Source organism: Bradyrhizobium sp. WYCCWR 13022, assembly GCF_030435535.1.
Classification (GTDB): domain Bacteria; phylum Pseudomonadota; class Alphaproteobacteria; order Rhizobiales; family Xanthobacteraceae; genus Bradyrhizobium.
This window is the reverse complement of the sequence record NZ_JAUIZJ010000037.1, coordinates 1-57,671: the sequence shown is the minus strand read 5'-3', so window position 1 is coordinate 57,671 and position 57,671 is coordinate 1. Positions and strand designations below refer to the sequence as shown.

Genomic DNA, 57,671 nt, shown 5'->3' with positions numbered 1-57,671 from the left:
ATCACGACCTCGCTGTCGAGTGGATAGAGCTCCGGGATGATGTCGTGGCCGGCTTCGCCGCGAATGAGGATACGCCCCATCGGACCGGGATCGCCGATACGAAGGCTCGGCGCGCCGCGCTCGACCTTCGCCGGCGGCGCATCGGAGAGATCGGGCAGATGTCCTTCGCGGGTATGGATCACCAGCATGCCGGTGTCGCGCGCCACCTTCAGCACCGCCCCAATGGGCTTTACTGCGCGGGCAAGCTGGCTCACGTCATTGCCAAGCGTCTCTCCGAAGCCGCCGGGCTCCATGAAGTCGCGCTGCATGTCGATGATCACGAGCGCGGTCGACGACCAATCGAGCCTGATCGGCTCGGGCTCGGCGCTAATGACGCCCAGTGTCGACTTGGTTGAGTTCAACATGACGCAGGCCCCCGCGAGAACTCTCTTTGCCAGGAGTTCTGCAAGCGCCATGCCATTGTGTACAATTGCGAGAGCCTGAGGCTCGCAACGGAAACCGTCGCACCTTCAGAAGGTTACGTCATAGATCGACGTCTGCTTATTCCCTGTGCGACGACTTTGCGGCGTGCATCTGCTCAAAGGATGAGCTGGCGGCGAGCCTACCGCCCCGCTCCATACAGCCGCCGATATTCCTCCTCGTACGGCGCATATGAGTCCTTCAGCGTCGCCATGTTGAGCAGCATGGTCGCGACCATCGTACCTGCCTTGCCGAACACGCGCGTCCTGACCCAGGCGCTCTCGGTGCGGCGGCTGCCGGACAGCGCGACCACCTCGCGCTCGACTTCGTATTCCTCGTCAACGAAGAGCGGCCCCTTCACCAGCCGGATTTCCTGATCGGCGAACAGGCCCACGGCTGGCCCTTTCGTCGGCAACGGGTCGTCCTTGGAGCGGTATTGGAACAGCACGCTCAGCATCTCCATCGGGATGATCGCTTTGCCCCACGGGTTATCGGCGCCCGAGTAGTACGGTGAGGTCTCGGTGATGACTGCGAGCTTCTGCCTCAGCGAGAACGGATAGAGATCGCCCATGTTCTGGTCGAACGCCATCCGGACCGTCTGCCGCTTGCTCGTATGCGCGACTTTCACGTCGCACAGGATCACGGGATCGGCGAGCGGCTTGAGCTCGGTCAAACGTGTCTCCAGCGCCGTCGCGACCTGCGCATCGCCGACTGACGCCGTGCCGCGCAGCACCTCGGTGCCGTCGCGCCTCACCATCTGTATCTGGCACTGGCTCGTTCCGGGCAAAGGCTTTGACAGGATTGCCTGCACGTCATCGCCATCGAAGCAGGCATTGCGATAATGCGCGGAGAGACAGCCGCTCTCGAACCACGCCTGTCCCCACAGCCGCGCACCCAGCGGCGCGAACTGGCTGAAATGCGTAGGCCCCTCGATGGTCCCACCCTTGAAGCCAAGCTTCTGCGCGGTGGCATCGTCGTGAATGGAGGCGTGCGCGTCGTAGACCTGCGCATGCAGCATCTGGCGCGGCTGGCGCCACGGCCCGATGAGAGCTTCGGCAGTTTCGGTGATCTCGGTATTGAACGCGCTTGCAGTCATACTTGCAGTCATGGGCTCCTCCACAGGCAGCCATGACTAGCAGGCCCGCCACGGATGCGGCCAGCGATATTGACTTCGGTGCTCCATGCATTTGACTGCCGACACCCGCTTCGCAAGTCACCCCTCTTTCCGCGGCGCAAAATTCCCACCTGATGCGACGACAAGGACTCCTGAAATGACGCTGATGCAGGTCGAGCTGGACGACAAATACCGGCTCGAATCGAAGCGGATCTTCCTGTCCGGTACGCAGGCCCTGGTCCGCCTGCCCATGCTGCAGCGCGAACGCGACCGGCTCCAGGGTCTCAACACCGGCGGTTTCATCTCCGGCTATCGCGGTTCCCCGCTCGGCATGTACGACCATGCGCTGTGGCGCGCGAAGTCGCACCTCCAGCAGCACGACATCGCCTTCGTCCCCGGCCTGAACGAGGATCTGGCGGCGACCGCCGTCTGGGGCAGCCAGCAGGTCGGCCTGTTTCCGGGCGCCAAGGTCGATGGCGTGTTCGGCATCTGGTACGGCAAAGGTCCCGGCGTCGATCGTTCTGTCGACGCCCTCAAGCACGCCAACGCGGCCGGCACCTCGCTCAATGGCGGCGTGCTGGCGCTCGCCGGCGACGACCATGGCTGCCAATCCTCGACGCTGGCGCATCAGAGCGAGCAGGTGTTCGCGGCGGCGCTGATCCCGGTGGTCAATCCGGCGACGCTGCAGGATTATCTTGATCTCGGCCTTTACGGCTTTGCGCTCTCGCGCTTCTCCGGCTGCTGGGTCGGATTCAAGGCGATCAGCGAGACCGTCGAGAGTTCGGCGTCCATCTACAGCGATCCTGAGCGCATCAAGATCGTACTTCCCGATGATTTCGAGATGCCGCCCGGCGGCCTCAACATCCGTTGGCCCGATCCGCCGCTGGAGGCCGAGCGGCGCCTGTTCGGTCCGAAGATGGCCGCGGTGCAGGCCTTCGCCCGCGCCAACCAGCTCGATCGCATCGTGCTCGATTCCAAGCCAGCCCGGCTCGGCATCGTCGCGACCGGCAAGGCCTATCTCGATCTGCGCCAGGCGCTCGCCGACCTCGGCATTACCGACAAGGACGCGCAGGATCTGGGCTTGCGCATCTACAAGGTCGCGCTGACCTGGCCGCTGGAGGAAAGCGGAGCCAAGCGCTTCGCCGAAGGCCTTCAGGACGTTCTAGTCGTTGAGGAGAAGCGCGGCTTCATCGAAGACCAGCTGATGCGCATCCTCTACAACATCGATGCGTCGAAGCGCCCGACGATCACAGGCAAGCGCGACGAGAGAGGCGCGCCGTTGCTGCCGAGCGAGGGAGAACTGACGCCCACGATCGTCGCGGGCGCGCTGGTGGCGCGCTTACGCAAGCTCGGGCATCACAGCCCGGTGCTGGAGCAGCGTCTTGCGCGGCTCGAGGCCTTCGACAATCCCGTTACGACCAATTCGCAGATCAAGCTCGCGCGTACGCCGTTCTTCTGTTCGGGCTGCCCGCACAATTCCTCGACGCGCGTGCCCGAAGGCAGCCGCGCCATGGCCGGCATCGGTTGCCACGGCATGGCCCTGAGCATGCCGACCCGCCGTACCGATCTGATCTCGCATATGGGCGCCGAAGGCGTGAACTGGATCGGACAGTCTCCCTTCACCACCGAGAAGCACATCTTTCAGAATCTCGGCGATGGCACCTATACACACTCGGGCTTGCTGGCGCTCCGCGCCGCCTCGGCCGCCGGCATCAATATCACCTACAAGATCCTCTACAACGACGCCGTCGCGATGACCGGCGGCCAGCCGGCCGAAGGCGCCTTCAATGTTGCGCAGATCGCGCATCAGGTCTGGGCCGAGGGCGTCAAGCGCCTTGCAATCGTCTCCGACGATCCCACCAAATACCCCGAAAGCAATTACTTCCCGCAGGGCGCGACCATCCATCACCGACGCGAGCTCGACGCCGTGCAGCGTGAGCTGCGCGACATCGAGGGCCTGACGGTCGTGATCTACGACCAGACCTGCGCCGCCGAAAAGCGGCGCCGCCGCAAGCGCGGGCTCTATCCCGATCCCGCCAAGCGCGCCTTCATCAACGAGCTCGTCTGCGAAGGCTGCGGCGATTGCTCGCAGGCCTCCAACTGCGTCTCGGTGCAGCCGCTGGAGACCGAGTTCGGCCGCAAGCGCCAGATCGATCAGTCGAACTGCAACAAGGACTTTTCCTGCGTCGAGGGCTTTTGCCCGAGCTTTGTGACCGTGCATGGCGGTACGCTGAAGCGGATGAAGACCTCGGGGGTCGATTCCGGCCAGCTGTTCGCCGATCTGCCGCTGCCGCCCGCGCGTGAGTTGGATGGCCCCTACAACATCCTGGTCACCGGGATCGGGGGCACCGGCGTCATCACCATCGGCGCCCTGCTCGGCATGGCTGCCCATGTCGATGGCCGCGGCTGCTCGGCATTGGATTTCACCGGCCTGTCGCAGAAGAACGGCGCGGTGATGAGCCATGTGCGCATCGCTCCGAAGCCGGAGGACATCTCGGCGGTCCGCATCACCACGGGCGGCGCCGACGTCATCCTCGGCTGCGACATGATCGTCTCGGCCGGACCCACTGCGCTCAGCCGCGCCGAGCGCGGCGTGACCAGGGCCTATATCAACGCCGATTTGCAGCCAACCGCGAGCTTCGTGCAGAATCCCGATATCGACTTCGAGATGGGCACGATGCAGACCGTGCTGCGGGACGCCGTCGGAGACAAGAACCTCGACATCATCGACGCCACCGGCATCGCCGCTGCGCTGATGGGCGACAGCATCGCGACCAACCCCTTCATGCTCGGTTTCGCCTTCCAGAAAGGCGCCATTCCGCTGTCGCTGGAGGCCCTGCTCCGCGCCATCGAGATCAACGGCGCCGCGATCGAGATGAACAAGCTCGCCTTCACCTGGGGCCGCCTCGCCGCCCACGACATGTCGCGGGTGCGCAGCGTGCTCCAGTTCAAGAGCCGGGCTTCCGCACCGACGAAGTCGCTCGACGACATCATCGCGACCCGCGCAGAGTTCCTGAGCGGCTATCAGGACAAGGCCTACGCGGACCGCTATCTCGCGACCATCGCCAAAGTGCGCAAGGCGGAAACGATTGCCTCGCCCGCCTCGACAGAGCTGACCGAGGCAGTCGCGAAAAACCTGTTCAAGCTGATGTCCTACAAGGACGAGTACGAGGTCGCGCGGCTCTACACCGACGGCAGCTTTGCCAAGAAGGTGTCGGAGAAGTTCGATGGGGACTTCACACTGAAGTACCATCTGGCCCCGCCGATCTTCGCAAAGCGCGACAAGACGACGGGACGGCTTCAGAAGCAGGAGTTCGGCGGCTGGATGATCCACGCCTTCCGCGTGCTGGCCAAGCTGAAGTTTTTGCGTGGCAGCGCGTTCGATCCGTTTGGCCGCACCGAGGAGCGGAGGACCGAGCGGAAGCTGGTTGAGGATTATCTTGATATGATCGATCGGCGAATGGCCGGGCTCAAGGCGGAGCAGATCCCACTGCTGGCGCGTCTGGCCCGTGTGCCCGAGAGCATCCGTGGATTCGGACACGTGAAGGAGGCCAACGTGAAGCTGGCGATCGCGGAGAAGGCCCGGCTGGAGGCTGAGCTGGAGAACAGCCGGTTCGCGGCTGCTGCGGAGTAAAAGAGATCGGCACCATACACTCGGTGTCATCGCCCGGACAGCGGTGGGCTAGAGACTAGGCAGGCGTCCCTGCAACCACGGCGTCGTCGCCATCGCAGCCCCGTCCGCCAGGTGCCTTCCCGCAATATAGCCGAACGTCAGCGCCGGCCCCAGCGTGATGCCCGGCCCGGGATAATTCCCGTTCATGATCGAGCCCATGTCGTTGCCGCAGGCATAGAGCCCCACGATCGGGGTGCCGTCCTCGCGCAGCACGCGCGCTTGCGCATCGACCTTCGTACCGATCGCCGTGCCGAGATCGGCGGGATAGATTCGCATCGCGAAGAACGGCGCACGGAGGATCGGCGCGACGCATGGGTTGGGCTTGTGGCTGATATCACCGAGATGGCGCTGATAGATGGTGCTGCCGCGGCCGAATTCGGGATCGCGGCCTTCCTTCGCATCACCATTGTAAGTCGCGATCGTGGCGGTGAGCGCGGGCGGCGCGATGCCGATCTTCGCCGCGAGCTGCGCGATATCGGGCGCTTTGATCAGTTCGCCGCTCGCCACGAATCGACGAACGCTGCGTGTGAACGGCTTGATGCGGCCGAGGCCGTAGCTCCACAAGAACTGGCTGTCGCAGACCAGGTAGAATGGCCGGTCCGGGTCTCCGTTGCCGTCACGCAGCATGCCGAGCACGAATTCGTGGTAGGACAGCGCTTCGTTGACGAAGCGGCGGCCGGCCGCGTTGACGGCAATCACCCCGGGCTTGGCACGGTCGGTCACCGTATGTGGAAACACGCCGCGGTTGCCGTCGGCACGCCTGAACAGCGAGGCCGGCACCCAATAGGCCGGGCTCGTCGCCTCTGTGTTGAGCGCGGCGCCGCTTGCGGTCGCCAATCGAAGCCCGTCGCCAGTACCTGCTGTGTTGGTGGCGGAGACGAGACCTGCAGCCTTCGGAAAGAAGCGTTTTCGCAGAATCGCATCATGCGAGAAGCCGCCGGTCGCAAGCACCACGCCGCGGCGTGCCGCAATCGAGCGGTCGCGACAACCGTGGCGGATGACGACGCCCGCGACGCGATCGCCCTGCATCGACAAATCCTCGACATCGGCGCTGAAGAGGACCTCGACTCGCCGCGCCAGCAGCGAGGCATAGAGCCGGGCGGCAAGCGCATTGCCGAGATGCAGCGTCGTGCCGCGCGGGCTGCGCAGCCGCTGACATGCGTATTCCGAGACCAGACGCGCGGCGCGCATAGTCGAGCGAAGCGATTTTCCGATGCGGCGCAGATGCGGGATGTCGAGACGATTGACCATCATCCCGCCGAACAGCGTGAACTCCGGCAAGGGCGCACGCAGTCGCGCAAAATGCGCGCCTAGCCGCGTGCCGTTGAAAGCGACCGGCTCCAGCACGCGCCCGCCAAGCGTCGCGCCCAGCCGCTCCGGATAATAGTCCGGATAGACTTTCACCGGCTGGAGACGAACTTCCGTATTGGCTTCGAGATAGGCGACCGCCTCCGGCCCCCGCGCCAGGAATGCGGCGCGCAGGCCCGCGTTGGCCGGTTCAGGCGCAGTGCTCGACAGATACTGTACGGCATCCGTGATGCTGTCGGAGAGCCCCGCCTCTTTCATCTTGGGATTGGCGGGGATCCAGACCATGCCCCCGGACCATGCCGTGGTGCCGCCGACGAAGGCGGTCTTTTCGATCACCAGCACGTGCAGGCCTTCGGCGGCGGCCACAGCGGCCGCCGTCATGCCACCGGCACCGGCGCCGATGACAATGACATCGTAGGTCTCATGTGCCGACATCATGCGGCGGGGGTCCGGAGGCGAGGCATGACACCGTCATACCCCGCCCAGGGGCCCGCAGCTAGCGCTGCGGCTTGCGCTCGATCGGGTCGATGTCGATCGCCCGCAAGCGGCCGAGCCGCAGCACGTCCATGGCGAGTCGCTGGCCGATCCGGTCACGGTCGAGCACACGGATCAGATCGTCCACGCCGTTGATGTCGACGCCGTCCATCCTGATCACGACGTCGCCGGGCAACAAGCCTGCCTTCGCCGCCGGACCGTCCGGCTCGATCTGCATCAGCAGCGCGCCCATCTTGTTTTCGACCCCCGCCAGCACCGCGTGCCGCCGCGGGACCGGTGCGGTCTGCCCGGCAACGCCGATAAAGGCGCGGCGGACGTAGCCGTGGCGGATGATCTCTGACAGAACGAATTGCGCGGTGTTGCTGGCTACCGCGAAGCAGATGCCTTGCGCCCCGCTGATGATGGCGGTGTTGATGCCGATCACCTCGGCACTCGACGACACCAGCGGCCCGCCGGAATTGCCGGGATTGAGCGCCGCATCGGTCTGGATCACGTCCTCGATGGTGCGGCCGCTCACCGAGCGGATCGAGCGCCCCAGCGCGGAGACGACGCCGGCCGTCACGGTCGATTCAAAACCGAGCGGGTTGCCGATCGCGATCACGAGTTGCCCGCGCTTGAGGGTCTTGGAATTACCAAGCGCAGCGTAGGACAGATCGCGCACGCCGTTGGCGCGCAATAACGCAAGGTCCGTATCCGGGTCGACCCCGAGCACCCGGGCGTCGCCGACATGGCCCTCGACGTCGCGCAGCCGGATCTCCTTGGAGGAGCCGACGACGTGGCTGTTGGTGAGGACGAGGCCATCCGGCGAGATCACAATGCCGGAGCCGAGCCCGCCCCGCCCGCGGCCATTCGGCACCTTTGGCCCGGTCTCGACGCGCACGACCGCGGGACCGACACGGTCGGTCACGTCGATCACCGCATTGGAATAGGCGTCCAGCAAGACCCGGTCATCGACCGGGGCAGGTTCTGTCGCTCGCGATGACGCGGCGTCATCGACGATATCTGAAGTGAAATCCAGCATGGCAAAAGTCCTTGAGGCTCACACAGATGGTGGCCTGTTCCGTCAGGCGCAAGATGCCTGTCCGGAGCGCAAGGCTGGACTGCCAGTGCTTGACTAACCAGCTGGCTAGGGCGCGCGCCGCAGCGTGCCGCCCCGCGCCTTGACCGGGTCGAGCAGCGACCAGTCGCCGTCCGGGAGCACGTAACCCTTGGGAAATGGCGCACGCAATTCGAGCCCGAGCGAGCGCAGCACGCGGTCGTCGCGGTAGTAGCATTGGAGAACGACTCGAACGAGCGTTGCCGCGGCCGCGCCGCCATTCTTGCGAAACTCTTGCGCGACCGCATCTCGTTTCGCAGTATCGAGTTCGGCAAGCGGCTGCCCTGCCAGCCGCGCCAGATGGTCCAGCGCGGCCGTCACCAATTTGGTGTCGCGGCCCAGCGTCGCCAGGATATCAGCCTGGATCGCGGCATCGTCGGCACCGGGCACCTTGTATTCGTCGCTGGCGGGCACGATCATCCCGGCGACGGTGCGGAGGTCGTCGCGCTGGGTACGCGTAAGTTGGGTATCTGCAGACATGACAGGCCTCAGTCGAACAAATTGGCGAGGCGCTGCTTCATCTGGTCGGCGATGTAGAGCGCGAGAGCCTGGATAGTGGAGGTCGGGTTCACCCCGCCCGACGTGACGAAGATGCTGCCATCGACGATGAAGAGGTTCTTCACGTCATGCGTGCGGCCCCATTCGTTGACGACGGACTTCGTGGGATCGGTGCCCATCCGCGCCGTGCCGAGCAGATGCCAGCCGCCCCACGGGATCGGCGAGTTGATGCAGATGTCAGTCGCTCCCGCGGTCTCGAGAATCTCCCGGCCGCGGGCTAGCGCGTGGTCCATCATCCTCTGGCTGTTCTCGCTGATCGTATAATCGATCTTCGGCGCCGGAATGCCGTGGCTGTCCTTCAGCACGGGATCGAGCGTGACCTGGTTGTGTTCCTCCGGCAGATCCTCGCAGATCGCAGAGAAGCCCAGCCGATGGCCGTTGAGCTTGCGGAAGACGCGGTGATGATCCTCGCCCCACGGCAGAATGCCCTTCTGCTCGCTGACGACGGCCTCGAATACCGGCCCGGCGCCGCGGACGAACTGGACGCCATAGCCGCGCACGAAGCCGCGCGAGAGCTCCGTGTCGTACCACTCCTTGCTCCACAGGCAGGTCGGCGGCGCGCGGTTCGAGTCGGTCGGCTCCTTCACGTAGCCGTAGATCTGCGCATAGGGGTGGAACATCAAGTTCTTGCCGACGAGGCCGGATGAATTGGCAAGGCCGTTCGGGAAGCGGTCAGATTTCGAATTCAGCAGCAGGCGGGGCGTGCCGACGCCGTTGCAGGCGATGATCACGACGTGTGCCGGCTGGAACTGCTCGACGCCATCCTTGTCATAGTAGACCACGCCCGTGGCCATGCCGTGCTCGTCGGTGGTGATCTCGCGCACCCGGCAATGGGTACGCAGCTCGACGCCGGCGCGAACCGCGTGCGGCCAATAGGTGATGTCGGTCGAGGACTTTGCGCCTTGCGCGCAGGCGGGCGTGCAATGGCCGAGATTGATGCAGCGCGCGCGCCCTTCGTAATCCATCGTCGCGACCGTCGTGTCCGACGGCCACCAGTGCCAGCCCAGCTTGTTCATGGCCTTGCCGATGATGGCGCCGGACAGTCCCATCGGTTGTTGCGGCATCGGCGGATGCGTCAGCGGCGACAGCGGATCGCCTGACAGGCCGGAGGTGCCCATCATGCGGTCGTTCTCCTCGAAGAACGGCGTCAGCGTGTCGTAGTCGATCGGCCAGTCGTCTGCGACGCCGTCGAGAGTCTTCACCTTGAAATCGGAGGGATGCAGCCGCGGCCAGTGTGCGGTGTACATTACCGTCGAGCCGCCGACCGCATTATAGTTCACAACCTTGATCGGGGAATTGTCGTCATTGATCGGATAATCCTCGGGCCGACCGCGGACGTTCGGGCTCGACGACCACTCGCCGTAGAACTTGGCCTCCCAGTCGCGGCCCGTGCTCGGGTATTCCGCGGGCTTCATCCAGCCGCCCTGCTCCAGGCAGAGGATGTGCATCTTGGTCTCGGCCAGCGACCACGCCACCGCTGCGCCCGAAGCGCCGGCGCCGATGATCAGGACGTCCACGGGATCTTTCATCAAAACTTCTTCCTCCCGCCCTCGCCACTTCCCGGGCGATTCGGCCATCGCGGCTCACAAGGCCGCGGAACGATAGGGGCAGACCGCACGGCGAGTAAAGGCCGGCGGGCGAATGTCGCACTTCGCACAGCGCAGACCATTGGTCTGGCGACTGCCGGATGCTAGGAACGAGGGGCAAGAGCAATCGATAGCGAGAAATTATGTCCCTCAAGAATTCATTTGCCGCCGCCCGCGCCTTCGCGCTCGTTTTGTTTCTCGCTCTGTCCGCAATTCTGGGGGCGGCCAGCCCCGCCGCCGCGCTGACCGCAGCTGCGACGGTCCGGGATGCCAATTCGATCCAGCTTGGCGACGTCACCTATCGGCTCGACGGCGTCGACGCGCCCGAACTCGACCAGGTCTGCATCGACGACCACGCCGATCCCTGGACCTGCGGCATCGAGGCCCGCGACCAGCTTACCAAGCTGATCGACGGAAAGCCGGTTCGCTGTGACGACGTCGGCCCGGAGAAGAGCTTTGGCAAGCGCCACCGCGCGATCTGCACGGTCGAGGGCGACAAGGTCTCGTTGAACGAGCAACTGGTCAGGCTGGGCTTTGGCATCGCGCGCGAGCCCCTCAAGGCCAACGTCAAGCCGGCCGCCGCCGAGGCCAAATCGGCGTCGGCCGGAATCTGGAGAGGTTGCTTTGTTGCACCGCAAGAATTCCGGACCGGCAAGAAGGACGGCGCCCTGCTCGGCGCAGCCTGCCGCGCCGACCGCGACAAGGAGATTCGCGCGGTGCTGTTTCCGGAGGAGCTGACGGCACCGCCGAGTTGCGTCATCAAGGGCAAGCTCGCGGTGCGCGCCCACGTCACCGGCAATATCGGCATCTATCATCTGCGGGGGTGTCCGAGCTACGCCGCGACCACCAAGCCCGACCGCTGGTTCTGCACGGAAGACGACGCGCAGGCCTCGGGCTTCCGCAAGGCCTATAATTGCCGCCGGCCAAAGTGAACAATTGGTTCACGCAGCCGTGAGTGGTAGGCCAAGACAGTATTGATCCGGAATTGAACTGAAACGGAAGTTGCTGCACCTATATGTGTACGCAAGCGCTTTGCGCGTGCGTTTCCTTGGCGGCAATCCGGCTTCGGCCGATTGCTTTGCTCGGGCGTTTCCTCCCTAGACTTGGGCCGCTTGTCACACGCAAGCGGCTCTTCTTTTTTGTGCAGATCTAGCTGTGCATCCGGATGAACTGATCCATCGGCGGCATGTTCTGGTTGAGGTGCGCCATGATCCAGACGGTGCCGCCGACGACCAGGAAGACGACCAGCAAACCGAAGGCCAGTGCCAGTACGTTGTTGGTGTTGTCGGGTCCCGTGGTGATGTGCAGGAAGAACACCAGATGCACGCCCATCTGCGCGATCGCCAGCACGATCAGCGCGACGGGAATCGACGGCTGCCAGACCAGATTAGTGCCTGCGATGAAGAACGAGGTCGCAGTGAGCAGCAGCGCCAGGCCAAGGCCAACGACATAGCCGAGGATACGCTCGCCGACGCTGTGTTGCTCTTCTTCGCCCGGCGCGAGATCATGTTCGATATGCGTCTGATCGGTCATGCGCCACCTCCAAGCAGATAGACGACGGAAAACACCCCGACCCAGATGATGTCGAGCGCGTGCCAGAACAGTGCAAAGCACATCATCCGACGTAGGACGTCGGCGCGAAAGCCCTTTGCGAAGACCTGGGCCATCATGGTGAGCAGCCAGAGCACGCCGGCTGACACGTGCAAGCCGTGGCATCCGACCAGCGAGAAAAACGCGGTCAGGAACGCGCTGCGCGACGGACCATAGCCGCGGGCGACGAGGTCGGCGAATTCCTTGAACTCGATGGCGAGGAAGATCAGCCCGAGCGCGCACGTTACGCCCATGCCGAGGTAGAACCAGAACCGGTTGCGGACGTCGGCCGCGATACTGGCCATGCCGCAGGTGAAGCTCGACAGCAGCAGGCAGACCGTCTCGATCGCGACGTTACGCTGCTCAAAAATCTCCGAGCCCTTGGGGCCGTCCGCGGTCTGGCCGACCAGCACCGCATAGGCCGCAAAGAAGCAGGAGAACATCACGATGTCGGAGAGCAGGAATACCCAAAAGCCGTAGGCGGTGACGATCCGCTTCGGCGCGGGCCCGGGATGCTCGACGACAAGGCCAATGTGATGGGGATCGGCATGCGCGTGGCCGACGGTCGCGGTCATCGCCATCAGATTGCCCCCGCCATGCTGACGAGGCTGCGCCGCTCCTCGAGGTTGACACGGTCGATCGCGGCGACCTCAGCGGCCGGGATGACGTACTCGTCGTGGTCGCGCCAGGCGAACACGACGAAGGTCGCGAACGCGCCGATGCCGCCCAAAATCACCATCCACCAGATGTGCCAGATCAGTGCGAAGCCCATGATGGTCGCGAAGAACGCGCAGACGAATCCTGTCGGCGAGTTTCTGGGCATCTCGATATCTTGATACTCGGGCGTCTCGTGCTCGAGCGATTGCTGCCGGGCATGGATCTTCATGTCCCAATAAGCATCTTCGCCGCGCACATCAGGATGGAAGGCGAAATTGAACACCGGCGGTGGCGACGAGGTCGCCCATTCCAGTGAGCGTCCATCCCAGGGATCGCCGGTCCGGTCGCGCAGCGCCTCGCGATTGCGGATGCTGACCACGAGCTGCATGATCTGGCAGATGACGCCGACTGACAGCACCGCCATGCCAATCGCCGCCACGATCATCCAGGGTCGCCACTCCGCGACGTCATAGTGCTGCATGCGCCGCGTCATCCCGAGCATGCCGGCGACATAGAGCGGGACGAAAGTGATGTAGAAGCCTGAGAAGGTGAACCAGAAGGCCAGCTTGCCCCACCGCTCGTCGAGACGGAAGCCGAACGCCTTCGGAAACCAGTACTCGAAACCGGCGAAGGCGCCGAACAGCACGCCGCCGATGATGACGTTGTGGAAGTGCGCGACCAGGAACATGCTGTTGTGGAGCATGAAATCCGCGGGCGGCACCGCGACCAGCACGCCGGTCAAGCCTCCGATGATGAAGGTGACCATGAAGCCGACGGCCCACAGCATCGGCGGCGCGAAGCGGATGCGGCCGCCATACATCGTGAACAGCCAGTTGTAGATCTTCACCCCCGTCGGCACCGCGATGATCATGCTGGCGATGCCGAAGATGGCGTTGACATCAGGACCAGCCCCCATCGTGAAGAAGTGGTGCAACCAGACCATGAAGGAGATGACGCAGATCGCCATGGTGGCGAGCACCATGGAGCGGTAGCCGAACAGCGCCTTGCCGGAGAAGGTCGAGACGACCTCTGAGAAGATGCCGAAGGCGGGCAGCACCAGGATGTAGACCTCGGGATGCCCCCAGGCCCAGATCAGATTCATGAACATCATGACGTTGCCGCCAGCCTCGTTGGTGAAGAAATGAAAGCCGAGGTAGCGGTCGAGCAGCAGCATCGCGAGAGTGGCGGTGAGGATCGGGAAGGCCGCAACGATCAGCAGGTTGGAAGCCAGCGTGGTCCAGCAGAACATCGGCATGCGCAGATAGTTCATGCCCTTGGTCCGCAGCTTCAGCACCGTGGTGACAAGATTGATCCCCGCGACCAGCGTGCCGACGCCGGAGATCTGGAGCGACCAGGCGTAATAGTCGACGCCGACGCCGGGCGAATAGGACAGCTCCGACAGCGGCGGAAAGGCGAGCCAGCCAGTACGGGCGAACTCGCCGATCACGAGCGAGAGATTGACCAGCAGCGCGCCGGTCGCCGTGAGCCAGAAGCCGACCGAGTTCAGCGTCGGGAACGCGACGTCGCGCACGCCGAGCTGCAACGGCACGACGAGGTTCATCAGCCCGATCACGAACGGCATCGCCACGAAGAAGATCATGATCGTGCCGTGCGCAGAGAAGATCTGGTTATAATGCTCCGGCGGCAGATAGCCCTGCGACTGGTACGCAATCGCCTGCTGGATCCGCATCATGATGGCGTCGCTGCCGCCACGCAGCAGCATCACCGACGCCAGCAGGATGTACATGACGCCGATCCGCTTGTGATCGACGCTCGTGATCCATTCGTGCCAGAGGTAAGGCAGATGGCCCTTCACGACGACCCAGATCAGCACCGCCAAAACCGCGACCAGCACGATCGCACCCGCGATAAGCGGAATGGGTTGATCGAAAGGAATGGCCGACCAGTCGAGCTTACCGAGCATCAACGCCCCCTCTGTGAGGACGGCCGGCATCGGAGACGAGCTCCGGTCCCGGCCCCGGCGGAATGTGCTGGGTGGCAATCAGGTCGAACAGGCGCGGGTCGTCCAGCCGATAGGTCGGCCTGCCCTTCTCGACGCCCTGCTGCATCAGCTTCTTGTAGCTGTCCTCGTTCAGCACGGCGTCAGTCTTCGCCGTGGTCGCGACCCAATCCGGAAATGACAGCGGCGAGATCACATTGACGTCGAACATCATGTCCGGAAAGCCATCGCCGGAGAAATGCGCCGACAAGCCCTTGAGCTTGCCCTCATTGTCGGCGCGCAGGTTCAGCCTCGTCACCATTCCGTTCATGGTGTAGATCATGCTGCCGAGCTGCGGGATGAAGAACGTGTTCATCACGCTCGACGACGTCAGCTGGAAATTCAGCTCGGCACCCGCCGGCACCGTCAGCGTATTGACGGTGGCGATGCGCTGGTCCGGATAGATGAAGAGCCACTTCCAGTCGAGCGAGACGGCCTGGATACGCACCGGGCTGCCTGTGCCCGGCACCGGCGCCGCGGGATCGAGCTGGTGCGAGCCGATCCAGGCGACGCCGCCAAGCAGGATGACGGTGAGCGCAGGGATCGCCCACACCACCATCTCGACGCGGCCGGAATAGACGAAGTCAGGCTGATAGCGTGCTTTGGTGTTCGACGCCCGAAACCAGAATGCAAAAGCCAAAATCGCGAAGATGGTCGGCACCACGATCGCGAGCATGATGAAGACGGAATCGACCAAAATGGTGCTGTTGGCCGCAGCCACGGGCCCTTGTGGATCAAGCAGATTCATCGGCAAGCCACTGGCGGTTGGGAGTCCCCGGGACGGAGCCTAACGCGGGAAAGGCTCCGCAGAAAACGCGATCGCGTGAAGTCGGTTCCTCCAGGCGCGCGCCGGTGCGTTCGCAATCTCGTCCGGCGGCATGCAATTCCGTGCGATGTCAATGACATCGGCGCGGGACCGCCGGCCTTCTCACCTCGACACGGCATTGCTAACTTGCACGAAAATATCCGGGATGGAACGACATGCAGGGTCCTGAGGACGATGCCGGCCTCGCCGGCAAGGTGGCGTTGATCAGCGGCGGCGGCGCCGCAGGCGACGGCATCGGCAACGGCCGCGCTGCAGCAATTCTGCTCGCCCGCTCCGGCACGAAAGTGCTGGTCGCCGATCGCGATCTCAAGCTCGCCGAGCGTACTGTCGAGATGATCGCGGCCGAAGGCGGTACGGCCGCGGCCCACGGCGGCGACGTCACCAGCGAAGCCGACTGCAAGATGCTGGTCGAGGCCGCGCTCGACCGATGGGGCCGGCTCGATTTCCTCGACAACAATGTCGGCATCGGCAGTCGCGGCAGCGTCGTCGAGGAGACGCCCGAGCAATATCGCCGCGTCATGCAGGTCAATGTCGAGACCATGTTCCTGCTCTCCAAGCACGCGATCCCCGCGATGATCAGGACGGCCAGGGGCGGCGCGATCGTCAACATCTCCTCGATCTCGGCGCTGCGCCCGCGCGGGCTCACGACCTACACGACCTCGAAAGCCGCGATCATCGGGCTCACCCGCGCGATGGCGGTCGACCACGGCCGCGACAATATCCGTGTCAACTGCATCTGCCCGGGACCGATGTACACGCCGATGGTCTATGCCCGCGGCATGAGCGAGCAGGCCCGCGCCCAGCGCGCCAAGGCGTCCGTGCTAAAGACCGAAGGCACCGGCTGGGACGTAGGCCACGCCGTCAAGTTTCTGCTGAGCAATTTTGCACGCTACATCACAGGCCAGGTGCTGGTGGTCGACGGCGGCGTAACGCTACAAGCTCCCGAACGCGAGTCACAAGAGCACTAGGGGAAACACATCCATGGCCCGCCTGCCCTACCTCGAGGCCGATCAGGTCGCGCCCGAATATCGCGACATGCTCAAGCGCAACACCAATCTGCACAAGCTGCTGGTCAACTCGCCGGAGATGGCGCGCGCCTTCAACGGCATCGGCAGCTACATCCGCTTCAAGAGCAAGCTCGATCCGCGCCTGCGCGAGCTCGCCATCCTCCAGGTCGGCTGGATGGAGAAATCGGAGTATGAATTCACCCATCACGTCAAGATCGGCAAGGAGTTCGGGGTCACCGACGAGGACATCGCGGGCCTGATGGCAGAGACCGAGGGCAAGCCGTCGAAGCTGGAGCCGCTCGCCAGGGCGATCCTGAAAGGCGCCCGCGAGATGGTGCGGGAGCTAGCGATGTCGGGTGCGACCTTCGCCGAGATCAAGCACCATTTGTCCGATGAGCACATGACCGACCTCGTCCTCACCATCGCCTTCTATTGCGGCGTGGTACGCGTGCTCGCGACCATGAAAATCGACAACGAGCCCACTTACAAAGAGGTACTCCAGCAGTACCCGATCCCGGGAGTGAACTGACATGCGCTTGAAGGACAAGATTGCGATCGTGGTCGGCGCCGGCCAGAGCCCCGGCGAAGGCATGGGCAACGGCCGCGCCACCGCGCTCATCTTTGCGCGCGAAGGTGCCAAGGTGCTGTGCGTCGACCATCATCTGGAGTCGGCGCAGGAGACCGTCGATCTGATCGCGGCGCAGCAAGGCATCGCCGCGGCCTTCAAGGCCGACGTGACCAAGTCCGCCGACATCAAGGCGATGGTTGCCGACGCCAAATCGCGCTGGGGCCGCATCGACGTGCTGCACAACAATGTCGGCGTGAGTCTCGCCGGAGGCGATGCCGAGCTTCTGGCGATCACCGAAGAGGCCTTCGACCGCGTCGTCGCGATCAACCTGAAAAGCTGCATTCTCGCAGCTAAGGAGGTGATCCCGATCATGCGTGCGCAGAAGAGCGGCGCCATCATCAACATCTCCTCGATGGCCGCGATCACGACTTATCCTTACGTCGCCTACAAGGCGACGAAGTCGGCGATGATCGCCTTCACCGAGCAGTTGGCCTACCAGAACGCCGAATACGGCATCCGCGCCAACGTCATCCTACCCGGCCTGATGAATACGCCGATGGCCGTCGACACCCGCGCCCGCGAATGGCACAAGACCCGCGCCGAGGTCGAAGCCGAACGCGACAGCAAGGTGCCGCTGCGCAAGAAGATGGGCACCGGATGGGACGTCGCGAATGCCGCGCTGTTCCTGGCGTCGGATGAAGCGAATTTCATTACGGGCGTGACCCTGCCGGTGGATGGCGGAGCGAGCGTGCGGCGGGGGTAAAGCGAGCCGAACCCGATGCCTCTTCCCTTCTCCCCCTGCAGGGCCCTGCAAGGGGCGAGGGTGCACCGCCACGGCCGCTCGCTAGTGCGTCACCCGCCAGATCGTGCCGCCAGTATCCTCTGAAATCAGCAGTGCGCCATCCTTCGCCACTGCAATGCCGACCGGCCGTCCCCATACCTGGCCGTCGTTCACGACAAAGCCCGTGACAAAATCCTCGTACTCGCCAGTCGGCTTGCCGTCCCTCATCCTGATGCGGATCACCTTGTAGCCGGTGCGCTTCGAGCGGTTCCAGGAGCCGTGCTCGGCGGCGAAGGCATCGCCCTTGTATTCGGATGGAAACTGCGTGCCCTGGTAGAACGTCATGCCGAGGGAGGCGGAATGCGGCTGCACCAGGACGTCAGGCACCGTCACCTTGTCCTTGAGGTCCGGCCGCGCGCCGGCATGACGCGGGTCTTCGTTGTTGCCGATGTAGAACCACGGCCAGCCGTAGAAGGCGCCCTCCTTCACGCTGGTGACGTAGTCGGGCACGAGATCATCGCCGAGCCCGTCGCGCTCGTTGGTCGAGCACCACGGAAGCCCGGTTTGCGGCTGGATCGCGAGGCCGACGCAGTTGCGGATGCCGGTCGCATAGAGCCTGCGGTCCTTGCCCTCGGGGGTGAAGGAGAGTACCGCGGCGCGCTCTGCCTCATAGCCCCAGGACGCGCCGAACGCTTGCGTGCGCGACCAGGCCTCGAGCCCGCCAGGTGGACTCCCCATGCCCTCGGCGACATTGCTGGCGGAGCCGACCGACACCAGCATGCGCTTGCCGTCGGGCGTGAACACAATGTCGCGCGTGGAATGGCCCGACCCTTGCGCGAGGTTCGTCACCACGACGTCAGCCCTGCCCGACGCCTTCAGGTCGCCCGCGTGATAGGGAAAGCGGACGACATTGCCGGTGTTGGCGACATAGACCCATTGCGGATTGTCGCCGTTCGGGAAGAAGGCGATGCCGAACGGGCGGGTGAGCCCGCTGGCAAAGACCTCATTGATCGCAACCTTGCCGCTCTCCCCGAGACGCAGCACGCGGATGCGTCCGGGTCCCGTCTCGGCAACGAAAATGTCGCCGTTCGGCGCGACGCGCAGCACCCGCGCATCGGAGAGGCCGTCGGCCAAAAGCTCGATCTTGAATCCATCGGGCACGAGCGGCATCGCGCTGCCGCGCGTCGTCACGCGCGTGGGATTGGAGACCGAGGGCGAGGCGCCGGGCTTGGCCATATCCTGCGGGCGGATCAGCCTGACTGTGCCGGGCTTGTCGACCTGCCAGCTGCCATAGGCGTCCTTGCCCTGCAACACGGGCTCGCCTTGCGCGCCGCCGCACGCGAGCAGCATCCACACAGGCAGCATGATTTGCGAAACACGAGATATCACGTCGCCTTCCTCCCCGACTTCATCTGCCAAATCCCACGTCAGCTCATGCCCGCACGATGTGCATTTGCTAAGACCCATCGTACTGGAAAACGGCACGGATCGGTGCAACACATTGTGAGGGCGCGACCGGCGGCTGCGGTCATCAAAGCTGCGGCATCGGCGTCGCGATTGATGGGGTGATCATGTGGGGATCGATCATATCGGAATGGGCGAGCCTGCTGCTGCGCTGGCTGCACGTGGTAGCCGCGATCGCCTGGATCGGCAGCTCGTTCTATTTCATCGCCCTCGACCTCAGCCTCAAGCCCAGGAGCGATCTGCCTGATGGTGTGCAGGGTGAGGCCTGGCAGGTTCATGGCGGCGGCTTCTACCGGATCATGAAATATCTGGTGGCCCCTGGCCAAATGCCGGACGAACTCACCTGGTTCAAATGGGAGGCCTATACCACCTGGCTGTCCGGCTTCGCGCTGATGGTGGTGGTGTATTATCTCGACGCCGATCTGTTCCTGGTCGACAAGTCGACCCTCGACCTCACGCCATTCCAGGCCGGACTGTTCAGCTTGTGCAGCCTCGCGCTGGCCTGGTTGCTCTATGAGGCCGCCTGTCGCACCGGGCTCGCGCAGCGAGAGCTGCCGTTTGCGATCGGCGGTTATCTATTCCTGGTCGCGCTGACTTACGCGTTCACCCACGTGCTGAGCGGACGCGGGGCTTTCAACCAAATCGGCGCGCTGATCGGCACCATCATGGTCGCCAACGTCTTCGCGGTGATCATTCCGAACCAGAAGAAGATCGTCGCGGCGTTGATCGCCGGACAGGCGCCCGACCCGAAGCTGGGCAAGACCAGCAAGGAGCGCTCGGTCCACAACAATTATCTGACGCTGCCCGTCGTCGTGCTGATGATCAGCAACCACTATCCCCTGCTCTACGCCACGCGCTTCAACTGGATCATCGTCGCGATCGTGCTGGCGCTGGGGCCGGTGATCCGTCACTTCTTCAACGAAGGTCATGCCGGGCGCAAATCACCGTGGTGGGTGTGGGGCGTCGCAGCCGTGGGCGCGATCGCGATCCTCTTCCTGTCCGCGGCCGGGCCTCGCGAGGTCAAGGCGGGCTCGCTGTCAGCACAGCCCACGGTCGCCAATGTCGAGGAGATCGTGATGTCCCGCTGCAGCATGTGCCATGCGGCCGAGCCGGTCTGGGCCGGCATCGTCACTGCACCGAAGGGGATCTTGCTCGATGCGCCCGAGCACATCCATCGGAACATCCGCCTGATCGGCCGCGTCGCTGCGTGGTCGACCGCGATGCCGCCGGGTAATATCACCGAAATGACCAGCGAAGAGCGCGCCATCCTCGCCGCCTATATCAGCGAGCAGGATCGCTGAGGCCATCACGTGTCGATACCGCATTTCGCGGAATGAAATTCCTGATCCCCCGCCGATTTGAAAATGACTTGTGCGCCCATCCGGCGTAGACAGGGCAAACGGCCGCCATGGTGGTCTCAAGTCAGTTTGTAATCCTTGCCGGGGAAATCACAGTGGCCCTCAAGAACATCATCGGAATCGACCACGCCGTGGTCATGGTGAAAGACCTCGACAGTGCCGCCGAAAATTACCGAAAGCTGGGCTTCACCCTATCGCCGCGCGGCACCCACAGCGCGCATATGGGCACCGGCAACTACACCATCATGTTCGATCCTGACTATATGGAGCTGCTCGGCGTGCTGGTGCCGACCGAGCACAACGCGCCCGCGCGCGCCTTTGTCGAACGGCACGGCGAGGGCATCGAGCGCATCGCCTTCACGGCGATCGATTCCGCCGCCGGCGCCGAGGAAATCCGCGCGCGCGGCTTCACGCCGATCGGCCCGACCGACTTCGAGCGGCCTGTGACGCTGCCTGACGGCACGGTCTCGGCCGCCAAGTTTCGCACCTTCATGTGGCCGACGGCCGAGGCGCCCGGCGGCGTGCGCATCTTTGCCTGCCAGCACAAGACCCGCGAGACGGTGTGGATCCCCGAACTGATGAGGCACGCCAACGCCGCGAAGCGGATCAGCGAGGTGCTGATCGCGACGCCCGAGCCGGCGAAGGACTCGGCGCATCTGGCCCAGTTGATCGATCGCGAGCCGAAGGCGGAGGCCGATGGCGCGGTGACGGTGACCTCGGGCGGCGACCGTGCCGATTTCGTCTATCTGACGCTGGACCAGCTCGGCAAGCGCTATCCCGGCGTACCGCTGGCCGGTCTCTCCGAGCGCGGCGGCGCGGCGCTGGTGCTCGCCAGCGGCGATCTCGCGGCGACCGAGAAGTCCCTCGGATCGGCAGGCGTCCGCAGCGGAGCGGCGATCGTCGTGCCTCCGGCCGAGGCCAACGGCACCCTGCTCGCCTTCATTGCCGGCTGATTTGAGCCAATTCTTTAACGCGCGTTTACCGGGCGGCTCTAGGATTCGCCGATAGTCCAAGCCGCCCGAGGCCATGCCTATGTTCAAAGAGGGATCGCCGATCGCTTACGATGCGCCGGCCGAGCTGAAGAAATGGCCGTCGCTGAAGGGCGAGCGCCAGAAGGACCGTGGTCCGCCCTATCTCGTCTACAACGGTACACTCGCCGACTGCGTCCGCGAGCTCATGGGCAAGCCCATCAAGGGCATCTCGCTCTACGACATCATGACGCCGCCGCAAGCAGCCTTCGACCAGACCGTGCTGTCGCCCGGCGATGCCGCCGAGATCGCGATGCGCCAGGATTTTCCCAAGACGTAAGCGGCGCAGGCCTCCCGCAATACCGTTTGAGGTCCTGATTTCCCCTCGGTTCCCGTAGAATCGCGGGACCAGAGTCGCGTTCCTGCCGCGGGAACACCGTACTAACACCTGTCGTATCGCGGAATCGCAGCTTCGCCGCAATTACGGTTAAGAAGTCCTTGTCACCGGCACACCGCTGGTCGTTCCCCCACAGTTCGAGGACTCTGAACCGAGATGCGATTTCTCGTCGCCGCTTGCGCTGCGTTCCTGATTCTGATGTGCGACGTCAGTTCGCCGCCAAACTGGCAAGCGTCAAGCTTCGACGACACAGCTCGCAAGGCTGATCGCGCGCCCTCACTGGTCCCCCTTGTCGAGCTGTTCCTGACAAGCGTGCAGGCCATCGAGCTTGCCAATGCGCGCGCGTCCTACGAGCAGACGATCGAGCCGACGCCTTCGGTCGAAACGGCCGTGCAGACTCCGGCGTCTCCGACCGAGCAGTTTTGCCGTGCACTGAAGGAAGCGGCCGAGGAGAGCGGCATTCCCGTGCCGTTCTTCGCTCGCCTGCTCTGGCAAGAGAGCCGCTTCAGGTCCAACGAGGTCAGCCAAGCCGGCGCCCAGGGCGTTGCGCAATTCATGCCGGAGACGGCCGCCGAAGTCGGGCTCGACGATCCCTTCGATCCCATGAAGGCGCTGCCGGCATCGGCAAAGTTCCTGCGCAAGCTCCGCGACGATTTCGGCAATCTTGGCCTGGCCGCAGCTGCCTACAATGCTGGCCCCGGCCGCATCCAGAAATGGCTCGCCAAGGAGAGCGAGCTGCCGCGCGAGACGCGCGACTATGTGCGCATCATCACCGGTACCAAGGCCGAAGATTGGATCGAGCGCACGGAAGCTCTCGCGATCCGGATCGATCTGCCCCGCGAGGCGCCTTGCGAAGGCGTCGCCAGCCTGTCCAAGACCAAGGACGTCGCCTGGGTGCCGGCAAACCTGACGCCATCAACCGCGACCATCATTCGCAAGGCCGAGCAGCTGGCAGCGCGGCTCGCAGCAAACCGCGCCCGCAAGCGCCTCGTCGCCCTGCTCCGCAAGAACGGCGCGGCCCATGGCAAGGCGCGCAGCATGATCTCAGCACGCGCGAAAGCAACGAGGGTCCGCGCCGTCCGCCTCGCATCGAGCGAGCGCTAATCGGTCAGACCGGCTTCTCGTCGTCGGTAACTGGCGACGTCACCACCAGAAAAACGAGATCGGTCAACCCCGAGTTCGAGATCGCGTGTTCGACACCGGGTGGCAGAAAGATCACGTCGTGCTTGCGCACGACATGGTTCTTTCCCGCGATCTCCATCAACCCTTCGCCGTCGAGCACGTGATAGACCTGCTCCTGCACCTTGTGATGATGCCGCGCCACATAGGCCATCGGCTGGTACATCGAGATGCGGTAATCGATGTGGCGTGAGCGCGCGTTCTCCGGCATCACCAGCGGCTTCGACAGCGCGCCGCCGAAATGGTTGGGAAACTCGCGCCAGGGTACTTCCGCAATGTTGCGGATAAAGGCGCCATTGCTTTCCTCGGTCATGCTCCTGCTCCTTAATTCACCAGCGCGCCGCCGTCGACATAGACGATCGAGCCCGTTGCAAATCCGTTGCTCATGAAGCTTCCGATCTGCTGGGCGATGTCCTCGGCCATACCGACGCGGCCGACTGGCAGTGCGGCCGCCGTCTTGGCCAGCATCTCCTTCCGCGCCGCCTCCGGCATCGCAGCCCGGATCGGCGTATCGATCACGCCAGGCGACACCGCATTCACACGCACCGGCGCAAGCTCGAGCGCCAGCGCGCGGGCGAGCGACTCCAGCGCGCCATTGGCAGCACTAATGATCGCCGAATTCGGCCGTGGCCGGACGCTGAGGAAACCGGTGACCAGCGTCAGCGAGCCGCCGGGCCGAATCTCGGCCTCGCGCGCGACGCGCCATGCGCCCCAGAATTTCCCTTCCATCGTGGCCCGCACGTCTTCCATCGCGACCGTCCTGAACGGCCCGGTGCGAAGCTGCGCGGCCGTCAGCACGACGTGATCGACAGGGCCGGTGCGCTTGAACAGCCCGGCCACGCTCTGATCGTTGGTGACGTCGGTTGGAATCGCCATCACTTTCAGCCGCTCAGCGATCGGATCTAGCTTCGATGCGCTACGCGACGCGATGACGACATCAGCACCCTGGCTCTTCGCGAGTTCCGCCGTAGCGAGGCCGATGCCTGAGGAGCCGCCAATCACGACGACCTTCTTGCCTGCGAGCGTCATTCCCATCTCCCCTATTTTTCTTATCTGGTGATTTGCAGGCCGCGATCAGCCCGGCTGGAACCGCGTGCCGATGCCGGCCTTGCTCTGGCCAAGACCCGGCAATTCCCAGACGCCGGCACCGGCCGGGTTGACGTCGGCGGCGATGTCGACGTCGATCAGATAGGGCCTATTGGCCGCAATGCCCTTGCGTATCGCTTCTCCGATATCGCCGGCGCGGTCGACCCGCACGCCTTCCACACCGCATGAGCGCGCCATCGCCGCGAAATCCGGATTGTAGCGCTCGCCCGTTTCCGGATGCTTGAAGTCGGTGGCAAGCTCGCGCCCGCCGAGATAGCCGCGCTGCAGTCCGCGGATCGAGGCATAGGCGTAATTGTTCCAGACGACCCAGACCACCGGCAGATTGTATTCGACCGCCGTCCCGAGCACGTTGGCATGCATGAAGAAGGCGCCGTCGCCGCAGACCGACACGCAGGGGCGATCGGGCGCCGCAAACTTCGCGCCCATCACGCCGGCAACGCCAAAGCCCATCGGGCCAAAGCCCATCGACCCAATCAGCGAGTCCGGTCGCTTCGGCTTGCAGAAGCCGAGCAGCCAATTGTGATGCACGCCGATGTCGGAGACGAGGATCGCGTCCTCCGGCAACGCCTTGTCGATCTCGGCGGCCGCGCGCTGCGGGTTGATCGGCACGGTATCGTCGGAAAAGCCGGGCGCGACGAACTTGTCCCACTCCTTGCGATAGCCGTCGATCTGCGCCAGCCATTTCTGGCGGGCATCAGCCTTCTTGGAGAGATTGTCGCGGCGATCGAGTTCGGCATGAACCTGCCGCAGGAAGGTACGGACGTCGGCCATCAATCCGAGCGCGATAGGGTAGTTGCGGCCGATCTCTTCAGGGTCGATGTCGACGTGGATCAGTCGCGTCGGCGGGATCGTGAAGGAATAGCCGGGAATCCACGAACTCGAGGTGCGGTCGTCGAAGCGGACGCCGAGCGCGAGCAGCACGTCGGCCTGGCGTGTGGCGTGATTGGCCTGGTAATGCCCGGCGCGCGCGACGAGGCCGAGCGCCAGCGGATGATTGACATCGAGCGCGCCGAGGCCGCTCGCGGATGCCGCCACGGGGATCTGAAGCCGCTCGGCGAGCTTGCGCAGTTCCTCCGCCGCTCCGCCATAGCGCACGCCCTGCCCGACCAGTATCACCGGCCGCTCGGCCGCGAGCAGCATGTCGACAGCCTTCTCGACACCATCAGGATCTGCGCCGCAGCGGCTGGAGATGTTGGCACTCCACTCGATCGCTCTTGGCGCCTCTTCGGCTGCTGATTCCATGAACACATCGAAGGGAACGTCGATCACGACAGGCCCCGGCCTCCCCGTAATCATGGTCTTCCAGGCCTGCCGCACCGCGAGCGGCACCATCGCGCCGCGGGTCGGCTGGAACACCTTCTTGCACATCGTGCGCACTGTGGAAGGGAAGTCGGCCTGATAGTGCCGGTACATCTCCTGGAACGCGCCGCGATTGAACTGGCTGGTCGGCACATTGCCGGTGATCGCCATGAACGGCACGGAATCGAGAAAGGCGTTGGCAAGCGAGATCGGCAGATTCGCCGAGCCCGGCCCGCAGGAGGTGAAGGTCGCGGTCGGCCGGCCGGAGACGCGGTAATAGACGTCGGCCATGAAGCCGGCGACGCTCTCGTGATGCACGGAGATCGTCTTGATGTCGGACGAACGCTCGTACAGCGCGTCGATGAACTGGATGTTGCCGTGGCCGCAGAGCCCGAACACCTGCGGCACCTTCTCCTGGATCAGATAATCGACAATGACCTGGGCGCCATTGAGCATGTTTCGCGACATCAACCGGTCTCCCTCTCGGCCCGTCGACGTCTTCTGTACCGATGCGGAGAACGCGGCCGGTCATCACAGGGCCGCGCGCAGCCTATTTCTCATAATGCTGTACGTCAATTTATATTGTGATAGGCTTCGCGTCGAAGAAACGTCAAGCTCCGCGCCGACGGCCGCGCCGGTTGCGTGCTACTGTCGCTGACGCAGAGCCGAAACGATTCACCCGAGGGAGCCCAGTCCTTGAGATCGCGTACCAAGCCAACGACCGGCGAGAAGCCTGCAAGCCCGCGCAAGGCCGCGATTGCCAAACTGGTCCCCGCTCCCAAGGCTGATGGCGACGACGAGGCCGACGACAAGCAGCGCGGCGGCGGGGTCCAGTCGCTCGGACGTGCCTTCTCGATCCTCGAAGAGGTGGCGCGCCATCGTGAAGGCATTGGCCTCGCCGAGCTGAGCAAGCTGGTCGGCCTGCATAACTCCACCACGTTTCATCTCGCCAAGACGCTGGTCTCGCTCGGCTACCTCCGCCAGGAGAAGGATAATAAGCGCTACCGCATCGGTCGCCCCTTGTTTGCGCTCGCCGCAAGCGCGCTCGACGAGATCGAGATGGTCAATGTCGCGACGCCCGTGCTGGAGGAGCTATCGCGCCAGACCGGCGAAAGCGGGCATTTTGCCGTGCGAATGGGCGACGCGGTGGTCGTCATCGCGCGCACGAGCGGCCCCGGCGCGTTCCAGCTCGCCGATCGCGTCGGCGTGGTGCGGCCCGCCCATTGCACGGCGCTCGGCAAGATCATTCTGGCGTCTCTCCGCCCCGAGCAGCTCAAGCGCTTCATCGATCGCGTCGAACTGAAACCGTCGACGCCGAAATCCATCAGCGATGTCGGCGCACTGATGCGCGAGATTGCCGAGGTGCAACGCACCGGCGTCGCCTTCGACGACGGCGAGTTCAATCCGGAAGTGCGCTGCGTCGCCGTGCCCGTGACCGATTTCACCGGGCAGGTGATCGGTGCGCTCGGCATTTCCGGGCCGATCTGGCGCCTGTCCAACCAGGCGCTGCATGCCGGCGCACAAATCGTGCAGGCCGCCGCCGACCGCCTGTCGGTCGAATTCGGCGCCAAGGACCGGGCGCACAAGGCACTTACACAGAAAGTCTAGGTCGCAACCCGGGTGGTGATTTTGCCGGTTGACACCGGCGATGACGCTCGCGATTATCATCCAGCATTAAAACAAGCTCTCTCACAATACCGGATACCCGGTTTTGAAGGGAGGCACGCGATGCACCCCGGGAGGAGACAGAGATGATCCGCTACCCACGACGGACGTTGTTGCGCGCAGGCGCAGCTTTTGCCGGCGCTGCCGCGCTCGGCTTTCCCGCCATCGTGAGGGCGCAGGCCGATAAGATCCGGATCGGACACCTGACGCCGCTCACCGGCTTTCTCGGCGTGATCGGCGGCTACGCCCAACTCGGCGTGAAGCTCGCAGCGGAAGAGATCAACGCCTCCGGCGGCATTCTTGGCAAGCAGATCGACCTTCTCTCGGAAGATTCGATCAACCCCGCGACCGCCGCGACCAAGGCGCAGCGCATGCTGGAGCAGGACGGCGCGGTGGTGCTGCTCGGTGAAATCTCGTCGGCCTCCGCGCTTACCATCATGCAGGTGGCCGAGCGCAACAAGAAGGTGTTCTTCTCGACCGGCGCCCGCTCGGACGCGCTGCGCGGCAAGAGCTGCAACAAATATTCGTTCCACTGCGACATTCCCAACACCGTGATGGTGAACGCGGTCGGCACCGCGCTATCGCAGCAGGGCATGGTGAAGGGCAAGAAGTTCTTCACGCTGACGGCGGACTACATCTTCGGCCATGACCTGCTGAAGGCCGCAAAGGCGTTCTTCGGCGCGCATGATGCCAACCTGATCGGCGACGAGCTGATCGCGACCGACGTAACCGACTTCAGCCCGTATCTGCTGAAGGTCCGGCAGGCAAAGCCGGACGTCGTCTGCTGCAACCTCGCCGGCAACCAGGTGACCAATCTCGTCAAGCAATATGCCGAGTTCGGCTTCCCCTATCCGCTGGTCGGCTTCAACCTCAACACCGGCGATGCCTGGGCCGCAGGCGCGGGCAATCTCAGCGGCACCTGGCCGACGGTCTGGTATCACACGCTGCAAAACCCGACATCGCAGGCCTTCGTCGCGGCCTTCACCAAGAAATACGGCAAGCCGCCGGAGAATCATGCCTGGATCGACTACATCACCCTGAAGCTGCTGGCGGAGGCGATCAACACCACCAAGTCGACCGACAGCGGCGAGTTGATCGCCTATTTCGAGAAGCAGGCGCAGTTCGACATCGGCAAGGCGCGCAAGGCGTACTTCCGCGCCTGGGATCATCAGCTGGTGCAGGAAGCCTATCCGTTCACGGTCAAACCGAAAGACCAGATGAAGGACCAGTGGGACATGCTGGTGCTGGGCGAGGCGGTGCCGGCGGCGAAGGATCCGCTGGAGACGATCTACCCGACCAAGGAACAGAATCCTTGCGAGATGAAAGCCTGACGCGCTCGCGCGCGGCAAGGACGCAACATGCAGTTCGAGTTCTTGCTGGAACAGGTGGTCAACGGCCTCGTGCTCGGCGGCTATTACCTGCTCATCGCGCTCGGGCTGTCGCTGATCTTCTCCGTCGGCGGCATCGTCAATCTCGCGCATGGCGCATTCTATGCGCTCGGCGCCTATGTCTGCGTCGAACTGACCAGCCGCCTCGGCTTCGGCGCCTCCGTGGTGATCTCGCCGCTGGCCGTGGCGCTGCTCGGCATCCTGTTCGAGCGCTTCATCCTGCGCCGCTTCTACACGGCTGATCCGATTCTCAGCCTGCTCGTGACCTTCGGTCTTGCGATGGTCGCAGAGCAGGCGATCCGCATGATCTGGGGCGCCGCCCCCGTCTCGACCGAGATCCCGCAGAGCTTTCGCGGCTCGGTCATCGTCGGCGACTTCCTGTTCTCGCGCTATCGCCTGCTGATCCTCGGCGTGGTCGCGGCGATCCTGCTTGGCGTCTGGTGGCTGCTGCAAAAGACCTCGTTCGGACGCGTGGTGCGCGCCGGCATCCAGCGGCCGGACATGGTGGCGGCGCTCGGCATTCGCCTGCAGCCCTACATGACCGCGATCGTGATGCTCGGCGTCGGCCTCGCCGCGCTCGGCGGCGCCTTCTTCGCGCCGATCACGACGGTGCATCCGGCGATGGGCTCGGACATCATGACCATCGCCTTCGTCGTGGTCGTGATCGGCGGGCTCGGCAGCTTCTGGGGCGTCGTCATCGCCGCCCTCCTCGTCGGCGTCGTGCGCGGCATCGCCATCCATTTCGAGCCGGCGGCGGGTGAAGCCTCGATCTACATCCTGATGTTCCTGGTGCTGCTGGTGCGCCCGCGCGGCCTGCTCGGCGAACGCATCGAGAAGTTCGAATGAGGAATGCCTCGACCATCGAGCGGCTGAGGCCGCTCCTGATCGCGATCGTTGCGGTGATCGCACTGCCGTTCCTGTTGCGGGCGCTGGGGCTCAACCTCTGCATCGGCTACACCGGCCTGGTCTCGTTCGGCCACAGCACCTGGTTCGGTATCGGTGCCTATGCAGCCGGTTTGATCCAGCTGCATTTCTTCCCGGGTCAGATCTGGCTGCCACTCCTGGGATCGATGGCCGTTGTCGCGATCGCCTCGACCATCACGGGCCTGCTGATCCTGCGCCGGCGCGGCGTCTATTTCTCGCTGCTGACGCTGGCGCTGGCAGCCCTCGTCTACACCACCGCCTTTCGCTGGACGAGCCTCACCGGCGGCGAGGACGGGCTCGGCGGGCTGAAGCGCGGCGGCATCGGCGCCGTCGGCTTCGACAGCGCGCTCAACTATTACATCGTGGTCGCGATCGTCGGCCTCGCCGTACTCTACGTGCTGATGCGCCTGGTGCGCTCCCCGTTCGGGCACGTGCTGGTCGCGATCCGCGAGAACCAGCTGCGCGCGAGCTTTCAGGGCTATCCGGTCGAGCGCTACAAGCTCGCGGTGTTCGTGATCTCCGCCGTCGTCACGGGGCTCGCCGGCGCGCTGATCGCGTTCCTGAACTATCTCGTCTCGGCCGAAGCCGTCTCGGTGCCGTTCGCCGGCGAGCTACTGGCGATGGTGGTGATCGGCGGCATGCGCAGCCTGCTCGGGCCTGCGCTCGGCGCGGTGTTCTTCATCCTGTTCCGGGAGCTGTTCTCGATCTGGACGTCGGACTGGCTGTTCTGGTTCGGCCTCATTTTCGTGGCCTTCGTGATGTATTCGCCCGGCGGCCTCGTCGGGATCGGTTCGCTGATCATGCGGCGCCTCCGTCCACCGCCGGAAGAGACGGCGGCGATGAGCCGGCGCAAGATCTATGACGGCCTGCCGCTGCCCGACTTCCTGCGGCCGGAGGCGTTGACGGGCACCGTGCTCGAGGTCAGCGGGGTCTCGCGAAAGTTCGGCGGCATCCGCGCAGTCGAGAACGCCAGCCTCGAGGTCGCCGCCGGCGAGATCCACGCGCTGATCGGCCCGAACGGCGCCGGCAAGACCACGCTGTTCAATCTGGTCTCCGGCCTCTACGCGCCCGACCGGGGCACGATCCGCCTGCATGGGCGCGACATCGCCGGCGTGCCGGCGAACCTGATCTGCCACCAGGGGCTGGCGCGCTCGTTCCAGATCACCAACCTGTTTCGCGGGCTCTCGATCTACGAGAACTTGCGCCTGTCGCTGCAGGCGCGGCGCGCCATGCGCTTCAACATCTGGAACGACATCGACGCGTACGAGGACATCCACGCCGAGACCGCCGCACTGACGAAGTTTCTCGGGCTCGAGGGCATCGAGGAGATCGAGGGCGGCGAGCTCTCCTATGGCGGGCAGCGGCTGGTCGATCTCGGCATCGCGCTCGGCTCCAAGCCCCAGGTGCTGCTGCTCGACGAGCCGCTCGCGGGCCTCGCCGCGGCCGAGCGCGAGCGCGTGTCCAACCTCGTCAGGAACATCGCCGCGAACATTCCCGTGCTGATCGTCGAGCACGACATCGACCGCGTGCTGGGATTCTCGCAAGTGGTCACCGTGATGAACCAGGGCGAGGTGCTGATGTCCGACTGCCCCAAGGCGGTGCGGGCCGACCTGCGGGTACAGGAGATCTATACCGGCAAGGGGATTCCTCCTGTCGAGCATCGGCGCAGCGACGAGACAGCCGGCACGCGCGAGACCGTGCTGCGGCTCGACGGCGTCAACACGTTCTACGGCAAGAGCCATATCCTCAACGACGCCGCGCTCGACGTGCGCGAGGGCGAGATCGTCGCGCTGCTCGGACGCAACGGTGCCGGCAAATCGACGCTGCTGAAAACCATCGCCGGTCTCGTGCCGGCGGCGTCGGGCAGTATCGCCTATCGCGGCGATGACATTGCAAGCCTCCCCGCCCCTAACATCGCCCGCCGCGGCATCGGCTATGTGCCGCAGGGGCGCGGGCTGTTCGCCGGCATGACCGTGCGCGAAAACCTCGCGCTCGGGCGCCTCGCGCGCAAGACCGACGGCGGCGACGGCGTGGTCTGGCACGAGGAGCAGATCCTGCAATACTTCCCCCGGCTGAAGGAGCGCATGAACATCGCGGCGGACTATCTGTCCGGCGGCGAGCAGCAGATGGTCGCGGTCGCCCGCGCGATGTCGGGCAATGTGCGCCTGCTGCTGCTCGACGAGCCGTTCGAGGGTCTCGCGCCGGCCGTGACGCTCGAGCTGTTCAGGGTGTTCGACCAGCTCCGCAGTCACATGTCGATCGTGATCGTCGAGCACAATCTCGATCTCGTGCTGGCGCTGGCCGACCGCGTCTTCGCGCTGGAGCGCGGCGCCGTGTTCCACCAGGGACCCGCGGCGCCGCTGCTCAACGACCTCGGCTATCGCAAGCAGATCCTGTGGCTGTGAGCGGGCCCGGACAAAACGCCAAAACAACCCCATGCACCGTAGCCGGCCCCGTCAGAACGGGGGCTCGCGCAACGTCATCTGCTGAATCTCCGAAATCCCGTTTGACTCGTCGGGCAAAACAGGAGCATGATGGCATCGTCGCGATATCGGCCATTCTCCGCGCTACGCCCGGTCACGGGAGCGCCGCAGGCCTTGCTGCGCGAAAACGCCTCATCGACGTCTGAAACTCACAACCACCGTACAGCAGGGGTGCGACCGGCTTTGCCGGCCGCGAGCCCTTGCGCCTGCACGGCCAAAGGACACACCGCATGACGACATCCCTGACCCGTACCAAGACCATCCCCGTCACGACCAACGATCGTGCCGCGGCGATCGCAAGCCCGAAGGTAAGGCTTCGCCGCAACCGCATCGTGATCGACCACGCCGACCCAGGCGCTGGCGAACAGCTCCTGGCCGAGGCGCTCGGCGCCGCCGACCGCGACGCGTTGCATGGCCTCCTGAGCCAGCTCGTGAAAGCCAGCGCGGTTGCGCGAAAGCCCGACCAGGGCAACCTCTCCTTCATGGTCTCGATGCTGAAAAGCATCGCGCCGAAGGATTCGCTCGAGGCCATGCTGGCGGCGCAGATGGTGAGCATTCAGGTCGCGGCGATGCGCTGCGCCTGCCGCCTCGCCTGCACGGACGACGTGCCGCAGCAGGAGAGCCTGACGCGCGCCCTCACCCGGCTGTCGCGCACCTTCGCGAGCATGATGGAGGCCCTGAACCGGCATCGCAGCAACGGCGCGTGCGCGATCACGGTGCAGAATCTGTCGGTGCAGGATGGCGGCAAGGCCGTCGTCGGCCATTTCACGCAGCATGCAAGCCTGATCGCCGCGAAGCCGGGACTGGTGGATGCCGTTCCCGCATGAGCCACGTCCGCAACACCGGCGCGATGCAGGCGAGCCCGCGCTGCGGCGCGCAATCACGTCGCGGTGAACCGTGCTGCGCGCCCGCGCTGCGCGGCAAGGCGCGCTGCCGCATGCACGGCGGGGCCGCGGGCTCCGGAGCACCGTTTGGGAACAGCAATGCCGTCACGCATGGCTACTTCACGAGCGAGGCGATCGAGGAGCGGAGGTTCGTTCGCGCCGTACTGATCGAAGCGGAGAATCTTCTGCGCCGACTGCCCGCAGGCTCGGAAATAATCGGCAACCCAAGCGAGAGCGAAATCGAGCGCACCACGCTGGGAACATATTCCGCCCTTCGCGCTTAACAAATGATAGGAATGAGGTGCAATCATGGGCCAGTCAAAGCCGATCCGGCCGACCGCAATCGTCGTCGAAGATGACGACATTCAGCGAGAGATGCTCGCCCTGCTGCTCGAACAGAGCAATTTTGACGTGCTCCAGTGCGAGGACGCAGAGACCGCCGCCCTGGCGCTGAAAGTCCGCCACCCCTCCCTGGTGGTCACCGACATCAATCTGGTCGGGAAGATGGACGGCGTGGATCTGGCGCACTTCGCCAAGCAGCACAATGCCGACATGCGGATCATCGTGATCTCCGGCCGGCCGCTGCCCCGGCCGCTGCCGCCCGGCGCGAAGTTCTTCACCAAGCCGGTCTACCCGACGATGCTGCTCGCGGAAGCAGGACAATAGAAGCAATTTGCTGGCGTCGGACGCAGGCGTCACCCTCGAACCCGTAGCGCCGCCGGCCATCAGCATCGCTGCGCGACGGGAGGAGCGCGTGAACGAATGCGATGCCGGATAGCAGTTCAGACCCAATGGGCGGACATCTCCAGCGCTCATCGCGCGGTCTCACACAGGCCGGAGGAAACCTCCGGAGACGGCACTTTCAGTCGATTACCCGTGTCGCTCGTGCCAGCATGATTGGTGGGACTTGAAGGCCGAGCACCTGCGCCGTCTTGAGATTGAACACCAGATCGAACGCCGTCGGCTCCTGAACCGGAATGTTTTCGGGCTTTTCACCTTCGAGAATTTTCTTCACCAGCGGAGCCGCGTCTCGGGCGACTGTCGTCCAATTTGCTCCATAGGACATCAAAAGCCCGGCTTCAGGATAAGGATCAGCCTGACCGATCACCGGCAGCTTTGCTGCAACGGCTAGTTCCGCTATTCGCCGCAATACGAAGACGTGCCACCCACTGGCGCCGAGTATCGCCGCGCCAAACCGACTCGCCTTCGAAAACGCATCTTCAAGACCTTCCGGGCCGCTGCATTCGAACGACCCGAATGACAGTCCGAGCTGTTTTGCGGCTTTGCCCGTATCCTCGAGCTCTGGCTGGGTGGCAAAATGAAATGCAGGACTCGGGTCCCAGATCACTGCAACGCTCGACAGCGAGGGAATGGTATCCTTGAGCAGTTCCACGCGCTTCGCGGCAAGATACGCCGTGACATGCGCGATTCCCGTGACATTTCCTCCTGGACGATTGAGGCTCGACACAAGGCCGGATCCCACCGGATTTGGGTTGTATACAAAGACAATGGGAATGCTGCTCGTTGCCCGCTGAAGCGCCAGGGCCGGCGGAATGGTGATTCCCATCAAAACGTCGCACTTCAACTCAACCAATTGCCTTGCCAACAAATCGAGGTTCTCCGAATTCTTGTCGAAGAACCGATCCTCGAAGATTATGCTGCCCTCGCCATATCCAATGGCCTTGAAGCCATCGCGCAGCGGCTTGAAGTACGGATGGGTCTCGGCATTTGCTCCCTGCCAGAGGACACCGACCCTGGGAATTTTTTTCGACTGCTGCGCTCGCACGACCGCGGGCCACGTCACTGCACCCCCGATCAGTCCCACGAATTCGCGCCGCTTCATTCGTCCTCCCGCCGTGTAACGCCCATGGCGATCATATGACCACACACAACGGTCGCAGGGCTAGAGGCCAAAAGAGCGCCTTGGGTCCACAAGCCGACCACGCCTTCCGCAGCCTTGCTTCGGAGGTGATGGCAACGCCGAGGAATGATGATCGACGATGAGCCAACGGCCACCGTCCTTGACGTAAGTGAGGCTGTAGCGCGCGACCGATGCAGAGCTGGCCGCTGTTCATCTGAAATTGGTAAATTCCAAGAACTTCAGACGGGAAGGAGGCGGCCCGTCTAGACGACCTCGTTTCCGCTCAGGGGTCACTAGCGAACTTCGGTCGCTCCCCGCCGTAAGTCGGCTACGGGCCATGTGTGGACGGCTCTACGGGGGACGTTCGCTGACGTGACGTAAAAGCAGAACGATCACGCACATCGCTGCTACCGAAATGGCGAAAGATAGCGACACTACTGGAAATCCGCGCGACGAAGTTCCGCTTACAAACAGGTATTGCAGTGTGATTGCTATCAACTTCCAAACAAAGAACCAGAGTATCCCGATGCCAGCAGCAGCGATCAACGTGAAGCCCGCGCCACCGGCCTTGTGAGCGGTTGGGTTTTCTTCGATCGGCTCTAATGTTTGCGCGCCGATCGAGCGTTCGGCAGTTATCGGTGCTCGCAGCAGCAGGAACGCCAATGCGGTGAAGAAAACTATAATCCCGACCGCAAGGGGGAATATGAGCCCCAAACGCAATTGCCATCCTCCCTCGCGATCAGATGCCCAGCGCTAACTACTTCTCGTTGTGCATGTCCGGCGCGTCAATCAATCGCGCCAAAGATGCTCAATTTTCCATAAACACGGATTAGTCTGCTTCGGATCAAAAGCAGGCGCCGCTCGCGACCTCGACATGTCAGCCACGGGCCAAGCAGCCGACATATCCTCGGTCGTAGGATGCGGCAGCGACGGGCCACACGCGGGCATCCCTCGATCACACCGTTGGTACGCCATAACGGCTTATAGCAGTTTTGCTGGACTGCCGCCGCAGACGCCGGGAGGATCGGCAGCGCGGCCCGCCTAGAAGCTGGCCCGGACCTACCACGGCCCGGGCCGCTGTGGCGCGATCAGTGTAAGACAGTAGGCCAATCGACCCAGCTGTGGCTTCCGTCCGGGGTGCACGAAATTTCCATCCCGATGTTAGGTAGCCAGATTCTCATAATATCATTTGGCCGCCCGCCGGAAACTGAATCCAATTCGCTATCGCAAAGCGTATCGATTTCTCGCTCAGCAGCGTTCGTCTTCATTGCAATCTCCTGTTTTACGAAGGGATACTTCTCCTCGTAGTTGCGGGATACGGCAACTACTAGCGACGATCAGTGATTCAGATCACACGCCTACTTGCGTCGGTCGTTCCGTTTACAGGCGCGCCCCTAGAGGACGTCGATTAGCCCAAATTGATGCGGCTGAAGCTGGCGCTTCAGAGCGGCAGATCACGGATGATCTTGCGCCAGTGACGCGGATCAAAAGAAAACCTTGCCTGCCCGAGCGCATGTCGGCGTTGGGTCAACAGCGCCGTTCTGCCGGAAGTAGCTTTGCGAGCTATTCAATCATCTCGTCAGCGAGCGCCATTAGCCTTGCTGGGATTTCGAGACCGAGCGCTTTCGCCGTCCTTGCGTTGATACTTAAAACCAACTTTGTGGGCGCTTGCACCGGCATTTCGGCTGGCTTCTCTCCTGTAAGGATACGATTGACGTACCCCGCCACTTCTCTGAGGAATTCGTCCGTGTACCCCGCATCGGGACCGTAAGATATGAGCCCACCGGCGACGACAAAATCGCGCCAAGGGTAGATTGCCGGAAGGCGCTGCCTTGCTATCAATTGGACGAGTTCATTTCGACGCGCATACGTGACGGCATCCGGGAGAAAAACCAAACCGCGGCGTGACGTGTTTCCGAGGTCGACGATGGTGCGTTCGATGTCCGCGCTGTTTGCATGTGGAGTGACGATCCTCTTGATAGCGAAAGATGGTGCGGCACTTTCGATGGCCCGCAAGAAACCCATGGAGTTGTTGCCCGGCTCAGGATTGAAGATGACGCCCAAGCCTTCAATCGAGGGCGCCAGCTCCTTCAAGGAAGACAACCACTTGCTGCCCATCGACGGTTCGAACGGCGTGGCGCCGGTGACACTGCCTCCTGGGTGCGACAGGCTTTCAACATATCCCATTCCTACTGGATCGCTGACGTTTACAAATACAACCGGAATAGTCGTAGCTTCGTGATGCAAAGCCGCCATTGACGTATTCGTCACGGCAACAATGACAGACGGTCGCATCTCTATTAGTTCTTTGGCGCAGGCCCGCGTTGCATCGGTGTCTCCACCTGAAAAACGATACTGGATTACTGCTTTAGCGCCGGACGCCGGACTGCGCTGGTCTTCAAGCCGCTGGGGAAACGCAGCCGTGAACAATTTGGCGAAAGGGCTTTCGGCACTGTCGGCGAACAAGACGCCAATCAGGGGAGGACCCGCCGACTGGCCTGCCCGGATCGATAGCGGCCAGCCTGCCGCGGAAACCGCAATCATCGTGATGAGATCGCGCCGCTTCATTTTCTCTACTCAAATGCTCCCAATGGGTGACAGCATGTTGAACAAAGGCCGACATTAAAAGGCGAACATTAAATGAGTTCGACGATGGACGATACCGTACGAAAGTTCGATGACCGCTCTGGGTCCATCAGCGGACTTCAGCCGTTCCCCGCCTTGGGTCAGCCACGGGCCACAAGGAGACACGAGCTGAATGTGTCGTCTACGCCGTCTGAGCTATTGAACGGCCGCGAACAAATCCCAATGCCCCGGCAGTCCCTTGAGATCAAACGAGCCTCGGTTTGTGAACGTTAATCCGGCACCGGCAACCAAATCGGTAACGACGCGCGACACAAAAACTTCGTTCTCGCCCGACTGCCCCATAATCCGGGCAGCGACGTGAACCGCTATCCCACCTACGTCGTCGCCACGCATCTCGACCTCACCCGTGTGCAGCCCCGCACGTAAGGGTAGGCCAATCTGCTGGGCGGCTTCACCGAGCGCCAGAGCGCAACGAACACCGCGTCCGGGGCCATCGAACATGGCCAAAATCCCATCGCCTGTGTTTTTGACTATCTTTCCTCGATGCTTCTCGACGACTTGAGCGGCCAAGCGATCATGAGTGTCCAAGAGAGCGCGCCAACGACGATCCCCGAGCTCTATCGCTCGTGTCGTTGAGTTGACTATGTCGGTAAACAATACGGTCGCCAGGACGCGGTCAACGTCATCCGGAATGTCAGGTCGGTGCCCTGTGACAAACTCCTCGATGTCGTCCATCACCTCTTCGCATCCCGGAGTAAGTAGAAGACCGTGCGGAAGATTGTCATATTCGACGTACTTTGCTCCAACAATCGCATGCGCCAGCTTCCGTCCCTCAGCGACGGGAACAACAGCATCCATCTTGCTGTGAAGTAGAAGAGTTGGCACCCGCACACTTTGCAAAATAGGTTCGACATCTATGCGTCGATTCATCACCATCACTGCTTTGAACGCACCTGGGCTACAGCTCATCCGCTCGAATTTTCCTAGGGCCGCGAGCTGCTCCTTTGTACCCTCCGTTATCCCGACGACGCGTTTCATCATTTGCCCCGAGCCCCAGCCAGCAACGATCTGGTCCGCAATTGCCTCAAACTGAGCTTCAGGGACGGAGTAACCGGCTCGAATGAACCCGCCCGCTAGAACCAAGTGGGAAACACGGTCTGGATAAGTCGCGGAAAACAGAAGGCTCATGGCACTGCCCTCTGAGAAACCCAACAGAGCCGTTTTGCGGGACCCCACCGCATCCAGCACCGCACGAATGTCGTCTACGCGCTCCTCAAGTGACGGCACCCCCGGTACTCGGTCCGACAGGCCCACGCCACGCTTGTCGAAAGTTATGATCCGAGCGAAGCGAGCTAGCCGGAGCACGTTGTCGATTACGCCCGGCAGCTCGAGAATGAGCTCAATATGCGAGATCGCGCCAGGGATGATCATAAGATCGATCGGTCCGTCGCCAATGACGTGGTACGCAATGTTTATGTCGCCGCTGCGCGCGTATTGAGTTTGCGGCATAACAAAATGGGCCATATCTGGCTCCAACGTCCCGGGACGTTCTACGCTTAGAATGAAGTCTCAAGAACAAATTTTAGTGTTCCACCACCAACGCCTATCATATTAGCCGAGCTGCGTCTTCGTGCTCATGCAGCGCCGCAAAATCCGCGCACTATTCGATCACCTCGTCGGCGCTGGCGAGCAAGGTTGGTGGGATAGTAATCCCAATCTCTCGCGCCGCTTTGGTGCTGATCGAGAACTTGAAGGAGGTAGGTTGACGAAATGGCATTTCTGCAGGATTTCCACCATCGAGTATCTGAGCCGCCTGATCAGCAACTTGGCGGAACGCATCAAACAAGTCACGGTAATAGGCCATAAGGCCCCCTGCGACCACGAGATCGCGAAACGGATACATGGCCGGGATTTGCGCGTTCGTTGCGATACCGACCAACACCTTACTGTTCGGCAGGTGTTGAGGTTCGTCCGAAACCAGCAAGAGTTCGGCACCCACCTTCACGACCGAGTCATAGGCGGCCTTGTAGGCTCCCTCATTTAGACGGTTACCGAGGTCGACGTGCAGAAAGGAAAGCTTTAGTTCTTCCGCCGCTTGTTTCGCCATCGCTGCTTGAGGTTGCTGCATCGCTTGGGATGACGAGAGGTAGGCGAGCCGGGTTGCATCGGGTCGAGTTTCCCGCAAGAGCGACAGCCGCTTACCACTAAGCTCAGCACCCGCATCGACCGTTATGCCTGTGACGTTTCCGCCCGGTCGCGCTAGACTGGACACGAGCCCCAATGCCACTGGATCGCCGATGACGGTAACGATTGGAATCGTCTGAGTTGCAGCTTTCAGGGCTAAGGTCATCGGAGGCGCGCCTGTCACGATAACCTCCGGGTGATTGCCAACTACCGTTGCTGCCAAATCAGCGAAACGATCCATGCTGCCCATGGCCGCATAACGGTCCACGATCAGATTGCGCCCTTCCACGTAACCGTGACGAACCAACCCGTCTAGAAATTCGGCCTCAACGGGATTGATCTTGGTACCGTCCCAGCCCGGAAGAACGATTCCAATTCGCCTTTGCCGAGCGGACTGTTGCGCGTGCGCGGAGCAGGCAAGTGCGCTCGCCGAAGCTAGTGCAAGAAAATCCCGTCTCCTCATTCGATTGAGCCATCAGAGTTGGAGCGGACAGGCGCGTCGTCACCATAGGTATTGAAGCCGACAAAGCGCGCGGAGACAAGGCTCCCAGGCCGGAGTTGGGTCGAAAGCCGGCCTCTGCTCCAGCGCGCGGGAACGTCTGCTTGGGAATGAGCGCAGACTCGGATTGCCTGCAGTTGGCGTTCATCGATCGACGCGAACCCAGGCGCCATTCGCCGCGGATGATCGCACCGCCGCGTCGATGAACTTCATGCCGGCGAGCCCATCATGCACGGTCGGGTAGATCACCGCCGGATCGGGTTTGACGCCTGATGTGGCGGCGCGAATGGCGCGCGCGGCTTCGGCATAGATCGTCGCAAATCCTTCGAGGTAGCCTTCGGGATGACCGGACGGCACGCGGGTGACGCGTCCGGCCTCCGGCAACGCGCCGGCGCCGCCGCGGGTCAGCAATCGTTTCGGCTGGCCGTAGGGCGTGAACCAGAGATAGTTTGGATCGGACTGCGCCCATTCGAGGCCGCCCTTGGTGCCGTGGACGCGCAGCTTCAATCCATTCTCGTTGCCGACAGCGACCTGGCTGGCCCACAGCAAGCCCTTGGCGCCACCCTTCCATCTCAGAAGGATCTGGACGTCGTCGTCGAGCAGCCGGCCCGGCACGAAGGTCGAGAGCTGGGCGAGCAGCTCGTCGAGCTCGAGCCCGCTGACGAAGCAGGCGAGATGATAGGCATGCGTTCCGATGTCCCCGATGCAGCCGCCGGCGCCGGAGCGGGCCGGATCGGTGCGCCACGCCGCCTGTTTCTGGCCCGTGGCCTCCAGCCGCTCCGTCAGCCAGTCCTGCAGATATTCGGCCTGGACCAGCCTGATCTCGCCGAGATCGCCTGATGCCACCATGGCGCGGGCCTGGCGGATCATCGGATAGCCCGCATAATTGTGCGTGACGACGAAGACCTTGCCGGTCTTCTTCACCAGCGCCGCCAATTCCTCGGCCTCCGTGACACCAGTCGTCAGCGGCTTGTCGCAGATCACATGGATGCCGGCTGCGAGGAAAGCCTTTGCCACCGGACCATGCATGTGATTGGGGGTGACGATCGAGACCGCCTCGATGCCATCAGGCCGGGCCGCTTCCGCTCGTGCCATCTCCTCATAGCCGCCATAGGCGCGGTCCGCCGCGATTCCGAGCTCCCTTGCCGAAGCCATGGCGCGCGCAGGGTCCGAGGCGAGCGCACCCGCCACGAGCTCGAACTGGTCATCGATCCTGAAAGCGATGCGATGCACCGCGCCGATGAAAGCCCCCTGCCCGCCGCCGACCATGCCGAGCCGGATGCGGCGGTGGCCGCCGGTCTCGTTGCCTGCCTCGATTGCCATCTGTTGCCTCGCTCAGGTGATGCCGAGCATCTTGCGGACCATCTCGACGTCGGTGCCGGCGCCGGCGAAATCGTCGAAGACCCTTTCGGTGACCCGGATGATGTGGTTCCTGATGAACTCGGCGCCCTCGCGCGCGCCGTCCTCGGGATGCTTCAGCGCGCATTCCCATTCGAGCACCGCCCAGCTGTCGTAGTCATACTGCGTCAGCTTCGAGAACACCGCGCCGAAATCGATCTGTCCGTCCCCCGGCGAGCGGAAACGGCCGGCCCTGTTCACCCAGCCCTGGAATCCGCCATAGACGCCCTGCCGGCCGGTCGGGTTGAACTCGGCGTCCTTGACGTGAAACGCCTTGATGCGCTCGTGGTAGATGTCGATGTAGTCGAGATAGTCGAGCTGCTGCAGCACGAAGTGCGAAGGGTCGTAGAGCAGGTTCGCGCGCGGGTGGTTGTTCACCCTGTCGAGAAACATCTCGTAGGAGACGCCGTCGTGGAGATCTTCGCCGGGGTGAATCTCATAGGCGAGATCGACGCCGTGCGCGTCGGCCTCGTCGAGGATCGGCCGCCATCGCCTCGCAAGCTCGTCGAAGGCCTCCTCGACCAGACCGGGCGGACGTTGCGGCCACGGATAGATGTAGGGCCAGGCGAGTGCGCCCGAGAAGGTCGCGTGCGCCGTGAGCCCAAGGCGCTTCGAGGCGCGGATCGCTGACTTGACCTGGTCGACGGCCCACTCGGTGCGCGCTTTCGGATTGCCCCGCACTTCGGGCGCGGCAAAGCCGTCGAACACGGAATCATACGCCGGATGAACGGCGACGAGCTGGCCCTGGAGATGGGTCGAAAGCTCCGTGATCGCGAGACCGTGACTGGCGGCGACGCCCTTCACCTCGTCGGCGTAGCCTTGCGACTCCGCCGCCTTCTTCAGATCGAACAGCCGCGCATCCCAGCTCGGGATCTGCACGCCGATGTAGCCGAGCGAGGCGGCCCATCTGCAGATCGCATCGAAGGAATTGAACGGCGCCGCGTCGGCTGCGAACTGAGCGAGGAAGATTGCAGGTCCCTTGATCATCTTCATCGCATGACTCCTTCCGACCTGGTTGCGCGTGGCGGCCCAACAGACGGTACGACGCTATTTGCCCAGGGCGGCGGCGACTTCGCCGACCAGCTGCTCTGCCAGCATGTGATAGCCCTCCGGCGTGAGATGCTGCCCATCGGGTTGATGCGGCAGGCCGCGCAGCATCCCGTTCGGAAGCATGACGACCTTGATGCCCATCGCGCCCAGCCGGCTCTGGATGGCAGGCGTGTTGTCGGCGGCGAGCTTCCTCCGGTCGTTTCCGCCGGGTTGAAGGATCACGACGCTCGTTCCCTTCGGAACCACGCGATCGAGGCGCGCCAGCATGCCTCCCGTGGTGTCACCGTTGATGCCGGCATTGACGACGCGGACGCTCAGACCCCTCGCGCGGAGAAGCGCTTCGAGCTGTGCGGGATAGGCCTGGCTGCGCGACACGCCCTTGCCAAAAGTGTTGCTGGCGCCAAGGGCCACGACGGTTGCCGCGTGAGCCGCGCCAGGCGCGGAGAACATTGCAAATGCACCAAGAAGAATGATCCGGCCAAGCTTTGCGGTCACTTTTGCGCTCCCCGATAGGCTTGATGGTCCCGCCCCATGCTTATCACCGATTACGCGATCGCGGACCAGAGGCGCTTTCCCCTCTTCACCCACCGGCCCAAATCTGTCTGAGCTTGCTACGGGCCAATGCCGCCACGGCTGGCGGGCCATGCGATAAGCCGCCCCCTCGCAGCATTGGCATGCCCTCGCCAATCATGTAACCCGGCCAAAACGCTTGCGAATACCTTGCCGGGACGGGACGCTGATGAGTGCGGTTGCCGATGACGAAGCGGGACATGGCACCCGCGCGCTGATCCTTGCGCTGGTGGCCTTGGCCTGCGGGCACATGCTGTCGACCCTGCTGCGCACCATCCCGGCGCTCAGCCTCGATCTGATGGCGGCGGATTTCCATGTGCAGCCGCAGGCGCTGGCGAGCCTCACCTCGGTTTATCATTTCGCCTTTGCGGCCTCGCAGATCCCGGTCGGCGCGGCGATGGACCGCTTCGGCGTGCGGCCGGTGTCGCTCAGCTTGCTCGCGGGAACCATCGTCGGCGCCATCGCGTCGGGCTTTGCGACGGGGCCTTCGAGCTTTGCCTTCGGCCAGTTGCTGCTGGGCATTGCGACATCGGGCTTGCTGATGTGTCCGATGACGCTGGCCGCCAAGCAATTGTCGGCGGCGCGCTTCGGGCTGTGGTCGGGCGCGATCCTGTCGATCGGCAATATCGGCATGCTGCTGTCGTCGAGCCCGCTCGCCTTCGTGGTCGATCAATATGGCTGGCGCGCCGGATTCTGGATCGCGGCGCTCGGGGGCGTCGTGGTGGCGCTCGCCGTGTTCGCGCTGGTGCCGAACCAGCCGGCCGAGCACAAGGACGATTCCTCGCCGCTGTCGCAGATGATCGAGGTGCTCAGGCTCGGCTTATCTCGCCCGCTTCGTGGGTTGATCGCGCTGGCGATGGTGTCGCTGGCGACCTCGCTGGTGCTGCGCGGCTTGTGGGGCGGGCCATGGCTGATGGAGATCAAGGGCCTGTCGCGGGTCGAGGCCGGCAATCAGCTCGGCGCCTACACGCTGGCGATGATCGCGGGCCCCCTGTGCATCGGGATGATCGACCGCAGGATCGGCCGCCGCCGCGAGCTCGTCGCCGGCACGCACACGCTGGCGGCGCTGCTGGTGGTGCTGATGGCGCTCGGCGCGCCGCATTATGCGGTTGCATGGCTGTTCGGCGTGCCGGTCATGCCGCCGCAATATGATCTCGTGCTGTTCGTGCTGATTGGCCTTGCAACCTCGGCGCAACCGCTGCTGTTCGGCATGTGCCGGCAACTGGTGGACGCGCAAGTGGCGGGCAAGGCATTGGCCGCAGTGAACCTCGCCTTCTTCCTCGGCACCGCACTGATGCAGTCGATGTCAGGTGCGGTCGCGGCCTTCGCGGGGCTGCCGGCGGTGCTGCTGTTCATGGCGGCGATGCTGCTCGTGGGGGTGATGATCTTTTTGACTTACACCTCGCCCCATTCGTAGGATGGGCGGTTCGTACCTGAGGACATCAATCATGCCTGTCGACGCCAAAGCCGCCACCGACCGCCTCATGCGCTTCCTCGCCGTGGAAGGCGTCACCGGACAGGAGGCGGCGATCGGGCGTGAGCTCACCGCCGCGCTGAAGGAGAGCGGCGTGCCTGAAAAGGCGATCCGCCTCGACGACGCCAACAGCCGCATTCCCGTGCCGACCGAAACCGGCAACCTCATCGTCGACCTGCCCGGCCGCGGCGCGCTGCACAACCAGCCGCGCATCATGTTCATGACGCACATGGACACCGTGCCGCTCTGCGCCGGCGCCAAGCCGAAGAAATCCGGCCGCAAGATCGTCAACGAGGCCAGGACCGCGCTCGGTGGCGATAACCGCTGCGGCTGCGGCGTGCTCGTGACGCTTGCCGCCGAGCTCGAGAAGCAGAAGCTCGACCATCCGCCGATCACGCTGCTGTTCTGCGTGCGCGAGGAGAGCGGGCTCTACGGCGCGCGTCACGTCAAGCTGGACGAGCTGGGCTCGCCGGTGATGGCCTTCAACTACGACGGCGGCTCGGCCTCCAACGTCGTGATCGGCGCGGTCGGCGCCGACCGCTGGACCGTCGAGATCTTCGGCCGCGCCTCGCATGCCGGCGTTGCGCCGGAGCGCGGCATCTCCTCGACCATGATCATGGCGCTGGCGCTCGCCGACGTGAAGGCCGGCGGCTGGTTCGGCAAGGTGGTGAAGGGCAAGGGCACGAGCGCGCGGATGGGCACCAGCAATGTCGGCCCCGTCACCGGCGGCGAAGGCCGTCCCGCGGGCGATGCCACCAACGTCGTCACCGACTACGTGCATGTGCGCGGCGAATGCCGCAGCCATGACGGAAAGTTCTTCAAGGAGATCACGAAAGCCTACAAGGCCGCGTTCGAGAAGGCGGCCAAGAAGGTCACCAATGCGCAAGGCAAGTCCGGCAAGGTCAAGTTCAAGGCCGAGACCGACTATTATCCGTTCCGCATGAAGGAGAACCTGCCCGTCGTGAAACGTGCGATCGAGGCGGTGTCCGCCGTCGGCGGCACGCCGAACGTCCGCGCCGCCAATGGCGGCCTCGATGCCAACTGGATGGTCCGCCACGGCGTCCCGACCGTGACCTTCGGCGCGGGGCAGAACGAGGCGCACACGATCGACGAGTGGATCAACCTGGACGAATACGACCGCGCCTGCGCACTGGCGCTGCAGCTCGCGACGATGCGCTGAGGTGCCCTGCGCTGCCCGCGCTTGCCGGGCAGCGCACATCGGCCTAGCCTGCAAAGAAAAACGCAGGGAGGCCACATGCCACGCATCGCTGACATCGAGACCGGATTCTACCGGATCCCCCTCCCCGTCACGCTGTCCGATTCCACCCATGGCGAGATCGCGGCGTTCGAGCTGATCACCTGCCGCATCCGCGATGCCGATGGCGCCGAGGGCGTCGGCCACACCTACACGGTCGGGCGCAACGGCGGCGCCGTCGCCGATATTTTGAAGCGCGAGATCCCGCCGCTGGTCGAGGGCCGCGAGGCCGACGACACCGAAGCGATCTGGCATCACGTGTGGTGGGGCCTGCATTATGGCGGACGCGGCGGGCCGGCGGTGCTGGCACTCTCCGCGCTCGACATCGCGTTGTGGGATCTGAAGGCACGGCGCGCCAAGCTGCCGCTGTTCCGCCTGCTCGGCGGTTTCGACGCGCGCGTGCCCTGTTACGCCGGCGGCATCGACCTCGATCTCTCGGTCGAGGCACTACTCAAGCAGACCGACGGCAATCTCGCCAAGGGTTTTCGCGCCATCAAGATGAAGGTCGGCCGGCCCGATCTCAAATCCGACGTCGCGCGCGTCGCGGCGATGCGACAGCATCTCGGCGACGGCTTTCCCCTGATGGCGGATGCCAACATGAAATGGACGGTGGAAGAAGCGATCCGTGCCGCCCGCGCCTTCGTGCCGTACGATCTCACCTGGCTGGAAGAGCCTGTCATCCCCGACGATGTCGCGGGCCATGCCCGCATCATGCAGGCCGGCGGCGTGCCGATCGCGGCCGGCGAGAATCTGCGCTCGCTGTGGGAGTTCAAGAACTACATCGTTTCAGGCGCGGTGTCCTACCCCGAGCCCGACGTCACCAATTGCGGCGGCGTTTCCGCCTTCATGAAGATCGCGCGGCTGGCGGAGGCCTTCAACCTGCCCGTCACCAGCCACGGCGCCCACGACATCACCGTGCATCTGCTCGCGGCCTGCCCGAACCGGTCGTATCTCGAGGCGCACGGCTTCGGCCTCGACAGGTATATCGATCATCCCCTGGTGCTGGAGGACGGCAGGGCAGTAGCTCCGAACCGTCCAGGCCACGGCATCAGCTTCGACTGGAAGGGGTTGGCGAAGCTTTCGCCGTAGGAACGCATTGCTGCACGAGAGGCATTCCAAGGGGCTTGATGCGGGGCGCGGATAATCGGCTAGAGTGGTGACAGCCGTCATCATCAAAAAGAGCTGCGCCTTTGCCCCCCGAACTGCACGAGAAACTGACTGCGTGGCGCCAGCATCTGCATGCCCACCCCGAGCTGTCCCTGCAGGAGAAGGCCACCGCCGCCTTCGTGCAGGAGCGGCTGACCGAGCTCGGGATTCCCTTCGAAGCCGGCATCGGCGGGCACGGGGTGGTCGCGACGCTGACGCGCGGATCTGCCGAAGGGCGCGTCGGCCTGCGCGCCGACATGGACGCGCTGCCGATCACGGAGGATACGGGCCTCGCCTACGCCTCGAAAACTCCAGGCGTGATGCACGCCTGCGGACACGACGGGCATACGGTTTCGCTGCTCGGCGCCGCCGCGCTGCTGGCGGCGGACACGAGCTGGAGCGGCACCGTCGATTTCATCTTCCAGCCGGCCGAGGAAGGTTTTGGCGGCTCGCGCGCGATGGTCGCGGCCGGGCTGTTCGAGCGCTTCCCGATGGACCGCGTGTTCGGCTTCCACAACTGGCCGGGCCTCGAGGCCGGCACCATCGCGGTCCATGACGGGGCGGTCATGGCCTCCGGCGGACGCGTCACCATCACCATCGAGGGACATGCGGGCCACGCAGGCATGCCGCATCTGACCCGCGATCCCGTGATGGCGGCCGGCCACCTGATCGTGGCGATGCAAGGAATCGTGTCGCGCAGCGTCGATCCGCTCGACACCGCGGTGCTCTCGCTGTCGACGATCAAGGGCGGCACCGCGCCCAACCAGATCGCCGGCAAGGTCACAATCCGCGGCACGCTGCGGCATCACCGCAACGAGGTGAAGGACGTCATCCTCGCGCGGATCGGCGAGATCTGCGCCGGCATCGCCACGAGCTTCGACGTCAAGGTCACTCCTGATATCGTCATGGGCGTCGGCGTGACCATCAACTCGCCGGAGGAAGCCGGCCTCGCGCGCATGGCCGCGGACAAGGTGCGGGCAAAAGTGCGGCGCGACCTCGCGCCCAGCATGGCCGGCGAGGATTTCGCCTTCTATCTCCAGAAGCGCCCCGGGGCGTTCGTGTGGATCGGCAACGGACCCCTGCGCGACGGCGCCGAGTTGCACGGCCCGCGCTACGATTTCAACGACGCGATCCTGCCGGTGGCATCGGGCTGGATGGCCGAAGTCGCCAAGACGGCGCTGTCGGCGAACTAGAGGCGGCCCCGTGGCTCCGCCGGATCGGTTGCGCTAGAATAGACGCTGGTTCAAGGCAGCGAGATCCGGATGAACCGGCGCGAATTCGTTTCGGGGTTGACGGCGGCAATTGCGTTCGCGGGTGTGGCCTCGACGGCTGAAGCCGCGGAAGGCAAGCGGGTCGCACTCGTCATCGGCAACGGCGCCTACAGGAACGTGCCCGCGCTGCTCAATCCGCCGAACGATGCGAGCGATATCGCCGCGGCGCTGAAACGGCTTGGCTTCACGGTCTCCCTGGCGACCAATGCCAGCTTCGATGAGATGCGCCGCAGCCTGATCGCCTTGGGGCGCGACGCCGCCGGCGCCGACATGGCGGCGGTGTATTTCGCCGGCCACGGCATGGAGATCAACGGCGAGAACTGGCTGATCCCTGTTGACGCGGACCTGAAGCGCGACACCGACGCGGCGAACGAAGCCATCAATTTGCAAAGCGTGATGCAGCAGGTATCCAACACCACGAGCCTCGGCCTCGTCATCCTGGACGCCTGCCGCAACAATCCCTTTGCCGCCAAGATGAACAGGTCGATCGCGACGCGCGCGGCCCCCGTGAGCGGGCTCGGCCGCATCGAGCCTGTCGGCAACGTTCTCGTCGCCTATGCCGCACGCGACGGCACGACCGCGCTCGACGGCGACGCGCGCAACAGCCCGTTTGCAGCGGCACTCCTGCGCAACATCGAAGCACCCGGTGTCGAGGTCACCTTCATGTTCCGCAATGTCCGCGACGACGTGATGGAGGCGACCCGCAACGAGCAACAGCCATTCGTCTACGGTTCGCTGTCGCGCAAGGCGATCTACCTCGCGGGCCGGCCAGCGGCTGGTAGTGAGCAAGCGCTTCCGGCTGCTGTCTCCCCTGCTCCGCCGCGGACGCCGACGATCGATCCCGCGCTGGTCGGCACCTGGGAAATCATGGTGCCGAGCGGCCGCGGCCAGTCGCGCTGGATCTGGCAGATCATGGGCGACGGCACCTACAAATTCCACGCCGAGCCGCAGCGCTCGGCTCGTGCGCACGAAGGCACGATCACCGCCGCGAATGGCCACTGGACCCTGCACGCCATCAGGGGCCTGGCAGGCTATAGCGACGCCGGCGTCTACGAAATCCACGATGCACTGGCTGTGATCACAGGCAAGCTCGGCACCGGCGCCTGGAAGCGCAGCGCCGAGTAGATGCGCTTGCACGCGATGATGCCGTCTCGATAGCGGCCGCGTCATAGCTCCACCTTGCTCTCAGGAACCCGGATTTCCCCGCTGCCTCGACGCCGCGCGCCTTGACGCACCGCGCCCGGACGGGTTTAATGAATTTCAAGAACAATTGTTCGCATTCCGAACATTTGCCGCCGGGTAAAAGCGGGCTCACAACGCCGCATCCCTGCGCCACCAGAGGAAACGTCAGAGATGCAAGCCCTGCTCAACGGCGAAAGCACGCTCATCGTCACGATGATCATCGCCTATATCGCCTTCACCTCCTGGCTCACGCTGAAGCTGCGCAGCCGCACCAGCGATCAGTTCATGACCGCGTCGCGCGCGATGCCGGCCGTGGTCGTCGGCGTGCTGATGATGAGCGAATTCGTCGGCGCCAAATCGACCGTCGGCACGGCGCAGGAGGCGTTCCAGTCAGGCATGGCCGCCGGCTGGGCCGTGCTCGGCGCCTCGATCGGCTTCCTGCTGTTCGGCATGCTGATGGTGAAGAAGCTCTACAATTCCGGCGAGTACACCATCTCGGCGGCGATCGCGCAGAAATACGGCAAGTCGACCATGCTTACCGTGTCGGTGATCATGATCTACGCGCTGCTGCTGGTGAATGTCGGCAATTATGTCAGCGGCGCAGCTGCGATCGCGACCGCGCTGCATGTCAGCCTGCCGGTTGCGATGTGCATCATCGCCGTGGTCTCGACCTTCTACTACGTGTTCGGCGGATTGAAGGGCGTCGCCTGGGTGACGATCCTGCACAGCGCCTTCAAGGTCGTCGGCATCATCATCATCTTCGCGGTCGCGATGTCGCTGACCGGCGGCATCGCGCCGATCCAGGCCAAGCTGCCGGCCTATTATTTCAGCTGGGATGGCAAGATCGGCTTTGCGACCATCTTCGCCTGGACCTTCGGCACGGTCGGCGCGATCTTCTCGACGCAGTTCATCGTGCAGGCGATCGCCTCGACGCCGAGCGCCGACGAGGCCCGCAAGGCGACCTACTACGCCGCAGCGTTCTGCCTTCCGCTCGGCTTCCTGCTCGCGCTGATCGGCGTTGCCGCGAAATATCTCTACCCCGACATGAACAGCCTCTACGCGCTGCCGGTGTTCCTGGAGAAGATGCCGCCGCTGGCCTCCGCCTTCGTGACGACCTCGCTGGTCGCCTCGATCTTCGTCAGCGTCTGCACCGTCGCGCTCGCGATCGCTTCGCTCGTGGTGCGCGACTTCTACGTGCCCTACTGGAAGCCGTCGCCGGAGCGCGAGCTGAAGATGACGCGCGTGTTCTCGATCGTGATCGCGATCGTGCCGCTGGTGTTCGTGTTCTTCATTCCGGAGATCCTGAAACTGTCGTTCTTCACCCGCGCACTGCGGCTGTCAATCACAATGGTGGCGATGCTCGGCTTCTACCTGCCGCTGTTCGCCAGCAACCGCGGCGCCACCGCCGGTCTGATCGGCGCCGCCGTCTCGACCACGGTCTGGTACGTGCTCGGCAATCCCTTCGGCATCGACAACATGTACATCGCCGCGGTGACGCCGCTGCTGGTGATGGCGATCGAGCGCCTGGTGATGGGCCAGGCGCCTGCCGCGCCGCAGGCCGCGCAACCAAATGCATTCGCTGAAAGGACTTCGACGTGACCGCCGAACTCGAGATCACGGCCGACGGTGCCGTTCGCGTGGCGGCCGGCGACCCTGATAGGTTCGACGCCTTCATCCCCTCAACGTGCGTGCAGAACCACGCCGCCAACCTGATGTCGCTCGCCAATGGCGATCTCGCCTGCGTCTGGTTCGGCGGCACGCAGGAGGGCATGTCCGACATTTCGGTGTATTTCTCGCGGCTTCCCCGCGGCGCGGCGGAGTGGTCGCGCGCGGAGAAGCTCTCCGACGATTCCGGTCGCTCCGAGCAGAACCCGGTGCTGTTCCCCGCCCCCGATGGCACATTGTGGCTGATGTGGACGGCGCAGCTCGCCGGCAACCAGGACACCGCCATCATCCGCCGCCGTCTCTCGCGCGACAACGGCAAGAGCTGGGGTCCGATCGAGACGCTGTTCCCCGAGCATCGCGGCCGCGGCACCTTCATCCGCCAGCCGATCGTCGTGCTCGACAACGGCGACTGGCTGCTGCCTGTGTTCTATTGCCACAGCACGCCGGGCCGGAAATGGAATGGCGACGAGGACACCAGCGCGGTAAAGATCTCCTCCGATGCCGGCAAGACCTGGCGGGATGTTGACGTCCCCGGCAGCCGCGGCTGCGTGCATATGAGCATCGCGCGCCTCGACGACGGTTCGCTGGTTGCGATGTATCGCAGCCGCTGGGCCGACAACATCTATCAGAGCCGCTCGGCCGATCACGGCCAGACCTGGTCGGCGCCGGTCGCGACCGCGCTGCCCAACAACAACTCCTCGATCCAGCTGACGCGGCTTGACAACGGTCACCTCGCATTGGTCTTCAACGATTCCAGCGCCAGGGACGCGACCGGGCGCCGCCTCTCGCTTTATGACGAGATCGAGGACGACCTTCCGCCCGTACTCGCCGGCGACGGCAGCAACGCAGACGGACGCACCGCGTTCTGGGGCGCGCCGCGGGCGCCGATGACGCTGGCGATCTCGGCCGACGGCGGAAAGAGCTGGCGCAAGCGCAATGTCGAGATCGGCGACGGTTTTTGCATGACCAACAATTCGCGCGACCAGACCAACCGCGAGCTGTCCTACCCCTCGGTCAAGCAGACCGCCGACGGCGCGATTCACATGGCCTTTACCTTCCATCGCCGCGCCATCAAATATGTCCGCGTGACCGAGGCGTGGGTGAAGCAGGGCTGAATTGATGGACAAGCGGCCGCACGCGCTCGTCACGGGCGCCAGCTCGGGGATTGGCGCTGCGATCATCGAGCGCCTGCTGCGCGACGGCTGGCGCGTCACCGGGATCAGTCGGCGTGCTGGGAGGTTCGACAATCCGGCGTTCACGCATTTGGCACTCGATCTCAACGATGTCGACACCATCGCGAGCGCTGTTGCTGCCATCGCGCCGACCGCGCTGGTTCACGCCGCAGGCCTGCTCAAGGTGGGTCCGCTCGGATCATTGGACCACGACGACGGCGCTGCGATGTGGCGGCTGCATGTCGATGTTGCCGGGCGTCTCGCCGACGCGCTGGCGCCGCGCCTGCCGCGGGGCGGACGCATCGTCTTCATCGGCAGCCGTACCGCTTCGGGCGCAGCCGGTCGCGGTCAATATGCCGCGACGAAGGCGGCGCTGGTGGCGCTGGCGCGGTCCTGGGCGAGCGAGCTCGCACCGCGCGGAATCACCGTCAACGTGGTGGCGCCCGCCGCGACCGAAACGCCGATGCTGAAGGATCCGACGCGCGCCAACGTCGCACCAAAACTGCCGCCGATCGGCCGCTTCATTCAGCCGGAAGAGGTCGCAGCCGCCGTGGCGTTCCTGCTCTCAGGCGAAGCCGCTGCCATCACGGGCCAGCAGCTCGTGATCTGCGGCGGGAGCTCGCTCTGAGCTGGCTCACGACTCGTCGAGAAGCTCGAGCAATTCCTCGACCCGCTCGAACGGAGCATCGCGCATCGGGCTGTGATAGACGACTCGGTCGCCGTCGCGTTGCAGGGATTTGCCCTTCGACTTCCGCAGCCGACCCGGCAGGAACGTCGCTGCCACCGCGCTCTGGCCGACGTCGAGCCGGATGATACCTCTGCGCTTGCAATCCAGCCGCAGCCGCGCCGCCGCAAAGAAATCGCGCCCGCCCTGCGGCAAGGGTCCGAAGCGGCGCGAGGTCTCCTCCTCAAGATCGTCGAGATCGTCCTCATCGGCGCAGCGCGCGGCGCGGGCATAGAGCTCGAGCCGCACCGGCGCCGATTGCACGTAGCTCGCGGGCAGCATGTCCGCGACCGGCAGATTGAGATCCGGTACCCACACCACGGACATGCCGTCATCGACCTTCTCCGAGGCCATCTTGAGCAGATGGCTGTAGAGGATCGGCCCGAAGACATGAACGTGGCCGGATTGCTGCTCCGTAAACAGATCGCCCGCGCCGCGCAGATCGAGGTCGCGCTCGCTGATGGCAAAGCCCGCGCCCGGCCGGCTGAACTCTTCCAGCACGGCAAGCCGCTTCTCGGAGTGCGCCGAAGCCGACTCGGTCAGGAGATAAGCGAAGGCACGAATGCCGCCGCGCCCCACACGCCCGCGCAGCTGATGCAGCTGGGCGAGGCCGAAATTTTCCGGCCAACACACCACGATGGTGTTGGCGCGCGGGATATCGAGGCCGCTCTCGACGATGTTGGTGGCGAGCAGCACGTCGGCCTTGCCCTCGACGAAAGTCATCATGCGCTCGTCGATCTCGTCCGCCGGCAATTTGCCGTGCAGGCAGACGATCTTGAGATCGGGCGCCACCGCCTGCACCCGCGCCAGCATCGGCTCGAGATCCTGGATGCGCGGGCAGATCAGAAAGCTCTGCCCGTGCCGCCGCTGTTCGCGCAGCAGGGCCGAGGCGATCGCGGCGTCCGAGAGCGGCGCGATCTTGGTTGCGACCGGCAACCGATGAACCGGCGGAGATGCGATGACGCTGAGATCCCGGAAGCCGGCAAGGCCGGCGGCCAACGTGCGCGGGATCGGCGTGGCGCTCATCCAGAGCGTATGGGCATTCTTCGCAAGACCGGACAGCTTCGCCTTCTCGGCGGCGCCGAAATGCTGCTCCTCGTCGATGATGACGAGGCCGAGATCGTCGAACTTCACGTCCTTCGAGGTCAGCGCCTGGGTGCCGACCACGACCTGGATCCGGCCGCTGCGCAGGCCTTCCTTGGTCTCCCGCACCTCCGCGCCAGAGGTGGCGCGCGACAGGCTGCCGACCTCGATGCCGAGTGGCGCAAAACGTTTGCGGAAGGTTGCGACGTGCTGCCGGGCGAGCACGGTCGTCGGCACCGCAATCGCGACCTGCTTGCCCGAGAGCACCACGGCCGCGGCCGCGCGCAGCGCCACCTCGGTCTTGCCGAAGCCGACATCGCCGCAGATCACCCGGTCCATGGGATGGCCGGAGGCGAGATCGTCCAGCACGTCGTGGATCGCCTTGGCCTGGTCGATGGTCGTGAAATAGGGAAAGCGCGCGACGAATTTTTCGTAAGGCGCTCCCGGCGGGACCAGCTTGGCCGCCTTGCGCCGCTTGCGCTGGCTGATGTGCCTGGCAAGCACCTTGCCGGCGGCCTGGATCTCCTGCTCGGCCTCCCCGCGGCGGGCCCACCATGTGCTGCCATCCGCCTTGTCGAGCGCGAGCTTGCCGCGCTCGGTCGAGTAGGGCCACATCTGCGCCAGATCGGGCGGCGGCACCAGGACCGCGTTGTCGCCGGCGAAGGACAGCCGGACCATCTCGCGCATCGCACCGCCGCCGGTGTTGACGGTCTGCAAGCCATCGAGCACGCCGATGCCGCGCTGGAGATGCACGACCACCGTGCCCTGCTCCGGCACGTCGGCATGATCGAAGGCCGCGCTCCAGCTTCGCGCCATAGGCTGCGGATGATGCGCGCGGCTGCCGAGCACGTCGGTCGCGGTCAGGACGACGGCGGGCTTCTTGCCCGGGATGACGAAGCCGCCATCGAGATCGGCGAGCAGTGCCACGTCACGTTGGCGCGCGGCCTCAGCCTCCGCCCAATCCGCGACGCGCTCCGTGCGCACGCCGCTCAGCCGCTCCATCGCGCGCAGGTCTTCCTCCTGCGCCGCGACGAAGATGAAACGCGAGCCGTCGTGCCTGACGTCCTCGACGAAGGCGCGAAGAGCTTTCCTTGCGGACGACAGTTTTGAGAATTCCGGTGTCGCCTGGAACGGAGCGGTCCGCTGCAGCACCCTCATGCCGCGGGTCGCCTGCTTCCAGTCGCTGCGTCCCAGATACTCGCGCTCCCGGTCGGCACGGCCCGCGGCCTCCTCGATCGTGCTCAACCAGGCATCGGCATGTACGGCAACGCCGGCGTCCGCGATCCACTTGGCCTTGCCGCAATAGTCGAACAGCGTCGCGCGCCTAGCCCGCGCGCCGGTGATCGCAAGCCGCTCCGACATGGGATCGACGAGAAGCTCTTTCGTTTCGAAGATGATGTCGTGCTCTTGCGGATCGAACGCCACGATCCGCTTGATCGCGCGCCCGGAATGCTCCACCCGGAACGGTCCCAAGGCACCGGCGGGAAAGATTTCAAAGGTCTGGCCGTGAAACAGCGCGCCGCCCGGATAATCCGGCTCGTCGTCGAGGTCATAGCCCAGCTCTTCGAGGCGAACGCGAAGCTCGCTCTCGGAGTAGGTGCCGCCGACCTTCAAGGACGTGTTCAGGCGCAACAGGCCCGCCGGCGGCGGCAGGCGCTCCATCACGGCTTCAGCCGTCGAGACCAGAAAGATCGGCTGCCTCGATTTGGCGAGGCGCCGCAGCACCGAGGCTCGACGGCCGGCGATCTCGCGCGATGGTTCCAACTGGTCGAACGGCAGCGTGTTCAGCCGCGGAAACACCAGCACTTCACACGACGGATCGAGCGCGTGAATGACGCTGCCAAGCCGCTCCGCCCTGTTCTCGCTTTCCGCGAGGAACACGAGACCGCTGCGGCCGGACTCTTTCCATTGCGCCAAGAGATGCAGCGCCATCATGCCGAGCGGCGACGACGAGGAGATCGATGCGCGCTGCGCGCCCTTGCTCGGCTTCGGCGAAGCCTTGCCTGGCGAGCGTCTGCTGGTCGGGCTCTTTGCGAGCGCGCGCTTCTTGGGCGAACTCTTGACCGCCGCTTTCTTGGCCGGTCGCAATGTCTTGGAATGACGCACGTGAATCCGTTTCTCGTCGTGAACAGTCATCAATGCCATGCGCCGCCGAACTCATGCCTGGTCGGTCGCGGATGGTCATGCAGATAGGACGGGGCGCGCGAGTGCGCGCCTCCCCAGAACCTCATGCGACGCAGAGGTCGCCGGCCAACGCAGAAAAGCGCGAGGATGAGCCGCCAGTCGTCTAGCAGACGAGCCGGCCCATTTCCACTCTTGTCTCGATGCAGCGGCTAAATGATGCCGCCCTGCCGCAGCGCTGCAATCGCAGCCTTGTCGTAGCCGAGTTCCGCGAGCACCGAATCAGTATGCTCGCCAAGCGTCGGTGGACGCGCCGCGATCTCGCCGGGCGTTTCCGACAATCGCACTGCCGCGCGGGCCACCGGCGCCTGCTTCGGCAGGCCGGGATAGTCGACGTCCTGAAGAAAGCCTGCGGCGCGAATGTGCGGATGGTCGAGCGCCTGTTGCGGGCTCAAGACCGGCCCGGTTGGAATCATCGCCTTGCCGAGGGTATCCACAGCCTCCTGCGTGGTGCGCATCGCGCACCAGCGCGCCATCCGCTCGCTGATAACAGGGCCGTTATTGCCGCGGCTGATGTCGTCGGCAAAGCGCGGATCGTTCAGCCAAAGCTCCTCCTCGCCCATCAGCCTGGCCCAGCGCTTGAACAGCGGGTGGCCCGTGACCTGGCACAGCACCCAGCCATCCCTGGTGCGATAGATATCCGCAGGCGCTGCGGTCTGGCCGAGATTGCCTGTCGGAACGCGGTTCACATTGATGACCGCCTGCTCGATCAGCGTCGCATTGGTGAAGGACAAAGCAGTCGCGAGCAGTGCGCCCTCGACGATCTGCCCGCGCCCGGATTTGCCGCGCTCGATCAGCGCCGCGAGCGTGCCGAACGCGCAATGGAGCGCAGTGCCGAAATCGACCCAGTTCACGGCCGCGCGGTAAGGCGGATCGCCGGCGCCGGTCATGTAGACCGATCCCGACATCACCTGCCCGACGCCGTCGAAGCCGACGCGGTCGGACCACGGTCCCGGCCCGCCGAATGCGGTGGCCGTCGTCAGGATGATATCGGGCTTGATCGCCTTCAACTGCTCGTAGTCGAGCTTCATCGCGCGCAAGGTCTGCGGCGGCAGATTGGCGACGACGACGTCCGCGGTCGCGATCAGCCGGCGCATCACCTCCTGCCCCTGCTCCGTCATCGGATCGAGCGTGATGCACTTCTTGTTGCGGTTGACCTGGAGGAACAGCGCGCCCTCGCCGCTTTCGCCGACAGGTGCGACGAAGCGGTCCTCGCTGCCGTCGCGCTTTTCGACCCTGATGACCTCGGCACCGAACTCGGCCAGCAACGTCGCGCAATACGGCCCCGCGATATAGCGTCCGAAATCGAGGACGCGCACGCCTTCCAGAACTCCCCCCATCGACCTCATTCCTTGTCTCTTTCAGGTCAGATTACAGCGAATGCCTGCCGCGGCAAGGCCGCAGCGCACATGGTGCCCTGCACGCAAGATGTGATCCGGCAAATGTTTCGGCCGGCGGAAATTCTGCTCTAAAGCATGATGGCATTAAGTTCGATAGCCTGAGTTTTTCAGGTAGTTGGCGCATTCCTCGGATGTGA

The 57,671-nt window shown here is 64.2% G+C and carries 48 protein-coding genes (1 of these 48 running past the window's edge); 24 read left to right on the top strand and 24 right to left on the bottom strand.

The window, feature by feature from the left end:
• Positions 1–404, bottom strand: partial view of a cysteine hydrolase family protein gene (locus tag QY049_RS35000; RefSeq protein ID WP_258762650.1) — the 5' portion only. 295 nt of this gene lie to the left of the window's left edge; the window shows 404 of its 699 coding nt (coding positions 1–404); its start codon is at positions 402–404; its stop codon lies beyond the left edge, outside the window.
• Positions 405–601: 197 nt separating this feature from the next.
• A complete protein-coding gene (locus QY049_RS34995) occupies positions 602–1,555 on the bottom strand; it encodes a hypothetical protein (RefSeq protein WP_258767020.1) in 954 nt (317 codons plus the stop codon).
• 175 nt (positions 1,556–1,730) lie between these two features.
• On the opposite strand from QY049_RS34995, the gene QY049_RS34990 reads away from it, so the two are divergent.
• The gene (locus QY049_RS34990; RefSeq protein WP_258762652.1) at positions 1,731–5,207 is read left to right on the top strand and encodes an indolepyruvate ferredoxin oxidoreductase family protein; all 3,477 of its coding nucleotides are present in this window, start codon (positions 1,731–1,733) and stop codon (positions 5,205–5,207) included.
• A 48-nt stretch (positions 5,208–5,255) separates the two neighbouring features.
• On the opposite strand, the gene QY049_RS34985 is transcribed toward QY049_RS34990, so the two are convergent.
• The 4 genes from QY049_RS34985 to QY049_RS34970 all read right to left on the bottom strand — a co-directional run bounded on the left by QY049_RS34985 (position 5,256) and on the right by QY049_RS34970 (position 10,232).
• Positions 5,256–6,992 carry an FAD-dependent oxidoreductase gene (locus QY049_RS34985; protein ID WP_258762653.1) on the bottom strand — a complete coding sequence of 579 codons (1,737 nt, stop codon included), beginning with the start codon at positions 6,990–6,992 and terminating at the stop codon, positions 5,256–5,258.
• 58 nt (positions 6,993–7,050) lie between these two features.
• Positions 7,051–8,070, bottom strand: coding sequence for a S1C family serine protease (locus QY049_RS34980; RefSeq protein ID WP_258762654.1), 1,020 nt, complete (start codon positions 8,068–8,070; stop codon positions 7,051–7,053).
• 105 nt (positions 8,071–8,175) lie between these two features.
• Complete coding sequence (locus QY049_RS34975; protein WP_258762655.1) at positions 8,176–8,625, bottom strand: hypothetical protein; 450 nt, start codon at positions 8,623–8,625, stop codon at positions 8,176–8,178.
• Positions 8,626–8,633: 8 nt separating this feature from the next.
• Complete coding sequence (locus tag QY049_RS34970; protein ID WP_258762657.1) at positions 8,634–10,232, bottom strand: GMC family oxidoreductase; 1,599 nt, start codon at positions 10,230–10,232, stop codon at positions 8,634–8,636.
• 200 nt (positions 10,233–10,432) lie between these two features.
• On the opposite strand from QY049_RS34970, the gene QY049_RS34965 reads away from it, so the two are divergent.
• Complete coding sequence (locus QY049_RS34965) at positions 10,433–11,221, top strand: thermonuclease family protein (protein ID WP_258762658.1); 789 nt, start codon at positions 10,433–10,435, stop codon at positions 11,219–11,221.
• 217 nt (positions 11,222–11,438) lie between these two features.
• Here the strand turns inward: QY049_RS34965 and cyoD are convergent, their stop codons facing one another.
• From cyoD to QY049_RS34945, 4 genes are read right to left on the bottom strand one after another with little or no spacing between them, the layout of a single operon-like run.
• Positions 11,439–11,822: a cytochrome o ubiquinol oxidase subunit IV gene (gene cyoD, locus QY049_RS34960; protein WP_258762659.1), complete on the bottom strand. Its 384-nt coding sequence runs from the start codon at positions 11,820–11,822 to the stop codon at positions 11,439–11,441.
• Positions 11,819–12,460, bottom strand: a complete 642-nt coding sequence (locus tag QY049_RS34955) for a cytochrome (ubi)quinol oxidase subunit III (RefSeq protein ID WP_258762660.1) — start codon at positions 12,458–12,460, stop codon at positions 11,819–11,821. The genes cyoD and QY049_RS34955 overlap by 4 nt, the downstream gene beginning before the upstream one ends.
• Positions 12,460–14,460, bottom strand: coding sequence for a cytochrome o ubiquinol oxidase subunit I (gene cyoB, locus QY049_RS34950; RefSeq protein ID WP_258762661.1), 2,001 nt, complete (start codon positions 14,458–14,460; stop codon positions 12,460–12,462). Before cyoB ends, QY049_RS34955 begins: the two co-directional genes overlap by 1 nt.
• A complete protein-coding gene (locus QY049_RS34945; RefSeq protein ID WP_258762662.1) occupies positions 14,450–15,256 on the bottom strand; it encodes a cytochrome ubiquinol oxidase subunit II in 807 nt (268 codons plus the stop codon). Before QY049_RS34945 ends, cyoB begins: the two co-directional genes overlap by 11 nt.
• A 260-nt stretch (positions 15,257–15,516) precedes the next feature.
• Here QY049_RS34945 and QY049_RS34940 point away from each other — a divergent pair, with 260 nt between their 5' ends.
• From QY049_RS34940 to QY049_RS34930, 3 genes are read left to right on the top strand one after another with little or no spacing between them, the layout of a single operon-like run.
• Entirely contained in the window at positions 15,517–16,329 is an 813-nt protein-coding gene (locus tag QY049_RS34940) for an SDR family NAD(P)-dependent oxidoreductase (protein ID WP_301270450.1), read from the top strand.
• Positions 16,330–16,342: 13 nt separating this feature from the next.
• Positions 16,343–16,897, top strand: a complete 555-nt coding sequence (locus tag QY049_RS34935; protein ID WP_194477113.1) for a carboxymuconolactone decarboxylase family protein — start codon at positions 16,343–16,345, stop codon at positions 16,895–16,897.
• 1 nt (position 16,898) lies between these two features.
• Positions 16,899–17,699, top strand: coding sequence for an SDR family NAD(P)-dependent oxidoreductase (locus QY049_RS34930; RefSeq protein ID WP_194477114.1), 801 nt, complete (start codon positions 16,899–16,901; stop codon positions 17,697–17,699).
• Positions 17,700–17,780: 81 nt separating this feature from the next.
• On the opposite strand, the gene QY049_RS34925 is transcribed toward QY049_RS34930, so the two are convergent.
• Positions 17,781–19,082: a sorbosone dehydrogenase family protein gene (locus QY049_RS34925; protein WP_301270452.1), complete on the bottom strand. Its 1,302-nt coding sequence runs from the start codon at positions 19,080–19,082 to the stop codon at positions 17,781–17,783.
• 206 nt (positions 19,083–19,288) lie between these two features.
• Here QY049_RS34925 and QY049_RS34920 point away from each other — a divergent pair, with 206 nt between their 5' ends.
• From QY049_RS34920 to QY049_RS34905, 4 genes are all read left to right on the top strand, one after another.
• Entirely contained in the window at positions 19,289–20,482 is a 1,194-nt protein-coding gene (locus tag QY049_RS34920) for a urate hydroxylase PuuD (protein WP_258762664.1), read from the top strand.
• A 152-nt stretch (positions 20,483–20,634) separates the two neighbouring features.
• Positions 20,635–21,492: a VOC family protein gene (locus QY049_RS34915; RefSeq protein ID WP_258762665.1), complete on the top strand. Its 858-nt coding sequence runs from the start codon at positions 20,635–20,637 to the stop codon at positions 21,490–21,492.
• Positions 21,493–21,565: 73 nt separating this feature from the next.
• Positions 21,566–21,847 carry a hypothetical protein gene (locus tag QY049_RS34910; RefSeq protein ID WP_258762666.1) on the top strand — a complete coding sequence of 94 codons (282 nt, stop codon included), beginning with the start codon at positions 21,566–21,568 and terminating at the stop codon, positions 21,845–21,847.
• A 213-nt stretch (positions 21,848–22,060) separates the two neighbouring features.
• Complete coding sequence (locus QY049_RS34905) at positions 22,061–23,008, top strand: lytic transglycosylase domain-containing protein (protein WP_258762667.1); 948 nt, start codon at positions 22,061–22,063, stop codon at positions 23,006–23,008.
• Positions 23,009–23,012: 4 nt separating this feature from the next.
• Here the strand turns inward: QY049_RS34905 and QY049_RS34900 are convergent, their stop codons facing one another.
• Genes QY049_RS34900 through QY049_RS34890 form a run of 3 tightly spaced genes read right to left on the bottom strand, consistent with a single transcriptional unit; the run spans position 23,013 to position 25,957 of the window.
• The gene (locus tag QY049_RS34900) at positions 23,013–23,396 is read right to left on the bottom strand and encodes a cupin domain-containing protein (RefSeq protein ID WP_258762669.1); all 384 of its coding nucleotides are present in this window, start codon (positions 23,394–23,396) and stop codon (positions 23,013–23,015) included.
• 11 nt (positions 23,397–23,407) lie between these two features.
• Positions 23,408–24,112: an SDR family oxidoreductase gene (locus QY049_RS34895; protein ID WP_258762670.1), complete on the bottom strand. Its 705-nt coding sequence runs from the start codon at positions 24,110–24,112 to the stop codon at positions 23,408–23,410.
• 45 nt (positions 24,113–24,157) lie between these two features.
• Positions 24,158–25,957, bottom strand: coding sequence for a thiamine pyrophosphate-binding protein (locus QY049_RS34890; protein WP_258762672.1), 1,800 nt, complete (start codon positions 25,955–25,957; stop codon positions 24,158–24,160).
• Positions 25,958–26,185: 228 nt separating this feature from the next.
• Between QY049_RS34890 and QY049_RS34885 the strand changes: the two genes are divergently transcribed.
• The 7 genes from QY049_RS34885 (at position 26,186) to QY049_RS34855 (ending at position 33,499) form a co-directional block, all read left to right on the top strand.
• Positions 26,186–27,097: an IclR family transcriptional regulator gene (locus tag QY049_RS34885; RefSeq protein WP_258762673.1), complete on the top strand. Its 912-nt coding sequence runs from the start codon at positions 26,186–26,188 to the stop codon at positions 27,095–27,097.
• A 143-nt stretch (positions 27,098–27,240) separates the two neighbouring features.
• A complete protein-coding gene (locus QY049_RS34880; protein ID WP_258762674.1) occupies positions 27,241–28,485 on the top strand; it encodes an ABC transporter substrate-binding protein in 1,245 nt (414 codons plus the stop codon).
• Between the two features lie 27 nt (positions 28,486–28,512).
• Positions 28,513–29,388: a branched-chain amino acid ABC transporter permease gene (locus QY049_RS34875; RefSeq protein WP_258762675.1), complete on the top strand. Its 876-nt coding sequence runs from the start codon at positions 28,513–28,515 to the stop codon at positions 29,386–29,388.
• On the top strand, positions 29,385–31,871 hold the full coding sequence (locus QY049_RS34870) for a branched-chain amino acid ABC transporter ATP-binding protein/permease (RefSeq protein WP_301270449.1): 2,487 nt from the start codon (positions 29,385–29,387) through the stop codon (positions 31,869–31,871). Before QY049_RS34875 ends, QY049_RS34870 begins: the two co-directional genes overlap by 4 nt.
• A gap of 308 nt (positions 31,872–32,179) precedes the next feature.
• Positions 32,180–32,776: a hypothetical protein gene (locus QY049_RS34865; RefSeq protein WP_258762677.1), complete on the top strand. Its 597-nt coding sequence runs from the start codon at positions 32,180–32,182 to the stop codon at positions 32,774–32,776.
• Positions 32,773–33,117: an HGGxSTG domain-containing protein gene (locus QY049_RS34860; RefSeq protein WP_258762678.1), complete on the top strand. Its 345-nt coding sequence runs from the start codon at positions 32,773–32,775 to the stop codon at positions 33,115–33,117. Before QY049_RS34865 ends, QY049_RS34860 begins: the two co-directional genes overlap by 4 nt.
• Before the next feature lie 25 nt (positions 33,118–33,142).
• A complete protein-coding gene (locus QY049_RS34855; RefSeq protein ID WP_258762679.1) occupies positions 33,143–33,499 on the top strand; it encodes a response regulator in 357 nt (118 codons plus the stop codon).
• A gap of 196 nt (positions 33,500–33,695) precedes the next feature.
• On the opposite strand, the gene QY049_RS34850 is transcribed toward QY049_RS34855, so the two are convergent.
• The 8 genes from QY049_RS34850 to QY049_RS34815 form a co-directional block, all read right to left on the bottom strand.
• A complete protein-coding gene (locus tag QY049_RS34850) occupies positions 33,696–34,676 on the bottom strand; it encodes an ABC transporter substrate-binding protein (RefSeq protein WP_258762680.1) in 981 nt (326 codons plus the stop codon).
• A gap of 369 nt (positions 34,677–35,045) precedes the next feature.
• Positions 35,046–35,414 carry a hypothetical protein gene (locus QY049_RS34845; protein WP_258762682.1) on the bottom strand — a complete coding sequence of 123 codons (369 nt, stop codon included), beginning with the start codon at positions 35,412–35,414 and terminating at the stop codon, positions 35,046–35,048.
• An 843-nt stretch (positions 35,415–36,257) separates the two neighbouring features.
• On the bottom strand, positions 36,258–37,262 hold the full coding sequence (locus QY049_RS34840; RefSeq protein WP_258762683.1) for an ABC transporter substrate-binding protein: 1,005 nt from the start codon (positions 37,260–37,262) through the stop codon (positions 36,258–36,260).
• Positions 37,263–37,475: 213 nt separating this feature from the next.
• The gene (locus tag QY049_RS34835; protein WP_258762684.1) at positions 37,476–38,804 is read right to left on the bottom strand and encodes an adenylate/guanylate cyclase domain-containing protein; all 1,329 of its coding nucleotides are present in this window, start codon (positions 38,802–38,804) and stop codon (positions 37,476–37,478) included.
• A 136-nt stretch (positions 38,805–38,940) separates the two neighbouring features.
• A complete protein-coding gene (locus QY049_RS34830; RefSeq protein ID WP_258762685.1) occupies positions 38,941–39,927 on the bottom strand; it encodes an ABC transporter substrate-binding protein in 987 nt (328 codons plus the stop codon).
• 180 nt (positions 39,928–40,107) lie between these two features.
• Positions 40,108–41,286: a Gfo/Idh/MocA family protein gene (locus tag QY049_RS34825; RefSeq protein WP_258762686.1), complete on the bottom strand. Its 1,179-nt coding sequence runs from the start codon at positions 41,284–41,286 to the stop codon at positions 40,108–40,110.
• A gap of 12 nt (positions 41,287–41,298) precedes the next feature.
• A complete protein-coding gene (locus QY049_RS34820; protein ID WP_258762687.1) occupies positions 41,299–42,354 on the bottom strand; it encodes a sugar phosphate isomerase/epimerase in 1,056 nt (351 codons plus the stop codon).
• 54 nt (positions 42,355–42,408) lie between these two features.
• Positions 42,409–42,906 (bottom strand): GDSL-type esterase/lipase family protein, encoded by a 498-nt coding sequence (locus QY049_RS34815; protein WP_309493927.1) that lies wholly within the window; start codon positions 42,904–42,906, stop codon positions 42,409–42,411.
• Between the two features lie 244 nt (positions 42,907–43,150).
• Between QY049_RS34815 and QY049_RS34810 the strand changes: the two genes are divergently transcribed.
• The 8 genes from QY049_RS34810 (at position 43,151) to QY049_RS34775 (ending at position 52,774) form a co-directional block, all read left to right on the top strand.
• Positions 43,151–44,398, top strand: coding sequence for an MFS transporter (locus tag QY049_RS34810; RefSeq protein ID WP_258762688.1), 1,248 nt, complete (start codon positions 43,151–43,153; stop codon positions 44,396–44,398).
• A gap of 31 nt (positions 44,399–44,429) precedes the next feature.
• Positions 44,430–45,635: a M20/M25/M40 family metallo-hydrolase gene (locus QY049_RS34805; protein WP_258762690.1), complete on the top strand. Its 1,206-nt coding sequence runs from the start codon at positions 44,430–44,432 to the stop codon at positions 45,633–45,635.
• Between the two features lie 75 nt (positions 45,636–45,710).
• The gene (locus QY049_RS34800; RefSeq protein ID WP_258762691.1) at positions 45,711–46,799 is read left to right on the top strand and encodes a mandelate racemase/muconate lactonizing enzyme family protein; all 1,089 of its coding nucleotides are present in this window, start codon (positions 45,711–45,713) and stop codon (positions 46,797–46,799) included.
• 101 nt (positions 46,800–46,900) lie between these two features.
• Positions 46,901–48,049 (top strand): amidohydrolase, encoded by a 1,149-nt coding sequence (locus QY049_RS34795; protein WP_301270448.1) that lies wholly within the window; start codon positions 46,901–46,903, stop codon positions 48,047–48,049.
• Between the two features lie 69 nt (positions 48,050–48,118).
• The gene (locus QY049_RS34790) at positions 48,119–49,252 is read left to right on the top strand and encodes a caspase family protein (protein ID WP_258762693.1); all 1,134 of its coding nucleotides are present in this window, start codon (positions 48,119–48,121) and stop codon (positions 49,250–49,252) included.
• A 228-nt stretch (positions 49,253–49,480) separates the two neighbouring features.
• Positions 49,481–50,908, top strand: a complete 1,428-nt coding sequence (locus tag QY049_RS34785) for a sodium:solute symporter family protein (protein ID WP_194477140.1) — start codon at positions 49,481–49,483, stop codon at positions 50,906–50,908.
• Positions 50,905–52,089: an exo-alpha-sialidase gene (locus tag QY049_RS34780; protein WP_258762698.1), complete on the top strand. Its 1,185-nt coding sequence runs from the start codon at positions 50,905–50,907 to the stop codon at positions 52,087–52,089. The genes QY049_RS34785 and QY049_RS34780 overlap by 4 nt, the downstream gene beginning before the upstream one ends.
• A gap of 4 nt (positions 52,090–52,093) precedes the next feature.
• Positions 52,094–52,774, top strand: coding sequence for an SDR family NAD(P)-dependent oxidoreductase (locus QY049_RS34775; RefSeq protein ID WP_258762699.1), 681 nt, complete (start codon positions 52,094–52,096; stop codon positions 52,772–52,774).
• Between the two features lie 6 nt (positions 52,775–52,780).
• Here QY049_RS34775 and QY049_RS34770 read toward each other — a convergent pair whose 3' ends face one another.
• Complete coding sequence (locus tag QY049_RS34770) at positions 52,781–55,888, bottom strand: DEAD/DEAH box helicase (protein WP_258767021.1); 3,108 nt, start codon at positions 55,886–55,888, stop codon at positions 52,781–52,783.
• Between the two features lie 398 nt (positions 55,889–56,286).
• The gene (locus tag QY049_RS34765; RefSeq protein ID WP_258762700.1) at positions 56,287–57,474 is read right to left on the bottom strand and encodes a CaiB/BaiF CoA-transferase family protein; all 1,188 of its coding nucleotides are present in this window, start codon (positions 57,472–57,474) and stop codon (positions 56,287–56,289) included.
• Positions 57,475–57,671: the final 197 nt, after the last annotated feature.

Bases quoted from the DNA above. Each gene is read 5' to 3' on its own strand.
- QY049_RS34995 (WP_258767020.1), bottom strand. From the start codon at position 1,555: ATGACTGCAAGCGCGTTCAATACCGAGATCACCGAAACTGCCGAAGCT.
- QY049_RS34990 (WP_258762652.1), top strand. From the start codon at position 1,731: ATGACGCTGATGCAGGTCGAGCTGGACGACAAATACCGGCTCGAATCG.
- QY049_RS34985 (WP_258762653.1), bottom strand. From the start codon at position 6,992: ATGATGTCGGCACATGAGACCTACGATGTCATTGTCATCGGCGCCGGT.
- QY049_RS34980 (WP_258762654.1), bottom strand. From the start codon at position 8,070: ATGCTGGATTTCACTTCAGATATCGTCGATGACGCCGCGTCATCGCGA.
- QY049_RS34975 (WP_258762655.1), bottom strand. From the start codon at position 8,625: ATGTCTGCAGATACCCAACTTACGCGTACCCAGCGCGACGACCTCCGC.
- QY049_RS34970 (WP_258762657.1), bottom strand. From the start codon at position 10,232: ATGAAAGATCCCGTGGACGTCCTGATCATCGGCGCCGGCGCTTCGGGC.
- QY049_RS34965 (WP_258762658.1), top strand. From the start codon at position 10,433: ATGTCCCTCAAGAATTCATTTGCCGCCGCCCGCGCCTTCGCGCTCGTT.
- cyoD (WP_258762659.1), bottom strand. From the start codon at position 11,822: ATGACCGATCAGACGCATATCGAACATGATCTCGCGCCGGGCGAAGAA.
- QY049_RS34955 (WP_258762660.1), bottom strand. From the start codon at position 12,460: ATGGCGATGACCGCGACCGTCGGCCACGCGCATGCCGATCCCCATCAC.
- cyoB (WP_258762661.1), bottom strand. From the start codon at position 14,460: ATGCTCGGTAAGCTCGACTGGTCGGCCATTCCTTTCGATCAACCCATT.
- QY049_RS34940 (WP_301270450.1), top strand. From the start codon at position 15,517: ATGCAGGGTCCTGAGGACGATGCCGGCCTCGCCGGCAAGGTGGCGTTG.
- QY049_RS34935 (WP_194477113.1), top strand. From the start codon at position 16,343: ATGGCCCGCCTGCCCTACCTCGAGGCCGATCAGGTCGCGCCCGAATAT.
- QY049_RS34930 (WP_194477114.1), top strand. From the start codon at position 16,899: ATGCGCTTGAAGGACAAGATTGCGATCGTGGTCGGCGCCGGCCAGAGC.
- QY049_RS34925 (WP_301270452.1), bottom strand. From the start codon at position 19,082: ATGCTGCCTGTGTGGATGCTGCTCGCGTGCGGCGGCGCGCAAGGCGAG.
- QY049_RS34920 (WP_258762664.1), top strand. From the start codon at position 19,289: ATGTGGGGATCGATCATATCGGAATGGGCGAGCCTGCTGCTGCGCTGG.
- QY049_RS34910 (WP_258762666.1), top strand. From the start codon at position 21,566: ATGCCTATGTTCAAAGAGGGATCGCCGATCGCTTACGATGCGCCGGCC.
- QY049_RS34905 (WP_258762667.1), top strand. From the start codon at position 22,061: ATGCGATTTCTCGTCGCCGCTTGCGCTGCGTTCCTGATTCTGATGTGC.
- QY049_RS34900 (WP_258762669.1), bottom strand. From the start codon at position 23,396: ATGACCGAGGAAAGCAATGGCGCCTTTATCCGCAACATTGCGGAAGTA.
- QY049_RS34895 (WP_258762670.1), bottom strand. From the start codon at position 24,112: ATGACGCTCGCAGGCAAGAAGGTCGTCGTGATTGGCGGCTCCTCAGGC.
- QY049_RS34890 (WP_258762672.1), bottom strand. From the start codon at position 25,957: ATGTCGCGAAACATGCTCAATGGCGCCCAGGTCATTGTCGATTATCTG.
- QY049_RS34880 (WP_258762674.1), top strand. From the start codon at position 27,241: ATGATCCGCTACCCACGACGGACGTTGTTGCGCGCAGGCGCAGCTTTT.
- QY049_RS34875 (WP_258762675.1), top strand. From the start codon at position 28,513: ATGCAGTTCGAGTTCTTGCTGGAACAGGTGGTCAACGGCCTCGTGCTC.
- QY049_RS34870 (WP_301270449.1), top strand. From the start codon at position 29,385: ATGAGGAATGCCTCGACCATCGAGCGGCTGAGGCCGCTCCTGATCGCG.
- QY049_RS34865 (WP_258762677.1), top strand. From the start codon at position 32,180: ATGACGACATCCCTGACCCGTACCAAGACCATCCCCGTCACGACCAAC.
- QY049_RS34860 (WP_258762678.1), top strand. From the start codon at position 32,773: ATGAGCCACGTCCGCAACACCGGCGCGATGCAGGCGAGCCCGCGCTGC.
- QY049_RS34855 (WP_258762679.1), top strand. From the start codon at position 33,143: ATGGGCCAGTCAAAGCCGATCCGGCCGACCGCAATCGTCGTCGAAGAT.
- QY049_RS34850 (WP_258762680.1), bottom strand. From the start codon at position 34,676: ATGAAGCGGCGCGAATTCGTGGGACTGATCGGGGGTGCAGTGACGTGG.
- QY049_RS34840 (WP_258762683.1), bottom strand. From the start codon at position 37,262: ATGAAGCGGCGCGATCTCATCACGATGATTGCGGTTTCCGCGGCAGGC.
- QY049_RS34835 (WP_258762684.1), bottom strand. From the start codon at position 38,804: ATGGCCCATTTTGTTATGCCGCAAACTCAATACGCGCGCAGCGGCGAC.
- QY049_RS34830 (WP_258762685.1), bottom strand. From the start codon at position 39,927: ATGAGGAGACGGGATTTTCTTGCACTAGCTTCGGCGAGCGCACTTGCC.
- QY049_RS34825 (WP_258762686.1), bottom strand. From the start codon at position 41,286: ATGGCAATCGAGGCAGGCAACGAGACCGGCGGCCACCGCCGCATCCGG.
- QY049_RS34820 (WP_258762687.1), bottom strand. From the start codon at position 42,354: ATGAAGATGATCAAGGGACCTGCAATCTTCCTCGCTCAGTTCGCAGCC.
- QY049_RS34810 (WP_258762688.1), top strand. From the start codon at position 43,151: ATGAGTGCGGTTGCCGATGACGAAGCGGGACATGGCACCCGCGCGCTG.
- QY049_RS34805 (WP_258762690.1), top strand. From the start codon at position 44,430: ATGCCTGTCGACGCCAAAGCCGCCACCGACCGCCTCATGCGCTTCCTC.
- QY049_RS34800 (WP_258762691.1), top strand. From the start codon at position 45,711: ATGCCACGCATCGCTGACATCGAGACCGGATTCTACCGGATCCCCCTC.
- QY049_RS34790 (WP_258762693.1), top strand. From the start codon at position 48,119: ATGAACCGGCGCGAATTCGTTTCGGGGTTGACGGCGGCAATTGCGTTC.
- QY049_RS34785 (WP_194477140.1), top strand. From the start codon at position 49,481: ATGCAAGCCCTGCTCAACGGCGAAAGCACGCTCATCGTCACGATGATC.
- QY049_RS34775 (WP_258762699.1), top strand. From the start codon at position 52,094: ATGGACAAGCGGCCGCACGCGCTCGTCACGGGCGCCAGCTCGGGGATT.
- QY049_RS34770 (WP_258767021.1), bottom strand. From the start codon at position 55,888: ATGATGGCGCTGCATCTCTTGGCGCAATGGAAAGAGTCCGGCCGCAGC.
- QY049_RS34765 (WP_258762700.1), bottom strand. From the start codon at position 57,474: ATGGGGGGAGTTCTGGAAGGCGTGCGCGTCCTCGATTTCGGACGCTAT.